Source organism: Streptomyces sp. NPDC059247, assembly GCF_042754005.1.
In the GTDB taxonomy this organism is placed as follows: domain Bacteria; phylum Actinomycetota; class Actinomycetes; order Streptomycetales; family Streptomycetaceae; genus Streptomyces.
Genome location: NZ_JBHYZW010000029.1, coordinates 1 through 50,906 on the forward strand (window position 1 = coordinate 1; position 50,906 = coordinate 50,906).

Here is a 50,906-nt window from a genome sequence, read left to right on the forward strand (position 1 = left end):
CGGGGGGTTCGTCCGGTCGGGGGGCTTCGTCGTCCACCACCGCGCCGGGGGGGGGGGGGGGGGGGGGGGGGCGGCCCCCGGGGGGGGGGGGGGGGGGGGGGGGGGGGGGGCGCGGGGGGGGGGGCGGGGGGGGCGGGCGCCCCCCCCCCCCCCTCTCCGTCCGGTGGATGCCCCGGTTTCTACGGCTGTTCCGGCGGACGCAGTCCGATCGTGAAGAAGGTGTCGAGGACGATGTCGACGTCACGCGTCGACAGGGGGAAGGGGGTGAGGAGGAGTTTGTGGTAGTAGGAGCCGTAGAGCAGCATGACCACCGTGTCGAGGTCGAGGTCGCGTGAGAGCTGCCCCTCCTCCTGTGCCGCCCGGAGGCGGTCGGCCGTCCGCTCCGCCTGCGGCTGGACGAACCGTTCGTAAAGGGTCTTGGCCACCGCGGGGTCGTGCTGGGCCTCTCCCACCAGGGCCGCGTAGAGCCGGTCGTAGGGAGGGGTCGCCAGCAGGGTGACCGCGTTGGTCATCTGGACGCGGAGGTCGGCGACGAGGTCGCCGGTGTACGGGTAGCTGAGATCCCCCTCGATGGAGGACAGCAGGGAGTCCAGGAAGACGGCGCCCTTCGAGGACCAGCGGCGGTAGATGGTGTGCTTGCCCACGCCCGCGCGGGCCGCGATGCCCTCGACGCTGAGCTTGGCGTAGCCCACTTCCTGGGCGAGTTCGAGAGTGACCCGCATGATGTCGGCGGTGCGTTCGGCGCTGCGGCCGTCGCGGGAGGGAGGTGGTTTGTCAGTCACGCCGCCACCATAACGGCACGGCACGTGCCGTGTTATATTCGGCCCCGGTGTGCGGGCGCATCATGGAAATCCCTTTACCTTCCTGCCCGGACGGACGGCCCTGCCGCCGCGCGGCGCGCGACCACGCGCCCTTCCCGCCGACTTCGGCCCGGACCCGCGGGAAACCGCGCGCACTCCAGCGGGCCGACACCCCAGTACCGGCCGATGACGCCCGGATCCGGCGACGCCGCCGCACGTCCGGGAGCCGCCCCGCCGGGAGTCGCCCCGCCGTGAGCGGACGGGCCGTGAGCGGACGGGGCGGCGGGGCGACCGCACCACTTCCGAGACCTTGACGAACATGCCCGTGGGGGACGCATGGAACGCTACGAGATAGAGGCCTTTCTCCTGCTGGCCGAGGAACTGCACTTCGGCCGCGCCGCCGAGCACCTGCGGGTGTCGACCAGCCGCATGAGTCAGATCATCACCAAACTGGAGCGCCGCATCGGCGCGCGCCTGTTCGACCGCACCAGCCGCCGGGTCGCGCTCACCCGGATCGGAGCCCAGTTCCACGAGGACCTGCGCCCCGGCTACGGACAGGTCCGGCGCGCCCTGGAACGGGCGATGACGGCCGCCCGCGGCTTCGACGGTCCCCTGAGCATCGGCTTCCTCGGAGCCGCGGGCGGCCAGTTCCTCCTGGAGGTGATCCGGGCCTTCCGCGCCGACCACCCGACCGCCGAAGTCGGCCTGCGGGAGTTCCAGATGAACACCGTCATCACCGGCCTGCACAGCCAGGAATCCGACCTCGTACTCATCCCCCGGCCCTTCGCCGACCCCGACCTGACCGTCGGCCCGCCCCTGTGGGCCGAAGAGCGGTACCTGGCGGTCTCCTCCCGGCACCCCCTGGCTTCCCGCCCCCACATCAGCCAAGAGGACCTGGCGGACTTCACCTTGCTGCGGATGCCGGAGAACTGTCCCCCCGTCATCGCCGAGGACCGGGTCCCCTCCCGCACGCCGGGCGGCAGGCCCATCGCCCACGGCCGCCACACCACCACGTTCCTGGAGGCCCTCGCGCTGGTGGGCGCCGACGAAGGGGCGTTCACCGTCGGAGCCGAGGTGAACCTCTTCTACGTCCGCCCCGATGTCACCTACCTGCCCATCACCGACGCACCGCCCCTCGCCTGGGGTCTCGTCTGGCGCACGTCCTCCGAGACCGCGCGCGTACGCGCCTTCAACGACCAGGCCGTCGAACTCAGCCGCTCACGGAGGTCGCCATGACCCGGACCGGGGGCTCGCGGAGGGTGCCGCGCGGCCCGACCGCTCCCCACCGGCGAGGGGACTACAGGGTCTTGTACATGTGGACGTCCTCGGCGCCGCCGGGAATCCCCAGGGACCTGCCCGTCTCCGCGTACCCGTGGCGCCGGTAGAACGCGGGGGCCTGGAAGGTGAACGACGACACGCTCGCGCGGTCGCAGCCGCGCAGCCGCGCCTCTTCCTCCGCCGCCAGGAGGAGCCTGCTTCCCCAGCCCTCCTCGCGGTCCTCCGCGCGGACCCAGAGCATCTCGATCCCGAACAGCCCGCCCCACGTCCAGCCGGAAAGCCCCCCGACGAGCTCGCCCGCGTCGTCGGTGACCTTCACCGTCAGGGAACCCTGATCGGCCGCGGTGGTCCCGGTGGCGGGGAAGTTCACCTCGTCCAGCCCTCGGGAAAGACGCGCGTCGAGTTCGGGGTCGCGGTGGCCGACGCTCACCGTCGCAGTTTTTTGATCATGGAACATGCCCCGATCCTGGCACACGCGTGCGCCACCGGAGCTTGTCGGCCCCGCACTTCGCGCCCGCCACGGCGAGCGCGTCGACGGTGCCGTGAGCGCTCGCGGCGGTCGGGTCACGGCTCCGGACGCGACACGGCGGGCGGTCAGGAGGGGGAGCGGCGCGCTCCGGCGGAATGCGAGCTAGATCACGTCCAGGTCGTACATCTCTTCGGGTCTCTCGTGCGTCTTGTGTGCGCGAGGTCCGTACGGGCCCCGTGTGACGACCACTCCTAACCAAGGGCAGAGCATTTTGATATCTACGACACCGCGCGTGCGCCGTGCCGTGACCGTCGCGGTCACGACCTCCGCCGTGCTGGCCGGCGGTCTCTTCGCCGGTCAGGCGCACGCCGCGACGCGGCCCGCCCCGTCCATCACGGCCCCCGGCGGCTTCGTGATGAACAACGGTACGGGCGCGACGCTGTTCGGCAAGGCGGCGGACACCCGCCGTTCCACCGGCTCCACCACGAAGATCATGACGGCGAAGGTCGTGCTGGCCCAGCGGGGCCTGAACCTCGACACCAAGGTCACGATCGACAAGGCCTACAGCGACTACATCGTCGCCAAGAACGCCTCCTCGGCCCGGCTCATCGTCGGGGACAAGGTGACGGTCCGTCAGCTCCTCTACGGCCTGATGCTGCCGTCGGGGTGCGACGCCGCCTACGCGCTGGCCGACAAGTTCGGCACCGGCACCACGCGGGCGGCCCGGGTCAAGTCGTTCATCGGCAAGATGAACGACGAGGCCAGGAGGATGGGGCTGACGAACACGCGCTTCGACTCCTTCGACGGGATCAGCAACGGGTCGAACTACTCGACCCCGCGCGACCTGACGAAGATCGCGAGCAGCGCGATGAAGAACTCCACGTTCCGCGCGATCGTGAAGACGAAGTCCACGAGCCAGAAGGTGACCACCAAGAGCGGTGGCTACCGGTACATGGCGTGGAGCAACACCAACAAGCTCCTGAGCACGTACAGCGGCGCGATCGGTGTGAAGACCGGTTCGGGTCCGCAGGCCAAGTACTGCCTCGTCTTCGCGGCCACCCGTGGCAACAAGACGGTCATCGGCGCGGTGCTCGGTGCGCCGAACGAGGCGAACCGCGCGGCTGACGTCAAGAAGCTGCTGGACTACGGCTTCGCGAAGTAGCCGACGGCGACCGGCACGCACGCACGGCTGACCGTGCCGGTCGCGGTTCCCGGCTGCCTCCCGTCCGACGGGAGGCAGCCGGGGCCGTCCCGCCCGTCGGAGCGTCCAGAGCCGCCCGGCCTCCGGCCGGGGACCGGCCCGTCCGGTTCAGCCGGACGCTTCGGGTGCCGGGGAACAGGTCAGCACCGTCTTGCCGGTCGTGGTGCGGGCTTCGAGGGCCGCGTGGGCGTCCGCCGCGTCGGAGAGCGCGTACCGCTGTCCGATCCGGACCCGCAGGTGCCCGTCGCGCACCAGCCCGAGCACGTCCGTTCCCCGCCGGAGCAGTTCGGCCCGGTCCTGGACGTGGTGCTCCAGGTTCGGACGGGTGACGTACACCGATCCGGCGGCGTTGAGGCGCTGGAGGTCGACCGGTGGCACCGCGCCGCCGGACTGTCCGTAGACCGCCAGGACCCCGCGCGGGCGCAGCGCGGCCAGGCTCTCGTCGAACGTCGGACCGCCGATGCCGTCGAACACCGCCGCGGCGCCGAGACCGCCGGTGTGCCGCCGTACCGCCGCGAGCAGGGCCCCCGGTGTGTGGTCGACGACCTCGGCCGCGCCGACGGACCGCGCGGCCTCCGCCTTGGCCCGGGTCGACGCGGTGCCGATCACCGTCCCGCCGCGCAGCCGTACGAACTGGGTCAGCAACATGCCGACGCCTCCCGCCGCCGCGTGCACGACGACGGTGTCGCCGGGCCGGACCGGGCAGGTGTCGGCGGACAGGTAGTGGGCGGTCATGCCCTGGAGCAGGGCCGCCGCCGCCTGTTCGGCGGCGAGTCCTTCCGGCACCGGCACCAGCCGGTCGGCCCGTACCACCGCGTACTCCGCGTAGGCCCCCGGCAGGTTCGCCCAGGCGACCACGTCCCCGACGGCGACCTCGCGGACACCGGGCCCGAGCTCGACGACGGTACCGGCGCCCTCCTGCCCGGGCACGTACGGCAGTTCCTTCGGGTAGAGGCCGGAGCGGAGGTAGACGTCGATGTAGTTGACCCCGGCGGCGGCGAGCCGTACCAGCGCCTCGCCCGCGCGCGGTACGGGGCGCGGCAGTTCGACGGGTTCGAGTACGTCCGGCGCGCCGGACCGGCTGACCTGAATGGCTCTCATGGCGGGGATCGTACGGCGGCCGTCCGGCGCCGCCCGGACGCCCCGGGGTTCAGAGCCGGTCATAACCGGCCTCTTCGGCGAGGTCGCGGACGATCGGCAGGACCTGGCGGATCTCGTGCTCGTGACGGCGCCACTTGTCCGGGTCGGGAGCGGTCTGGGTCATCACGACGGGGAGGTCGCGGCGGCCCCAGGCATCGGTGAACGGCAGCTTCACCGCCTCGGCCACGGCCTCCATCGTGGCCACCGGGTCGGCCTGGACGTCCTCGTAGCGCACGAGCACGGAGTTGCCGGTGGGGGCGAGGGCGCGGGCGGCGTCCAGGACGGCCCGGTTGTGGACCCGCCAGTTGTGCGCGCAGACCTCGGCCAGGCGCAGTCCGACCCAGTCCCGCCAGCCGGGCGGCAGGCTCAGGTTCCACCACTGCTTGCCCCACGGGAACACGTCCGAGTAGCCCTGGATGCGCAGCGGTACGGGCACCGGGTAGGAGAAGAACATCCTCGGGTTGAGCCAGGCGTCCATCAGGGAGCCGATGCTGGTGCGCGGGTCGCGGACGACGAACACATAGGTGGCGTCGGGGTAGAGGGCCCGGAGGAACGGGATGCGGAAGCAGGACTGGATGCTCTTCTCCACCAGCCGGATCCCGCCGGCCAGATCGTCCGGGGTGGGGCGCGGTCCGCGCGGCGGGAAGCAGAACGGGGTGATCTCGTCGAGTTCGCCGCCGTCCCGGGTGGTGGGCGGTCCTTCGGGCAGGTCGCCGGGGAAACGTTCCTTGAGGGCCTTCAGCGGTACGTCGTAGTAGTACGGCTGGAGGCCCTGGGCGCTGATGAAGTCGAGGTAGTCGAGCTTGTCGTCGACGGACCACTCCGCGCCGGGCCTGCGCGCGGCGGCGAGCAGGTCGGCGTCGAGCCGGGCCGCCACCTCGGGGGTCGCGTCGGAGGCGTCGAGGGCGTTGGAGTCCCAGCCGCGCCGGCTGGGGTGGAGGCCGCCGCGTTCCCATATCGGCTTGCCCTCGCGGCCGATGCTCCAGACGTGCTCGCTGCGTTCGATGAGGCCCCGGACCAGGCTGGTGCCGGAACGGGGATGGCCGACGACGAAGATGGGCTGCTTGAGCATGGCGGAGCTCGCTTTCGTGAGGAGGCGGGTTCTCATGCGGGCCAGCGGGCGGACCTGACGTGCCGGTTCGCGAGCCCGGCCACGGTGATCACCGCCTGGGCGCCCGCGATCAGCACGATCGCGCCGGTGACTCCGAGGAACTGCAGGGACACACCGCCGACCAGGGAGCCGAGCGGGGAGCCCGCTCCGATGAGGGTGATGGTCGCGGCGATGGCCCGGCCCCGGCGGTGGTCCGGGGTCTGCCGGAAGATCATGATGTCGACGAGGATCTTCAGCGCGGGCAGTCCGAGCGCCGCCAGGGTCAGCATGGCGAAGACCCAGACCGGTCCGAGCGGGACCGCCAGGAGGGCCACCGCCGCCGTGGTCAGCGTGGACGCGGAGATCAGCAGCGCGCCGGGGCTGAGCAGCCGGTTGAGCCTCGGCACCAGCGCCGAGCCGACGAGCATCCCGACCGCGGTGCCGGACAGGGCCAGACCGATGGTGCCGGGGGAGTGGTGCTGGTCGCGCAGGGTCACCATCACCATCAGGATCGCGGCGGTGATGCTGAAGTAGAAGATGCTGATGAGGAGCAGGGCGGATCGCAGCAGCCGGTCGCCGAGGAGTTCGACCACCCCGGAGAAGGCGGTGGTCAGCGGGCCCAGCGCGCTCTTCCTCTCCTGTTCCACCGGTTCGGCGGGCGGCGCCGTCTTCGGCACGCGGACCAGCAGGGCGCAGACGAACGAGATCACGAAACCGACGATCGCCGCGAGGAACGGGAACGTGCGCGACACCAGGTAGAGCGCGCCGCCGAGCGGCGGCCCGGCCAGGGCGGCGGCCCCGCTGCGGGCCTCGTCCTGACTGAGCGCGGCGGTCAGCTGATGGTCCGGCACCACGGCGCGGATCAGCAGCATCCGGGCCGGTGCGCCGAAGGCCGTACCGGCGCCCAGGACGATCGCGGCGAGGATCAGCAGACCGAAGTTCGCGCGGTCGGTCATCAGGGTGAGGACGATGAACGCGAGAGTGAGCGCCCGGACCGCCTCGGAGATCAGCAGGATGCGGCGCCGGTCCCAGCGGTCGACCACCGCGCCGGCGGGCAGTCCGACGAGGAGGGCGGTGCCGATCTGGGCGAAACCGAACAGGCCGGCCAGCGCGGGCGAGCCGGTCAGGGACATGATCAGCAGGGGGTAGGCGACCTCCACGGTTTCGAGGCCGAGGTTGGCCGATGCCGCCCCGATCCAGAGAATTTGGAAACGCCGGTTACGGCGCAGGGGCACCGGCGCGGCGGAAGCCGTACTGTCACCCTGTCGTAAGCGTTCACTCATACGTGAAAGCTAGCATGTGCGTGAATGATTACGCTACGAGGAACGTGAATGGCTTTGCTACGAGGAAACGGAGAGGGATCCATGGCTGACGATGCCGACGCGGTGACGGTCGTCCGGGAGGTGGACGACGTGGAGACGCTGAAGGCCCTGTCCGACCCGCTGAGACTGGCGATCCTGCGCGCGATGATGAGCGATGTGCGCGCCGCGCACCGGGTGAAGGACATCGCCCGGCTCCTGGACCAGCCGACCACGCGGCTCTACCGGCACATCAAGGTCCTCGAAGCGGCGGGCCTGATCAAGGTGGCGCAGACCCGGATGGTCTCCGGCATCCAGGAGAGCCAGTACCAGGTGGCGCAGTTCGCCCTGCGGCTGAGCCGTGACCTGCTGGCCGCGCCGGGCAACGCGGGCGATCTGGCCGACGCGTTCGCCGTGACGCTGAACGACTTCCGCGACCGGCTCGTACGGGACATCATCAGCGGTCGTTTCCAGCCGGAGCCCGAGGCCGGGGAGAAACCTGATGCCGGGGAGAAGTCCGAGGCCGGGGAGAAGCCCGATCCGCTCGGCCCGATGGTCGTGGCGCTTGACCGGCGGCTGACGCCGGAGCGGGCCACCGAGTTCCGGTCCCGTCTGACCGCGCTGATGGAGGAGTTCAACCGGCCCGACGACGAGGAGAACGCCGTCGTGCCGGTCGAGTTCCTGCTGATGTTCTGGGCGCCGAAGGAGCCGGTGGGGGAGCCGGTGGGAGAGCCTGTGGGGGAGCCGCCCGCGTAGCCCGCGCCCGCCGGGGGCGTCACTTCCCGCGCACGCGCGGACGGGCCGGATCAGGGGGCGCGTGGCCGCGCCCCCTGATCCGGCCCGTCCTGACCGTCAGGGGCCGTACTCCCGCACAGGACCGGCGGGCCGGACCCGAGGCGCGGGGGAGTGCCCCTCAGGTCCGGTCGGCCCGCCCGCCGGGCAGCGCCGCCGGAGGTCCGCAGGACCGGGCCGCCGGACGTCCGACGCGCCTCACTTGGCCGCGATGAAGAGCCGTCCGCCGGGGAACCGGTGCGGCACACAACGGGCCTGGTCGAAACCGGCCTGCCGGAAACGGTCCAGCCAGTCCTCCTCCGGAGGCAGCGTCACGTCCATGAACCCGGCGTGCAGATAGGTGAACAGCGCGCTGAACCTGCGCTCGCGCTCCGCCGCCGCGTACGGCACCGCGTCGGTGATCGCCATGATGCCGCCCGGCCGCAGCGCCTCCCGGCACCTGCGCAGCACCCGGTCGAAGACGTCGCCCTCCTGCACGATGTCGTGGAACACGAACCCGGCGTGGATGACATCGGCACCGGCCACCGGGGAGGGGTCGTCCGCGACGGACTGGATCGGCCGCTCCACCACCGTGAGCCGGTCGCCGACGCCCGCCGACTCCGCCGCGCGGGCCGCCTCCTGACACGCCCCGGCGCTCATGTCCAGGGCCACCCCCGTGCTGTCCGGCAGCCTGCCGAGCAGATCGATCAGCAGACCGGCGGCACCGGCGCCGAGGTCGACGATCCTCCGCGGCCGGACGGCGAGGATCGCCTCGGTGGCGGCCGGATAGAAGCCCTGGCTGCCGATCCACCGGGAACTGACCGCCACCTCGCGCCCGTTCCGCCGGTACTGCGCGGCGGCGGCCACCGGATCGCGCAGGAACTCGGCGGGATGCTGGACGTACGGCTGGTTGGCCCGCAACGACCAGATGAGGTACCCCGACTGGTGGATCCGGTCGGCGAAGTCGTCCGAGGCCCGGAACTCCTTCACGCCCGTCGGCACGAGCAGCGCCGCGGCGGCCAGCACGGACAGGAAACCGGCCATGCCCTCCTCCGGCACGTCCGCGGCCACGGCCAGCTCGGCCGCGGTGACCGGCTCGCCGCGCTCCAGCAGCGGGATGACACCCAGCCGGTCGGCCATCTCCAGCAGGGTGGCGACGGCGGCGAGATCGGCCGCGGTCTCAGGGGGACTGATGCTTGACATCGCGCTCTCCCACTCCATTTCGACGATCATCTCGAGTTCCACGGTGCCGGGCCGGTACGGTTCCCGGCCGGGCGGGCACGGCGCCGTCGGCGCCGTACGGGTCTGAGGCCCCGCCGCCGCTCGGCGGCCGGGACGGTGGGGCGGGCGGCGGCGGCGGCGCGCGAACCGCTCGGGTTCGCCGAGGTCCGCGCCGCCCGTCACACCCACGGAGGGCCGGTCGTGCGCCGACCGCTCCGGTGGGCACGGACGCGCGGGACGTCCGTGCCCGGTCTCACCGGGAATCCGCTTCCGCCCCGGTGCCCCCGGTGCGCCGACGGAGCCTGGGACGGGCGCGGCTCTCCGCCCGCCCGAGCCGCGCGGCGAGCGCGGCGACCGTCGGCGACTCGAACAGCGCGGCCACGCTGAGGCTCGCGTCGAACCGGGTCCGCACCCGGTTGAGCAGCCGGGTGGCGAGCAGGGAATGGCCGCCGAGGTCGAAGAAGTTGTCGTGCACACCGACCCGGGAGGTCTTCAGGACCTCGGCGAACATCGCGCACAGAGCGGCCTCCCGCTCGTCCCTGGGCGCCACGTAGGCCGTGTCGGACGCGCCGGGGCCGGGCGCGGGCAGCGCCTTCCGGTCGACCTTGCCGTTGCCGGTCAGCGGCAGCCGGTCCAGCGTGACGAACACGCTCGGCACCATGTGGTCCGGGAGCGTCAGCGCGGCGTGCGCCCGTACGGCGGCCACGTCCACGTCCGACGGCACGAGATAGCCGATCAGCCGTTCGCCGTCCCCCGTGACCGTCGCGTGGGCCACGTCCGGATGACCGGTCAGCGCCGCCTCCACCTCGGCCGGCTCGATCCGGAACCCGCGCACCTTCAACTGCGCGTCGACCCGGCCCTCGAACTCCAGCACCCCGTCCGCCCGGTACCGGGCCAGGTCCCCGGTGCGGTACATCCGCCCACCGGCCGGGCCGTACGGGTCGGCCAGGAACCGGGACGCGGTCACGTCCGGCTGGTACGGGTAGCCCCGGGCCAGGCCGGTCCCGGTCACGTACACCTCACCGGGCACCCCGGCGGGCACCGGCCGCAGCCGCTCGTCGAGCAGGTACAGCCGGGTGTTGTCCATCGCCCGGCCGATCGGCACCGTACGGGCGGGCACCGCGCCGATCGGGTACCAGGAGGAGATCACCGTGGTCTCCGTGGTGCCCCAGGCCGCCGCGACCGCGGTGCCCGGAGCCCGGGCCACCAGGTCCGCGACCGCCGCCGGGGACACCACGTCACCGGCCATCCACACGAGGTCCAGCGCGGACAGCGCCGGTGCCGCCTCGGCCACCATCAGGTTGAACAGCGCCGAGGTGAAGACCGCCGTGGTGGCCTTCCCCTCGACGATGACGCGGGCCAGCACCTCGGTGTCCAGCTCGCCCTCGGGCGCGACCACCACCCGGCCGCCGGTCAGCAGCGGCAGCCAGATCTCGTACGTGGACGGGTCGAACGACGTCGGCGAGTGCATCAGCGCGTCCGCCGGGCGCAGCCGCTCCCAGGCCCGGTCCGTGACGAACTCGGCGACGCTGCGGTGCGAGACGCTGACCGCCTTCGGCGTCCCGGTCGAACCGCTGGTGAACATCGTGTACGCGGTGCGGTCCGGGTGGCTCAGAACCCGGGGGCCGTGCTCCTCGGCGTCGGGGGAGGGCGTGACCACCGCGACCCCGGTCAGGTCCGTGGGCCGGTCGGTGACGAGCAGCCGCGCCCGCATGTGGTCGACCATCCGCTGCCGCCGGGCCAGCGGCGCCGACCCGGGCAGCGGCAGATAGCCGCCCCCGGCCTTGACCACGGCGAGCACCGACACGAGGTAGTCGATGCCGCGCGGCAGGCTCACCGCCACCGGCTCGTCGGGACCGCACCCCGCCGCCACCAGCAGGTGCGCCAGACGGTTGGCGCGCCGGTCGAGCTCCCGGTAGCCGATCGTCCGGTCACCCTCGACGACGGCGACCGCGTCGGGAGTGGCGGCGGCCTGCCGGGCGAACAGCACGGCGAGGTCCTCGTCCACGACCGGCCGCGCGAGGTCGTCCCGCTCCGACAGCGCGGCCCGCCGCTCTGCCCCGGAGAGCAGGTCGACGCGCCCGATCGGCACGTCGGGATCGGCGACGGCCGCCTCCAGGAGCCGCAGCAGACGGTCCGTCAGGGAGACCACGGTGTCCCGGTCGAACAGATCGGTGCGGTAGCGCACCTCGCCGGTGACGCCCTCGGGCACCCGGCCCTCCCCGTGGTGCTCCGTGAAGCTCAGGTTGAGGTCGAAGTCCACCGGACCGACCCGGACGGCCTCGACCGCGCCCTCGGCCGGTGCGGGCGACACGTCCACACCGGGCAGGGCGACGGCGGCCCCGGCGTTGTTCTGCAGCACCAGCATCGTCTGGAAGAGGGGGTGCCTGCTCAGCGACCGCTCGGGGTTGAGCGCGGTGACGATCCGGTCGAACGGCAGTTCCTGGTGGGCGTACGCGGCCAGGTCCAGGTCCCGCACCCGGCCCAGCAGCTCGCGGAAGCTCGGGTCGCCCGAGGTGTCGGTCCGCAGGACCAGACTGTTGACGAAGCAGCCGATCAACTGGTCCAGGCTGTCGTCGCTGCGCCCGGCGACCGTGGTGCCGACGGGGATGTCGGTGCCCGCGCCGAGCCGGGTGTACAGCGCCGCGAGCGCGGTGTGCAGCACCATGAACAGCGTGGTGTGCGTCCGCCGGGCCAGCTCCAGCAGACCGGCGTGCAGCGGTGCGGGCAGGGTGACCGTCAGCAGGGCGCCCGGCAGCTCCGAGGAGTCGGGCCGGGGCCGGTCGTAGGGCAGCGCCAGTTCCCGGGGGAGCCCGGCGAGCCGCTCGGACCAGTACGCCGTGAGACGCTCCCCGGCCGGTCCTTCGAGCAGGGCCCGCTGCCACAGCGTGTAGTCGGCGTACTGCACCGGCAGCGGACGCCGGACCGGGACGTCCCCCCGGACCCGGGCGGCGTACGCCTGGGCGAGGTCATGGCTCAGCGGAGCCAGGGACCAGCCGTCTCCCGCGATGTGGTGCATCAGCAGCAGCAGCGTGTACCGGTCGGGAGCGGTACGGAACAGATGGAGCCGCAGCGGCAGCTCGGTGGTGAGGTCGAACCGGTGCCCGGCGGCGGCCGTCAGCTCCCGGTCCAGACCGGCCGGGTCCACCCGCGCGATCCGCAGCACCTCGTCCGGGTCGGCCACCTCCAGGACCTGCTGGCGGGGCGCCCCGTCGGTCTCAGGGAAGAGGGTGCGCAGCGTCTCGTGCCGTTCGAGGAGGTCGCCCACCGCGGCGCGCAGCCCCTCGGTGTCCAGCGGCCCGTCCAGACGCAGCACCAGCGGCCAGCCCAGCCCGTTCCAGCGGGAGAGGAACCACAGCCGTTCCTGGGCGTACGACAGGGGCAGCGGGGAGGGCCGGGCGCCCGGGACCAGGGCGGCGCGGGCCCGCCGCACCCCCTCGCCGGAGCCGAGCCGGGCGGCGAGGGCCGCCGCCGTGGGGGCCTCGAACAGGTCCGCGACGCCCAGGTCCGCCCCCAGGTGCGTACGGATACGGTTGACCAGACGGGTGGCGAGCAGCGAGTGCCCGCCGAGGTCGAAGAAGCTGTCGTGGGCGCCGACCCGGGACCTGCCGAGCAGCTCGCCCATGAGCGCGACGAGGATCTCCTCGGTGGGGGTGCGCGGCGCCGTGTACCCGCCGCCGGTCCCGAACTCGGGCTCCGGCAGGGCCCGCCGGTCCAGCTTCCCGTTCGCGGTGAGCGGCAGCCGGTCCAGGACGACGAAGGCGCTGGGCACCATGTAGTCGGGCAGCGCCGAGGCGATCCGGTCCCGTACGTCCGCGATGTCCGGAGCCGCGCCGTCGGGCACCAGATAGGCGACGAGCCTGCGTTCGCCCCCACGGTCCTCATGGGCGGTGACGAACGCCTGGGCGAGCCGCGGCAGGGCGGTGAGGGCGGACTCGACCTCGGCCGGTTCGACCCGGAAGCCACGGATCTTCAGCTGGGCGTCGGCCCGCCCGACGAAGTCCAGGGTGCCGTCGGCACGCCACCGGGCGATGTCACCGGTCCGGTACATCCGGTCGCCGGGCGGCCCCCACGGGTCGGCGGTGAACCGTTCGGCGGTCAGATCGGGCTGGCCCGCGTATCCGCGCGACACGCCCGAACCGGCGATGTACAGCTCGCCCGGGACCCCGGCGGGAACCGGCTGGAGCCGCCCGTCGAGCACGTACAGCCGGGTGTTGTCCATCGGGGCGCCGATCGGCACCCGGCCGGGCACGGCCGCCGCCCCGGACATCGAGAACCGGGAGGAGCAGGTGGTGGTCTCGGTCGGACCGTACAGCGCCCGGACGGTCAGACCGGGGTGCCGGTCGAGGAGCCGTCCGACCGCCGCGGGGGACACGACGTCGCCGCCGGTCAGGACCTCCCGGACGCCCGCGAAGCACTCCGGGTCCTCCGCGAGCGCCGCGAACAGGCCGGAGGTGAGCCAGACCCGGTCCACCCCGGACGCGGTCACCGCGCGGGCCAGACCGGCGTCGTCGAGGACCTCCCCCGGAGCCACCACGACCGTGCCGCCGGTCAGCAGCGGGGTCCAGATCTCGTGGACGGAGGCGTCGAACCCGGTGGCCGAGTGCATCAGCACCGTACCGCCGGCGCTCCAGAGCCGGTCGCGGACGAACCCGGCCGCGTTCCGGTGCGTCAGGACGACCGCCTTGGGAGCGCCGGTCGAGCCGCTGGTGAACATCACGTACGCGGCCTGGTCCGGGTGCGGTTCCGGGCGGGGCGGCTCGGGCGCCGTGCCGTCCTCCGGCGCCAGCACGGTCAGACCGGTCAGGTCGTGGGGCCGGTCGGTGACGAGCAGCGCCGCGCCCGCGAGCTCGCACATCCGGCGCAGCCGGTCCGAGGGCACGGCCGACGGCAACGGCAGGTAGGAGGCGCCGGCCTTGAGCGCGGCGAGCATGGACACGATCAGATCGGCCGACCGCTCCTGGAGCAGCGCCACCGGCCGGTCCGGGACCGCTCCGGCCGCGACGAGCCGGTGCGCCAGGTGGTTGGCGCGCCGGTCCAGCTCGGCGTAGGTCAGGACGACCGGCCCGGTGACCGCGACCGCGTCGGGCGTCGCCGCGGCGCGCTCCGCGAACAGGCCGGGTACCGAGGCGTCGGGCAGCGGCCGTCCGGTGTCGTTCCAGGAGCGCAGGAGGGTGTCGCGTTCGCCGTCGTCCAGGACGTCGAGCCCGCCGAGCCGCTGGTCGGGGTCGGCGGCGACGGCCCGCAGGACACGGACGAAGCGGTCGGCCAGCGCTCGTACCGTGGCCGGGTCGAAGAGCCCGGTGCGGTAGACGATCTCGCCGACGACGCCGTCGGCGGCGCCGTCCCGCCGGTAGGCGTCGGTGAGGTTCACGAACAGGTCGAGCTGGGCGGCGGACGGCGTCGACCGCACCACCTCGACGCCCAGACCGGGCAGGCCGAAATCGGCGTCCGCGTTGTTCTGCAGGACCAGCATGGTCTGGAAGAGGGGGTGACGGCCGAGCGCGCGGGCCGGGTTGAGCGCCTCCACGACCCGGTCGAAGGGCAGCTCCTGGTGGCTGAGGGCGGCCACGTCGCCGGTCCTGGCGCGTTCCAGGAGTTCACGGAAGGTCGGGTCGCCCGAGGTGTCGGTGCGCAGCACCAGGTTGTTGACGAAGAAGCCCACCAGATGGTCGAGCTTGTCGTCGCCGCGCCCGGCGACCACGGTGCCGATGGGGATGTCGGTGCCCGCGCCGAGCCGGGTGAAGAGCGCGGCGAGGGCCGTGTGCAGCACCATGAAGAGGGTGGTGCGGCTCCGTTGCGCCAGCGCCAGCAGCTCGGCGTGCAGCGGGGCGGGGATCCGCATCGGGAGCAGCTCGCCCGCGTGGTCGGCGCCGCTGGGGCGGGGCCGGTCGTAGGGCAGGGCGAGTTCCTCCGGAAGGTCCCTCAGGTAGTCGCGCCAGAAGCCGGTCATCCGCTCCTGGTACTCCGGGGTCAGCAGCTCGCGCTGCCACAGCGCGTAGTCGGCGTACTGCACGGGCAGCGGCAGCCACCGCGGCGCCGCCCCGGCGGCCCGTGCCGCGTACGCGGCGGCCAGGTCCTGGGCCAGCGGGCCCATCGACCAGCCGTCCCCGGCGATGTGGTGCAGCACGAGCACCAGGGTGTGCCGGTCCGGCGCGGTGCTCAGCAGCCGCACCCGCACCGGTACGTCGGCGGTGATGTCGAAGGGCTCGCGGCAGACGGTCCTGACGGCCTCGTCCAGGTCGTCCCCTGCCACGTCGAGGACCCGTACCAGGGCGTCCGCCGCCACCTCGGGGAGGACGCGCTGGTACGGCTGTCCGTCCCGCTCCTCGAACACGGTGCGCAGCGACTCGTGCCGCGCGAGGAGGTCCCCGACCGAGGCGACGAGGGCGGCCCGGTCCACCGGGCCGGTCAGCCGCAGGACCACGGGCAGGTTGTAGGTCCAGCCGAGCGGATCCATCCGGTTGACGAACCACAGGCGCTGCTGGGCCCAGGACAGCGGTACGCGCTCCGGGCGCGGGGCGGCGACCAGCGCCGGTGCCTCCTGTCCCGCGCTCCCGGCGACGGCCGCCGCGAGTCCGGCGACGGTGGGCGCGGCGAACAGCGCGTCGAGTTCGAGCCGGACGCCGAAGGCGCCCCGGATCCGGTTGAGCAGGCGCGCGGCGAGGAGCGAGTGGCCGCCCAGGTCGAAGAAGTCGTCGTCGATGCCGATCCAGGCCCGGTCGAGCAGTTCGGCGGCGAGCTCGCAGAGCAGCTTCTCCCGCGCGTCACGGGGAGCCCGGCCGGAGGCGTCGCCGCGGAAGTCGGGTTCGGGCAGCGCCCGCCGGTCCAGCTTGCCGCTCGCGGTCAGCGGCAGCGCGTCGAGCACCACGAACGCGGAGGGCACCAGGGAGGAGGGGAGCCGCGCCTTGGACCAGTCGCGGAGGGCCGCGACGAGCAGCCCGCGACGGCGGGTGGCGATGGGGTCGTTGGTGAAACCGGTGAAGCCTGTGGGCCCGGTGGGCCCGGTGGAATCGTCGGCGAGGGCGGAGGCGTCGGACCCGGGGGAGGCGGCGGTGGTGGTGGTGACGGCGGATTCCGGGGAGGCGGCGGACCCGGGGAGGGCGGCGGCGGTCGTGCCGGGGGCGGCACGATGCAGGTACACGCCGTCCAGCACCCGGCCGCCGTCCGCCGCCGGGAAGAGCACGTCGAGCAGGTCCGGGCCCTCGGCGGACCAGGTGACCACGGCGGTGCGCCCGTGCGCCTCGGCGAGGGCGTGCCAGTACTCCGGGTCGATCCGGTCGTCCGGTCCGTCGAGCGCGGCCCGCGCGGTCCCGGCCGGGGCGCCCGCCCGGACCGCGCGCGCGGCGGCGACCTCACCGGCGACCCGGGCGTTGCGCACCCCGGTGAGCCGCAGCGCGGCGCCGTCGGCCAGCCGCGCGGCCAGGTCCTCCGGGCCCCGCACGTCGAGCCCCCAGCCCAGCGACGGCACCGCCGACAGGTCCTGGGCGCCGGTGCCGTCCTGGTGCAGCACCACGTCGTAGCGGTGCTTGGTCAGTTCGTTGTGGTCGGCGCCGCGCTTGAGCCGTACGTCCACGGCTCCGGCGCCGACGGTGCCGAAGAGGCCCGGGTGGATCAGGAGTTCCTTCTCCAGGACCACCGCCTGCTCGATCTCGCGGCGCAGCACCCCGGGGCCCGGATCGTGGTCGAGCTGCCCCAGCCGGACACCGGTCCACATGCTGTCCACGAGCGGCAGGCACCGTACGTCCCCGACGAGCAGCCGGCCGCCCGGCGCGAGCAGGCCGAGGAGCTTGGTCAGCACGTCCCGCAGATACCGCTCGTCGGGGAAGTACTGGACGACCGAGTTGATGACGACGGTGTCGAAGCGGCCCCGGGGCAGACCGGTGGTGACGTCGGCGGCCTGGACGCGCAGGGTGACCTTCCCCGCGATGTCCGGCTCACCGGCGAGCCGCTCGCGCAGCCCCTCGATCGCCGACGCCGAGTAGTCGGTGCCCCAGTACTCGTCCACCAGGCCGACCAGCGGCGTCAGGATCAGCCCCGATCCGACGCCGACCTCCAGCACGCGCCGGGGGGCGAAGCTCCGTACGCGGGTGACGACGGCCTCCCGCCAGCGGGCCATCTGCTCGACCGGGATGCCCTCACCGGTGTAGGTGGAGTTCCAGCCGGAGAAGTCCGTCCCGAAGGCCGCCCGGTCGGACCCGTCGTAGAAGGTGTCGTAGATCTGCTGCCACTCGTCGACGTGCCGTTCCGCGTTGCCGTCGTCGGTGTCCCGCGCCGGTGCGCCGACCAGATAGGCGGCGAGCCGCTTCTCGCCCCGCCGGTCCTCGTGGACCAGGACGCGGGCCTGCTCCACCGCCGGGTGCCCGGTCAGGACCGCCTCGATCTCGCCCGGCTCGATCCGCAGCCCCCGGATCTTGACCTGGTCGTCGGCCCGGCCGCAGTACGCGAGCTGACCGTCCGGCAGCCGCCGCACCAGGTCGCCCGTGCGGTACATCCGGGCCCCCGGCTCCCCGAACGGATCGGCGACGTACCGCTGCGCGGTGAGCCCGGGGCGGTCGACGTACCCACGGGTCACACCGCCGCCCCCGCCGTACAGCTCGCCGATCTCGCCGGGGGGCGTCGGGCGCAGCCGGTCGTCCAGGACGTACAGCCGGGTGTCACCGGACGGGAAGCCGATCGGCGGGGCGTCGGGCCCGGGGACGAGCGGGGCGGAGAGGGTGACGGCGATGGTCGTCTCGGTGGGGCCGTAGCCGTTGACCATCCGGCGGCCGGGGCTCCACAGGTCCACGAGGCGCGCGGCGCACGCCTCGCCGCCGACCATCAGGGACCGCAGCTCCGGCAGCTCCGTCCGGGGCACGGTCGCGAGGACCGACGGCGGTACGAAGGCGTGGCTGATCCGGTGGTCCGCGAGGAACGCGGCCAGCTCCTCCCCGGCGAGGGTGCCGGGGGGCGAGACGACCAGCGTGCCGCCCGGCGCGAACGCGAGGAGCACCTCGATGATCATGGCGTCGAAGCTGGGCGAGGCGAGCTGCGACACCACGGAACCGGGGCCCGCCGCCATCCGGTCCACCAGGTCGGCGGCGAACGGCGGCAGCCCCCGGTGCGGCACCGCGACGCCCTTGGGACGGCCCGTCGAACCGGACGTGTAGATGACGTACGCCAGGGACAGCGGACGGTCCACCGGGTCCGGGGCGGTCACCGGCGCCGACTCCGCCTCGGCGAGCAGCTCGGGCAGCGACAGCTGGGCGGTCCCCGGGGTGTCGGGCAGCGCGGGCCGCCCCGTCCCGGCGGTCAGCAGGACGCGGGGCGCGCTGTCGGCGCACATGAACGCGATCCGCTCGGCCGGGTGATGGACGTCCACCGGCAGGAACGCGCCCCCGGCCTTCCCGACCGCGAGCAGGGCGACGATCAGTTCCACCGAGCGGGGCAGCGCGAGCGCCACCACGTCCTCGGCGCCGATGCCGCGACCGCGCAGCACGTGCGCCAGCCGGTTGGCCCGCACGTCCAGCTCGGCGTAACTCAGCTCGACCGGTCCGCAGCGCAGGGCCGGTGCGTCACCGCGCCGCGCCGCGTGCCCGGCCACCAGACCGTGCAAGGACTCGGACGGTTCGACAGCGGCCGACGGCAAGCGCTCCGGCGAAAACGGCATCGCGGCTCTCCATGATCGATGTGTGCCGGTGGTCCCATGAGGGCTGGCCCATGACGCGTGGTCCATGACGAGTGGTCCATGAGGGCTGGCCCATGATGAGCGGGCGCCGAGCGGCCCGACAACCCCTAGAAGAGGCCGCCGGAACCCCAGCGGACGGGGCCGTTTCGAGGCCGTGCGCCCTGCCCCGCGCCCCACCGGCCTATCGTGTGCGGCCGACGACCGTCGATGTCTCGCAGGCGCAGGAGGATCCGTGTTCCCGTTGTCTTTCGCGCAGCAACGCCTGTGGTTCCTCAACCGCCTCGACACGGGCGCCTGGACCTACAACCTGCCGCTCGCGCTCCGGCTCGACGGCCCGCTCCACACCCCGGCCCTGCGCTCCGCCCTGGCCGATCTGGTGGCCCGGCACGAGAGCCTGCGCACGGTCTTCCCCGAGGTCGGGGGAGAGCCCCGGCAGCGGGTCAGGGACACCGTCGACGTCACCGAGTTCCTCACCGAACTCGACATCCCCGCCGGGGAACTGCCCACGGCACTGGACCGGCTGGCCCGGCACGCCTTCGACCTCACCACGGACCTGCCGCTGAGGGTATGGCTGCTGCGCGCCGACGAGCACGACCACACGCTGTACCTCGTGCTCCACCACATCGTCGGCGACGGCTGGTCCACGGCGCTGCTCGGCCGCGACCTGGCCACCGCCTACGCGGCCCGCCGCGCCGGAGCCGCGCCGGACTGGGAGCCCCTGCCCGTCCAGTACGCCGACTACGCGCTCTGGCAGCGGGAACTCCTGGAGGGCCCGGACGGCGCGGACCTCCTCGCCCACTGGACCGCCCGGCTCGCCGACCTGCCCGACGAACTGCCGCTGCCGCTCGACCGGCCCCGGCCGGAGATCTCCGGCGACGACGGCGGCGAAGTCCTCCTCGACCTGCCCCCGGAACTCCACGCGCGCCTGCTGCGGCTCGCCCGCGAGGCCGACGCCTCCCTGTTCATGGTCGTGCACGCGGCCCTCGCGGCGCTGCTGACCCGGCTCGGCGCCGGCACCGACATCCCGCTCGGCACGATGGACGCGGGCCGCGCCGAAGAGGACCTCGAAGACCTCATCGGCTTCTTCGTCAACACCCTGGTGCTGCGGCTCGACACGGGCGGGGACCCCACGTTCCGCGAACTCCTGGCACGGGCCAGGGAGACCGACCTCGCCGCCCTCGCCCACCCCGAGCTGCCCTTCGACCGGCTCGTCGAAGCCCTCAACCCGAGCCGGGCGCTCAACCGGCACCCGCTCTTCCAGGTCGCGCTCGTCCTGCAGAACAACGCCGCCGCCAGCTACGCCCTGGACGGCCTGACCGTCACCGAACTGCGCAACCGGACCATCGCGGCCCACTTCGACCTGTCGGTCGCCTTCACCGACCGGTACGCCCCCGACGGCACCCCCCTCGGACTGTCCGCGCAACTCGTCCACCGCACCGAACTCTTCGACCGGGACACCGTCACGGCCCTCGGACACCGCCTGGTACGGCTCCTCGAAGAAGCCGTCCGGGACCCCGACCGCGCCCTGGGCGACATCGACCTCCTCGACGCCCGCGAACGCGACACCCTGCTGCGCGTCTGGAACGGCACGACCCGGCCGGAGACACCCACCGGACTCGCCGAGGCGTTCACCCGGCAGGCCGCCCTGACGCCCGGCGCCCCCGCCGTGTCCGACACCGACGGCACCCTCGACTACGCCGGACTGGACCGGCGCAGCGACCTGCTGGCCGGCCGCCTGCGCCGCCGGGGCGTCACGGCCGAGACCCGCGTCGCCCTCCTCCAGCAGCGCTCCGCCGACCTGATCGTCTCGATGCTCGCCGTGCTCAAGGCGGGCGGCTGCTTCGTACCCCTGCCGCTGACCGCGCCCACCGAACGGCTCCGCGACATGCTCCGGCAGGCCGGTGCGGAACTGCTCCTCGTCGACGACGCGCTGCGCGACCACGAAGCGGCGAACGGCACCGGCGTCGAAACCCTGACGGTGACCGGCTTCCGCGCCACCGAGGCCGACCGCGCCGCCGTACCGGACGCCGCCGCACACCCCGAACAGGCCGCGTACATCATGTACACCTCGGGCTCGACCGGCGCGCCCAAGGGCGTCGTCACCACCCAGCGAGGCGTGCTCGCCTTCGCCCGCGACCGGTGCTGGCACGATGAACGGCCCCGCCGCGCCCTGCTCCACTCACCGCACGCCTTCGACGCGTCCACCTGCGAGATCTGGGTGCCGCTGCTGTCCGGCGGAGAAGTCGTCGTGGCACCCGTCGGCGACGTCGACGGAACCGTCGTACGGGCCGCCGGACTCACCGACGTCCTCCTCGTCTCCGGCCTCTTCCAGGTCATCGCCGAGGAGGACCCGGACTGCTTCACCGGACTGCGCGAGGTCATGACCGGCGGCGACGTCATCAGCTCCGCCGCGGTCCGCGCCGTCCTGCGCCGCCACCCCGACCTGACCGTCCGCGCCACCTACGGCCCCACCGAACTGACCATGTGCTCCGTCCAGATGCCGCTGCGCGACCCGGACACGGTGCCCGACAGCGTGCCGCTGGGCCTGCCGATGGACAACACCGCCGTGTACGTCCTCGACGACCGGCTGCGACCGGTACCGGTCGGAGTGGTCGGCGAACTGTACGCCTCAGGCGCCGGTCTGGCACGCGGCTACGACGGCCGCCCCGGACCCAGCGCCGAACGCTTCCTCGCCGACCCGTTCGGCGCGCCCGGCACCCGCATGTACCGCACCGGCGACCTCGCCCGGTGGCGCGCCGACGGCACCCTCGAATTCGCGGGCCGGGCCGACACCCAGGTGAAGATCCGGGGCTTCCGGGTCGAACCCGGCGAGGTGGAGAGCGTCCTGGTCCGCCACCCGCACGTGGCACAGGCCCATGTCCACGCCCGCGAGGACCGGCCGGGCGACAAACGCCTCGTCGGCTACCTGGTGCCCGCCGTACCGTCCCCGGACCTCGGCGGGATCCGCGCCGCCGCCGCCTCCGTACTCCCCCCGTACATGGTGCCCGCCGCCCTGGTCCCGCTCCGGCAACTGCCGCTCACCCCCAACGGCAAGATCGACCGGAGACTGCTCCCCGCACCCGACGAGACCTCCTCCGGCACCGAGCACGTCGCCCCCCGCGACGACCGGGAACGCGCCCTGTGCGCCCTGTTCGCCGAAGTGCTCCGGATACCCCGCGTCGGCGTCCACGACGGCTTCTTCACCCTCGGCGGCCACTCGCTGCTCGCGATCCGGCTGATCAACCGCATCCGCACCACGCTCGGCGCGGACCTCGGCGTCGCCACCCTCTTCCAGGCCCCCACCGTCGCCGAACTCGCCACCCGACTCGCCGAACCCGGCGGCGCCCGACGCATCCCCGCCGCCCCGCGCACCACCGCGCCACCCCTCTCGTACCAGCAGGAGGGCCTCTGGTTCCTGCACCAGCTCGACCCCGCCTCCCCGGTCTACAACGTGCCGCTCGCCCTGCGCCTGCGCGGCCGTCTCGACGCGGAACGGCTCTCCCGCGCCCTGGGCCTGCTGGTCGCCCGGCACGAGAGCCTGCGCACCCGCTTCGTCACCGTGGACGGCGTGCCCGTCCAGGTGACCGACCCCGCACCGGAGTCCTGGCCGCTCCCGGTGACCCCGACGCACCCCGACGCGGTGCCCGAGGCCCTCGCCGGGGCCGCCACCCGCCCCTTCGACCTGGCCACCGACCGACTGCTGCGCACCGAACTGCTGCGACTGGGCCCGACCGAGCACGTCCTGGTGCTGTGCACCCACCACATCATCGCCGACGGCTGGTCGGCCGGTGTCCTGCTCGACGAACTGTCCACCCTGTACACCGACCCGGACGGCTCCCTCCCCGCCCTGGACATCCAGCCGGCCGACCACGCCGTCTGGCAGCGGGCCCGGCTCGCCGACGACGTCCTGGACAAACAGCTCGGCTACTGGCGCGAACAGCTCCACGCCCTGCCCCGGCTCGACTTCCCCACCGACCGCCCGCGCGGCACCGGCGCCGGACACCCCGGAGCCACGGCGGAACTCGTCCTCCGCGACGACCTCGGCGCGGCACTGCGCCGACTGGCCGACACCGAACGCGGATCGCTCCTGTCCGTCCTGATGGCCGGATTCCTCGTCGTCCTCTCCCGGCACACCGGACAGGACGACATCGGCATCGGCTCGGTCTTCTACGGCCGCGACCGCCCCGAACTCGAACCGCTGGTCGGCTACTTCGCCAACACCGTCGTGCTCCGCGCCGACGTCGCGGGCAATCCCTCCTTCCGGGAACTCGTGAGCCGCTGCGAACTCGCCGTACGGGGCGCCGCCGAACACCAGGACCTCCCCTTCACCACCCTGGTCGAACAGCTCCGGCCGGCCCGCGAACCCGGCCGCAACCCGCTCTTCCAGATCAGCCTCACCCTGCACGCCGACGAAGTCCCCTCGGCCGCACCGGCGTTCGGACCGGTCACCGCCGAACCACTGCCGGTCTCCGGCCGGGTCGCCCGCTTCGACCTGGCCGCCCACGCCACCGTCACCGCCGACGGCGGACTGCGGCTCCAGGCCGAGTACGCCACCGACCTGTTCGACGACGACCGGATCACCCGGCTCCTCGGACACCTGGGCCGCGTCCTGACCCGGGCGGCCCGCGAACCCGACGCCACGGTCTGCGACTTCGAGCTCACCGGCCCCGACGAGACGGCACTGCTGCACCGGTGGAGCGCGGCCCGCGGCGCGACACCGGCCGACGCCTCCCTCTGGGACCTGTTCGCCGAACAGGTCCGGCTGCGCCCCGACACGGTCGCGGTGGTCGCGGGCGAGGAACGGACGACCTACCGGGAACTGGCCCGGCGCGCCGAACGCCTCGCCGCCCGGCTGGCCGCCCGGGGCATCACCCGGGGCAGCCTGGTCGGCCTCTGCACCCGCCGGGACACCGACCTCGTCGTCGGCGTCCTCGGCATCCTGCGCGCCGGAGCCGCGTACGTACCGCTCGACCCCGACCACCCGGCGCGGCGCCTCTCCGCCATGGCCGCCGACGCGGGCCTCACGGTCGTCGTCACCCAGCGCGGACTGGAAGTGCCCGCGACCCCGCTGCTCCTGGACACCGACACCGACGGCGACCTCCCCGTGCCGGACGCGACCGCGACGGCGGCCGACCTGGCCTACCTGATCTACACCTCCGGCTCGACCGGGGCGCCCAAGGCGGTCACCGTCCCGCACGGACAGGTCGTCCGGCTGATGCGCGCCACCCAGGACCGGTACCGCTTCGACGAGCGGGACGTGTGGACGCTGTTCCACTCGTCCTCCTTCGACTTCTCCGTCTGGGAGATCTGGGGCGCCCTCGTCCACGGCGGCCGACTGGTCGTGGTGCCGTTCTGGCAGACCCGCTCGCCCGAGGACTTCCAGCGCCTGCTGGCCCGCGAGGGGGTCACGGTCCTCAACCAGACCCCGGCCGCGTTCCGGCAGCTCGTCGCCGCCGACGAGGAACGCCCGGTGCCGCTCTCCCTGCGGTACGTGATCTTCGGCGGGGACGCCCTGGACATCGACTCGGTGCGCCGCTGGTTCGACCGGCACGGCGAGGAACACCCCCGGCTGGTCAACATGTACGGGATCACCGAGACCACCGTCCACGTCACGCACTGCCCGCTGACCCGGGAACTCCTGGAGGACAACGCCAGCCCCATCGGCGAGCCGATCCCCGACCTGTCGCTGTGGGTCGTCGACCAAGCCGGGCGACCGGCGCCCATCGGCGTACCGGGCGAACTCCTCGTCGGCGGCGCCGGACTGTCCTGGGGCTATCTGCACCGGCCCGACCTGAGCGCCCAGCGCTTCGTCGCCGACCGGTTCGGCGGCGTCCCCGGCGCCCGCCTCTACCGCTCCGGCGACCTGGCCCGCCGCCGCGCCGACGGCGGCCTGGAGTACCTGGGCCGCATCGACCAGCAGGTCAAGATCCGCGGGTTCCGCATCGAACTCGGCGAGATCGAGGCCGTCCTCGCCGGTCACCCCGGCGTCGACCACGCGTGCGTGACCGTGCGCGAGGACCGGCTCGTCGGCTACGTGGTCACCGGGGAGACGGCCGACCTCGCCGGGATCCGCGCGCACCTGGCGGCCCGGCTGCCCGACTACATGGTGCCCTCCGCGCTGGTGCCGGTGGACCGCATCGCGCTGACCGGCAACGGCAAGGTGGACCGGGCCGCGCTGCCCGCGCCGGAGCCGAGCCGCGTCGGCGAGTTCGTCGCCCCGCGCTCCGACACCGAGCACGCGGTCGCCCGGATCTGGTCCGCCCTCCTGGGCACCGACCGGATCGGCGTCCTCGACAGCTTCTTCGACCTGGGCGGCACGTCCCTCGACCTGACCCGGCTGCGCGCCGAGATCCGCCGACAGCTCGGCGTCGAACTGGACATGCGCGACCTGTACTCGGCTCCGACCGTGGAGATGACCGCCGTGCTCCTCGACCCGTCCCGCCGCGACCGCCCCCGGCCCTCGCCGCACGCGCCGAGCGACGACCGCCCCCAGCCCTCGCCGCTCGTGCCGATCAAACCCACCGGCGGCAGACCGCCGCTCTTCCTGGTCCACGCCGTCGGCGGCTCCGTCGTCCCGTACCTTCCGCTGGCCCGTCTCATCGACCCCGAACAGCCCCTCTACGGCCTGGAGGACCCGGGACTCGACGGCGGACCGGTCACCACCTCCCTGACCGCCCTGGCCGCGCGGTACGTCGAGGCGGTCCGCGCCGTCCAGCCGCACGGCCCCTACCACCTCGGCGGCTGGTCCCTGGGCGGCGTGGTGGCCGCGGAGATGGCCGCGCGGCTGGCCGCCGACGGCGAGGAGACCGCGCTGGTCGTCATGCTGGACACCGGGATGCCCCCGTACCTCGGCGAGGAACTGCCGGACCGCGCGGTCCTCCTGGGCGGCTTCGTCCACGACCTGGCCGGTCTGGCGGGCGTCCCGGCGCCCCGGTACGACGAGGCCGCCCTGCGGGGCCTGTCGCCGGACCGCCAGGACGAGGCGCTCCTGGACCTCCTGGAACGCGCGTCCCTCGTTCCCGCGGGCATCCGGGAGGACATGAGGGAACGTATCCGGGTCTTCGAGGCCAACACCCGCGCGTTGCTGCGGCACCGGCCGGGCCCGGTCGACGGCCGCCTGGTGCTCCTCTCGGCGCGGGAGCAGCCGCACCGGCCCAGGACCCGCCCGTGGCGCGCCCTCGCCCGTGGCGGCTTCGAGTTCCACACGGTCCCCGGTGACCACCACACGATGCTCCAGCAGCCCCATCTGACCGCGCTGGCGGAGAGCCTGCGCGGTGTCCTGGACCGGCTCGTCCGCTCCTGACGCACGGCCGCCGCCCCCGGCCCGTACATCCGGCCCGTCCACGGCGCGCACCGGGCCGGGGCGGCCCGTAGGGGACGGGGGCGGGCCGGATGTACGGGCGTACGGGTACGGGCCCGGGGACCCGCCCGTACGGACCGGCCGGGTGCGACGCGCACGGCACGACGGCGGGGGAGCCGCGTGGAGTACGGCGCCGGGGCGGAGACGTACCCCGCACCCCAGCGGTGGGGGCTGGGACGGCCCGCGCACGGCGGCGGGGCGGAGGCGTACCCCGCACCCCAGCGGCGAGGGCTGGGACGCCCGCACATGGCGGCGGGCAGAGGCGTATCCCGCGCACAGCGGGACCCTGTACAGCGCCGGGTCGGAGACGTACCCCGCACCCAGCGCCGGGGGCGGGACGCGCAGGACGGCGGGAGCGGAGAGATCCGCTCCCGCCGTCCTGTTTCCCGTGGACCGGCGCCTCAGGCGGGCCGAGGGTCCTCCCCGGACCGCACCGGGGACGCTTCCCCGGACCGGGCGAGCCGCTCGGCGAAGTCCGCGAGCACGGGGTGTTCCAGCAGGACCCGCACCCGGACCGTGATGCCGAGGCGTCGGCGCACCGCGGCCACCACCTCCATGGCGGCCAGCGACTGACCGCCCAGGGCGAAGAAGTCGTCGTCGTCCCCGACCGGGACGCCCAGGACCTCCTGCCAGATCTCGGCGATTTCGGTGGTGTCCATCGTGCATCAGCTCCTTGACGGGCTCACGCCGGGCTCAGCCGCACCGGCAGACTGGTCAGTCCATGGATGAAGTTGGCGGTGCTCCACACCGGGGTGCCCGCCGGGGCCACCGTGCGGACGCGGCGGACCAGCGCGGTCAGCAGCGCGGTCAGCTCCAGCCGGGCGACTCGGGACCCGACGCAGACGTGCGGCCCCCAGCCGAAGGCCAGGTGCCGGTTGGGCGTCCGGTCCGGCCGGAAGGTGTCCGGGTCGGCGAAGACGGCCGGGTCGCGGTTGGCCGAGCAGATCCAGGCCGTCACCCGGTCGCCGGGGAGCAGTCCGGTCCCGGCGACCGTCACCGGACGGGTCACCGTGCGCAGCGCGTGCAGCCCCGGGCTGGTCCAGCGCAGGATCTCCTCCACCGTGGTGGGCAGCAGTTCCGGTGACGCGCGCAGCGCCGTCCACAGCTCGGGCCGTTCGCAGAAGACGAGGAGGGCTCCGGCCGCCGCGTACCGGACGGTCTCGCTGGCTCCGGTGAGCACACCGCTGCAGTTGAGGATCAGCTCCTCGTCGGTGAGGTCGCCGCCGGCCGCGAGCAGCGCGCTGACGAGGTCGTCGCCGGGGCGGGCGCGCCGCCGGTCGATCAGGTCGGCGAAGTAGCCGAAGATCTCGGCGTTGGCGTCCAGCCGGTCGATCGGGTCGGGGGAGTCCAGGCCGTCGGTGGTGAGTCTGCCGATCAACGGCCAGTCCGCGCGGGGCAGGTCCATCATGGCGCAGATGACCTGGTTGGGCAGCCGTCGGGCCAGGTCGCCGACGGCGTCCCTGACCAGGGTCCCGGCGGCCCCGTCCGGCCGGTCGTCCGTGGGGCCGCCCCCCGTACCGACCACCTCGTCCACCAGGTCGGTGACCCCGGCGACGATCCGGTCGTGCCAGAGGCGCAGCGCCGCCGGGGTGAACGGCGCCCCCACCACCCGGCGTATCCGGCCGTGCCGGGGCGGGTCGCTGACCACCATCATCCGGTCGGCGACCAGGTCGGCCGCCCCGTCCGATCCGCCGAGCCTGATGCCGGAACGGGAGCTGAACGTGGCCGGATCGCCCAGGACGGTCTCGACGTCGTCGTAGCGGGCGGCGACCCAGAAGCCGGGACCGTCCGGCTCCGGATGCCGGGTCAGCCCCGGACGGTCGCGCAGGGCCGCGAGCTGGTCGAGGAACCGGTACCCGGAGAAGACGTCCGGTGCGAGCAGGTCGATGTCCATCGCGGGTCAGCGGGCTTCGATCACGGAGAACGGCGACTCCGGGATCGGCAGGACCCGGTGGGTGGGGAAACCGGCCGCCTCCAGGATGCGGGTGAACCCGGCGCGGTCGCGTTCCCGGCCCCCGGTGAGGACCATCATGCCGAGGTCGCTCCAGTGGCTGACGTGCTGGGCGCCGTCCTCCGGCACCAGCATCTCGATGACGAGGAGCCGGCCGCCGGGCGCCAGCGAGCGACGGCTCGACCGCAGGATCTCCACGGCCTGCTCGTCGGTCCAGTCGTGCAGGACGCTGCACAGCAGATGGGTGTCGGCGCCGGTGGGCACCGAGACGAAGAAGTCGCCGGGCACCGCGCGGCAGCCGGGGACGCCGCCGCTCAGGTTCACCTCGTCGATCACCGTGGGGCGGTCGAAGAGGATGCCGCTCGCGTGCGGGGCCACCGCGAGGATCTCGCCGAGGAGGAAGCCGTCGGCGCCGCCGATGTCCAGGATGACCTCGGAGCCCGTCCAGTCGACGGCCCCGGCCGCCTGCCGGTACAGCCGACCGGTCCGTTCCCGCATCCGGCGCAGGAACGCCAGGTTCGCGCCGCGCCGGGTGTTCTTCACCCCGAAGAAGCCGCCGTCGCCGCCGTCGAAGGACGCCGCACCGGTACGGAAGGTGTCCGTGGCGCGCAGCCAGGCGTACTGGCTCTCGGCGTTGACCAGCGACGCCGAGAGGCTGTCCGGGGCGTCGCGGCGCAGCCGGGCGCCGAGCGGGGTCAGCCGGAAGCCGGTGGTGGGGGCGCCGGAGAAGAACCCGGCCGTGGTGAGGGCGGACAGCAGCCGTCCCAGGGCGTCGGGATCGGCGTCGATCAGGGCCGCCGTGGTCTCCACCGGCTGGGGGGCCGCGAACTCCATCACATCGGCGACGCCGAGCTCGACGGCGATGCGCAGGGCGTGCGGCAGCACCGCGACCATGCTGTCGTCGACGAGCGTCAGGTAGTCCCGCACGATCCTGTCGGTGGCCTCCACGACGCGGGCGCCGTCGGCCCCGGCTTCCACGACGGAGGCCCCGGCCTCCACGACGGAGGTCTCGATGGCACCCGCGTCGGCGGCGACGGCATCGGCGGCGGAGGTCTCGGCGGCGGTGATCCCGGCGTTCTCGGTGGTCTCGGTGTACGTGGTCATCGTCAGCCCCTTTCCTGGGGTCGGGACGCGCAGCAGTTCGGTCACGGCACGGTGGTCGACCTTGCCGTTGGCGTTGTGGGGGAGTGCGTCGAGGCGGCGCACCAGATCGGGCACCAGATGGCCGGGGAGCAGGCCGCGCAGTTCCGCGCGCACCCGGTCGGGGTCCGCGCCGCCGGTGAAGGCCAGCGCCAGCCGCTCGTACGCGCCGCTCCGGCCGGTCAGGGCCACCGCCACGCAGTCGCGGACTCCGGCGCGCTCCCCGGCGCGGCTCTCCACCTCGCCCAGCTCCACCCGGTAGCCGCGGATCTTCACCTGCCGGTCCGCGCGGCCCAGGAAGTGCAGGACGCCCCCGGCGTCGCGTTCCGCGCGGTCACCGGTGCGGTAGACCCTGGTCGGCACGCCCTCCACGTCGACCGTGACGAACCGCTCGGCGGTCCGTTCCGGGTCGTGGAGATAGCCCTGGGCGAGGCCCGCGCCCGCGACGCACAGCTCGCCGTCGATCAGATGGACGTCGGTGCCGGGCACCGGGCGCCCGATGGGCACGCCGTGCGGCAGGTCGCAGTCCTCGGGCCGGATGTGGTGCGTGGTGGCGAAGGCGAAACTCTCCACCGGGCCGTAGCAGTTGTGGACGGTCGCGTCCGGATGCTCCCGCAGCAGCGCGCGCACCGGCTCGGGCGACAGCCGCTCACCGCCGATGAACATCAGGTCGATCCCCCGGAAGCAGTCGGGGTCCAGCCGCACCAGCAGGTTGACCACGGACGCGACCAGGACGAGGGTGTTCACGCCGTGCCGCGCGACCAGGTCGCGCAGGGTGTCCGGCAGCAGATGGTCCTCGTCCGGCAGCACCACGGTGCCGCCCCGGGACAACATGCCCCACAGTTCCAGGCCGCAGGCGTCCCACCCGACCGGGGCGAGCTGGGGCAGCACCCGCCCGGGGGCGAAGGCGGCCAGCGGGCCGCCGTCGAAGAGCCGCAGCACCGCCCGGTGCGGAGTCACCACCCCCTTGGGGGTGCCCGTGCTGCCGGAGGTGAAGAAGACGCACGCGGGGTCGTCCGGCCCGAGGTCCGCGCGGACCGGGGGCGTCCCGGGGACGGGCTCGGCCGGTGGGGTCCAGCACGGGGCGCCGGCGAGCGGCACGTCCGTCACGAACAGCGGCGCCCGCAGCAGGCCCAGCAGTTCCCGCACCCGTTCGTCCGGCCACTTCACGTCGATGGGGCAGTACGCCGCGCCCGTCTTCAGGACGGCCAGCAGCAAGGTCGCCATACGGGCCGAGCGGGCGACGCGCACCGGCACCAGACAGCCGGGCCCCACTCCTGCCGCGACCAGCGCGGCGGCATACGAATCGGCCGTCGAAACAAGTCGGGAATAGGTGACGGGACCGTTGTCGTCAATCAGCGCAATATGGTCGCCGTATTCTGCCGCGCGCTTGTCGAGTGCCTGATGAATCAGCACGTACCGCTCCTTGTCCGCAGCTTCGATCGCACGCATACTCACCTGCCACGAGCGTGTGCGCAACCCCTATGAACCCCATAGCGGACACCCCGGTACCCAAGCGGGGGAAGGGGTGTTCCGCACTGTTCGGCGGCTGGGGGCGGAGCGCGTTGACATTCTTCCGGGCCCGTCCGTAGCGTTTTTCCGTCGCGGTACCGGGATCTGACAATTCGTGTTCCCGCCGTTGAAAACCGATTATCGAGCCTTGGGGGAATTCATGTCGTCCACACCCCAGACCAGAGATCAGCACGCCGTCGACGCCGGGATCGACCACATCACCCTCTCCGTCGGTGACGCCCACGCCCGTGCGGCCGAGTTCGTCGAGCGCTACGGCTTCGAGGTGATCGCCGCCGGGGAGACCCCGGAGTTCACCGCCGTGGCGGTGGGACAGCGGGACATCGTCCTGCTGCTGCTCGAAGGCCGCACCGACGACCATCCGGCCACCCTGTTCACGGCCCGGCACGGCGACGGCGTGAGCGACATCGCCCTGCGGGTGGCGGCGCCGGACCGCGCGGCGGCCTTCGAAGCCTTCGGCGACGTGACGCACACCTTCGTGACCCGGTCCCCCGGCGAGCCCTGGTCGCTGCCCGGCATCGCCCCGGTGCGGGGCGGGGAGACCACGGCACCGGCCGGGGGACACCTGCTGCGCGTCGACCACATCGCGGTCTGCCTGGAGAACGGCGAACTGGAACCGACCGTCGAGCTCTACCGCCGCGAGCTGGGCTGGCGGGTGGTGTTCGAGGAGGACATCCACGTCGGCGCGCAGGCCATGCAGTCCAAGGTGGTGCAGAGCCCGGACACCGGAGTGACGCTGACGCTGCTCCAGCCGATGAGCGGAGCGGTCCCCGGCCAGATCGACGACTTCCTGAAGAGGCACGGCGGCGGCGGAGTGCAGCACCTGGCCTTCGCGGTGCCGGGCATCGTGGCGGCGGTCGCCGAACTCGGCGCCGCCGGCGTACGGTTCCTGTCCACTCCCGACACGTACTACGAGGACCTGGAGGAGCGGCTCGGCTCGTCCGGCTACCCGGTGGCGGAGCTGCGCGAGCACCATGTGCTCGCCGACCGGGACCACGACGGCGAACTGTTCCAGATCTTCACCCGGTCCGAGCACCCGCGCCGCACCCACTTCATGGAGATCATCGAGCGCCGGGGCGCGACCACCTTCGGCAGCAACAACATCCGCAAGCTGTACGAGGCGGTCGAACGACAGGACTCGGCGTGACGGGCGGCCCCGGCGCGCCGACGGCCGATCCGCTCACCCTCGCCGACGTCGAGGACCGTGCCCGCGCCGTGCTGGCGCCCGAGGTGTACGACTTCGTGGCCGGGGGAAGCGGTGACGAGTCGACGCTGGACGCCAACCGGGCCGCGTTCGACCGGTGCCACCTCGTCCCCCGCGTCCTGTCCGGAGCGGCGACCGCCGACACCACGACGACCCTGCTCGGGGTCCCGGCGTCGATGCCCGTCGCGGTCGCGCCGATGGCGTTCCACTCGGTGGTCCACCCGGACGGCGAACCCGCGGTGTCCCGCGCGGCGGCCGGGGCCGGTATCCCTTTCACCGCGGCGACCCTGGCCAGCCACCCGCTGGACGAACTGGCCGCCGCCGACGGCGCCCTGTTCCTCCAGTTGTACTGGCTGCGCGACCGGGCCCGCACCGAGTGGCTGATCGACGAGGCCGAACGGCTCGGGGCCCGCGCCCTGATCCTCACCGTGGACGTGCCGTTCATGGGACGGCGGCTGCGCGACCTGCGCAACGGCTTCGCCGTACCGGCGCACGCCGCCCCGGTGAACCTGCCCGACGCGCAGCGCGGCGCGGGGCAGAGCGTCGGCGGTCACGCGGCGGCCGTGATCGACCCCACCCTGTCCTGGTCCGACCTGGAACGGCTGCGGCGCAGGACCGGGCTGCCGCTGGTCCTCAAGGGGATCCTCGACCCGGCGGACGCCCGGCGCGCGGTGGACCTCGGCGCGGACGGCCTGGTGGTGTCCAACCACGGCGGCCGGCAACTGGACGGCGCCGTCCCCAGCCTCCTGGCCCTGCCCGCGATCCGGGCCGAGGTCGGCGACGCCTGCGAGGTGCTGCTCGACAGCGGAGTGCGCAGCGGCACCGACGTGCTGCGCGCGCTGGCCCTCGGCGCGTCCGGGGTGCTGCTCGGACGGCCGGTCCTGTGGGGCCTCGCCTCCGGCGGCGAAGCCGGTGTGACCGGAGCGCTGGAACTGCTGCGCACCGAGATCGAAGTGGCGATGGCCCTCGCCGGAGCCCCGCACGTGGCCGCGGCCGGACACCTCGGCGTCCGGTGGACGCCCGGAACCTGTGAACGGGAGGACTCATGACCGAGGCGTCCCACGCCTCGACGGCACGGCCGGTGACGGCGCTCGACCTGGCGGACCTGCACGGGTCGCTGTCCGATCCCGCGCTGCTGTCGATGAACCTGCTGAACGAGGTGTCCGAGCGGTACCCGGACGCGGTCTCCTTCGCGCCCGGACGGCCGGACCCCGGCGGGTTCACGGTCGAGGACGTCCACCGGCACCTGCGCACCTGGACCGAGCACGTCGGCGGCGGCGCCGGGGGAGCGGGGACCGCCCGCGACCGGCTCTACCAGTACGGCAGGACCAAGGGCGTCATCCAGGACCTGGTGGCCCGCAACCTCGCCACCGACGAGGACATCCGGGCCGACCCCGAGTCGATCCTGGTGACCGTCGGCTGCCAGGAGGCCATGGTCCTGGTGCTGCGCGCGCTGCGCGCCGACGAGCGCGACGTGCTCCTGGCCACCGAACCGTCCTACGTGGGCGTCACCGGCGCCGCCCGCCTGGTCGACCTGCCGGTCGTGCCGGTCGACAGCGGCACCGGCGGCATCGACCTGGACGATCTGGCGGCCAAGGTGCGGGGCGCGCGGGAGGCCGGTCTGCGCCCCCGGGCCTGCTACCTGGTGCCCGACTTCGCCAATCCGACCGGACTCAGTCTCGACGTGCCGACCCGGCGCCGACTCCTCGACCTGGCCGCCGAGCTGGACATCCTCCTCATCGAGGACAACCCGTACGGCTTCTTCGGCGGCGGCGCCTCCCCGAAACCGACGCTCAAGTCCCTGGACGAGGGCCGCCGGGTCGTCTACCTCGGCTCGTACGCCAAGACCGTGCTGCCCGGCGCCCGCATCGGCTTCGTGGTGGCCGACCAGCCGGTCCTGCGGGACGGCGAGACCGTCGGCACCCTCGCCGACGAGCTCTCGAAGATCAAGAGCATGATCACGGTCAACACCCCGCCGATCGCCCAGGCGGTCATCGGCGGGAAGCTGCTGGAGAGCGACTTCGCGCTGCGCGACGCGAACCGGGACGCCACCGCGCGCTACGGACAACGGCTGCGTCATCTGCTCGACGGGCTGGCCGCGCGGTTCCCGGCGCCGTCGCCGGTCACCTGGAACCGACCGGACGGCGGATTCTTCCTGGTCGTCACGGTCCCGTTCGTCGCCGATGACGACCTGCTCGCCTACTCGGCCGAGCGGCACAAGGTCATCTGGACGCCGATGCACCACTTCTACGCGGCGGGGGGCGGACAGCGGCAGCTGCGACTGTCCTGCAGCTCACTCCCGCCGGAGGAGATCGACCTCGGTCTGGACCGGTTCGCCGCGCTGGTGAACGACCTTCTGGAGAGGACCTGAGAACCATGAGAGCGCTGACCGTAAACGAGCGGATCGTGTCGGACGACACCGACGCCTATGTGATCGCGGAGATCGGCCACAACCACGAGGGCGACCTGGACAAGGCCGAGGAGCTGGTGCGCCAGGCCGCCGCGGCCGGGGCCAGCGCGGTCAAACTGCAGAAGCGGGACAACCGCTCGCTCTACACCAGGGAGATGTACGACTCCCCCTACACCGGACGCAACAGCTTCGGCCCCACGTACGGGGCGCACCGCGAGTTCCTGGAGTTCGGCACCCGCGAGTACACCCACCTCCAGCAGCTCTCCGCCGAACTGGGCGTGGACTTCTTCGCGACCGCCTTCGACTTCGCCAGCGTGGACTTCCTGGCCGAACTGGGCGTCCCCGCGATCAAGATCGCGTCCGGCGACATCAGGAACACCCCGCTGCTCGCCTACGCGGCGAAGGCGGGCAAACCGCTGATCGTGAGCACCGGCGGCGCCGACATGGAGTCGGTGCGGCGCGCCTGCGGCACCGTCCTGCCGATCAACCCGGACCTCGCCCTGCTCCAGTGCACGGCCACGTACCCGGCCGAGCCGGAGGAGCTGAACCTGGCGGTGCTCGGCGCCTACCGGGCCGAGTTCCCCGACACGGTGATCGGCTACTCCGGGCACGACCTCGGCCCGTGGGCCGCCTGGACCGCGTACGCGCTGGGCGCCCGGGTGGTCGAGAAGCACGTCACCCTCGACCGCACCCGGCCCGGCAGCGACCACAAGTTCTCGCTGGAACAGGCGGACATGGCCGAACTGGTCGACGGACTGCGCCGGGTGCGCCGCTCGCTGGGCGACCCGGACAAGCGGGTGCTGGAGCGGGAGCGGCCCGCGATGGGCAAGATGGGCAAGAAGCTCGTCACCCACCGGGACCTGCCCGCCGGACACCGCCTCACCCTGGAGGACGTGGCGATCAAGTCGCCGGGCGACGGGCTGACCCCCGACCGGCTCGCCGACGTGGTGGGCCGACGCCTCGGCAGGCCCCTGACGGCCGACGCCGACATCACCCTGGACGACCTGGTGGACGGCGATGCCGGCCGCGACTGACCTGACCGGATCGGTCGCCGTGGTGACCGGTGTGTGCGGACGGCTCGGACCGGTGTGGGTGGACGCCCTGCTCGGCGCCGGTGCCCGGGTGGTGGGCCTGGACGTACGGGACGCCGTCGGTCCTGAGCTGCGGGCGGTCGTGGACGCCCACGACCCGGAGCGGTTCCTGACCCTGGTCGCGGACGTCACCGACACCGGCGCTCTGCGCCGGGCGCTCGACGACTGCCTCGAACGGGCCGGGGAACCGACCGTCCTCGTCAACAACGCCGGTGTCGACAGCCCGCCGTCGGCCCGGGGCGGCGGCTGGCTCTTCGAGGACATCCCGGACGAGGTGTCCGGCGGCGTCCTCGACGTCAACGCCCTGGGGACGCTGCGGATGTGCCAGGTGTTCGGGTCGCGGATGGCCCGCAACGGCGGCGGCTCCGTCGTCAACATCGGCTCCATGTACGGCAGGCTCGCCCCCGACCCCCGGATGTACGAACACCTGCCGGTGGACCCGCCGTTCCTGAAACCGCCCGCGTACGGCATGTCCAAGGCGGGCGTCGCCGCGCTCACCCGCTACCTCGCGGCGCTGTGGGGCCCGGCCGGGGTCCGGGTCAACACCCTGTCGCCCGGCGGTGTGCTGGGCGCGCAGGACCCGGTGTTCCGGGAGAAGTTCGACGCCCGCGTGCCCCTGCGGCGGATGGCCCGCGCCGAGGACCTGACCGGCCCGCTGCTGTTCCTCGCGTCCGGCCTGAGCAGCTACGTCACCGGTACCGAACTCGCCGTGGACGGCGGGTTCGGCTGTTGGTGACACCGACCCCTCCACGAGGAGAAGCCATGGACAGCTCCCTGGCCTGGATACCGCGCGCCGAGTTCGAGCGCGTCCTGGGCGACGTAGCCGATCCGCACGACAGGGCCCGCGCCTTCGCGGCGATGTGCCGGATCAACACCCTCTACATGATCGCGCGTGCCGGTTCGGGCCACATCGGCTCCAGCTTCAGCGCCGCCGACGTGGTGAGCTGGCTGGTCCTCGAAGAACTCGACCGGCCGTTCGAAGCCGACGGAGACGTGTACTTCTCGTCGAAGGGCCACGACGCGCCCGGACTGTACGCGGCGATGATCGGGCTCGGACTCCTCGACGAGGACCTCCTGCACCGGCTGCGGCGGATCGACGGACTCCCGGGACACCCCGACGTCGGCACCCCCGGAATGCCCTTCAACACCGGCTCCCTCGGCATGGGCATCTCCAAGGCGAAGGGCCTGGTCCTCGCCCACCGCCTGTCCGGCCGGGTCTCCCGGGTGGTGGTGATGACCGGCGACGGCGAGCTCCAGGAGGGCCAGAACTGGGAGGCGCTGCCCAGCGCCGCCCGGTACGGGATGGGCGAGCTGACCGTGGTCGTCGACCACAACCGCCTCCAGTCCGACACCTTCGTCACCGACGTCAGCGACCTCGGCGACCTGACCGGCAAGTTCACCGCCGCGGGCTGGGGCGTGCTCCGGTGCGACGGGCACGACCCCGGCCAGCTGGAGAAGGCGTTCGCCCGCCGCGCCGCCGACCACCCCGACCAGCCCGTGGTGATCATCGCCGACACGGTCAAGGGCGGCGGCTGCCCCACCTTCGCCGCCACCTCCATGGCACCCGGCGAATGGCGCTACCGCCACCACAGCGGCGCCCCGAGCCCCGAGGACCGCGACCGCGCCTACCGGGAACTCACCGGCACCGCCGACGGGATACTGCGCGGGCGCGCCCTGCCCCCGCTCCGGCCGGTCGCACGGACCGTGGACCTGCCGGTGAGACCGTCCGGCGTACGGCTGCCCGAGGTGTACGGGAGGCTGCTCACCGAGGCGGCCCGGGAGGACCCCCGGATCGTCGCGCTCGACGGCGACCTGATCCTCGACACCGGCCTCATCCCGTTCCGCGAGGCCCACCCGGACCGGTTCGTCGAATGCGGCATCGCCGAACAGGACATGGTCTCCATGGCCGGCGGACTCGCCGCGGGCGGAATGCGCCCCTTCGCGCACTCCTTCTCCTGCTTCCTGCACGCACGGCCCAACGAACACATCTACAACAACGCCACCGAACGGCGGCCGGTGGTCTACGTCGGCTCGCTCGCCGGACTGCTGCCCGCCGGACCCGGCCACTCCCACCAGGCGGTCCGCGACGTGTCGGCGCTCTGCGCCGTCCCCGGCCTGACCATCCTGGAACCCTCCCACCCCGCCCAACTGGCCGCCGCCCTGGACCACTGCCGGTCCACCCCGGACAGCGTCTATCTGCGCCTGTCCAGCCAACCGGTCCCCGCCGCACTCGCCGCACTGCCCCCGGCCCCCCTGAGGACCGGCAGGGGACAGGTCCTGCGGGACGGCGGCCGGGCGGTCGCCCTCGGCGCCGGACCGGTGGTCCTCGGACAACTCCTCGCCACCGCCGACCTGCTCGCCGCCCGGGACATCACCCTGACCGTGGTGGACCTGCCCTGGCACAACCGGATCGACCCGGAATGGCTGGCCGGACTGCTCACCGGCGTCCAGCACCTGTTCGTCGTCGAGCACCAGTACGACAGCGGCGGCCAGGCCGACCTGATCGCCCGGCACCTCATGGAGACCGGCACCGGGGACGGCATCGCCTTCCGCGGCCTCGGCCTCACCGAAGTACCGCGCTGCGGCACCGACGCGGAAGTCCTCGCCGCGCACGGCCTGGACGCGGCCCACCTCGCGGACCTCATCGGCGCGGACGTCCTGGACCGCACCACCCCCCGACCCAACGGAGACACCTCGTGGAAACTGTCCGCAACGAACTGAACCGCCCGCCCCAGGAGACCGTCGACGGCTTCCGCGCGGTCCTCGCCGAATACAGCCCGAGCTGCCTGGTCACCGACGCCCGGCGCCGGGTCGGCGCCATCGGCGGACTGCTCCCGGTGAAGCACCACCACAAGATCGCCGGACCGGCGCTCACCGTCAACCTCTCCATCGACGACCTCGTCGACTGTATGCCCGTGCTCAGGCAGGCACAGCCGGGCGACGTGATCGTGGTCGCCTGCCACGGCACCACCCGCACCGCCATGTGGGGCGGCCTGATGTCCACCCTGTCCCGCCAGATCGGCGTGGCCGCCGGCATCGTCGACGGCGCCGTCCGCGACGTCGACGAGATCCGCGACCTCGACTTCCCCGTCTGGTACCGCAGCACCGTCCCCCGGCCCTCCCCGACCGCCGTGCACGACCGCACCGAGCCCGTCCAGGTCAACGTCCCGGTGGTGATCGACGGCCAGGTCATCAACCCCGGGGACATCCTGGTCGCCGACGAGAACGGCATCGCCGTCGTACCGAAGGACGAGGCCGAGACCGTACTCGCCCGCACCCGGATGAACATCGACCGGGAACGGGTCATCCGCGAGAAGATCAGCTCCGGCCTGTCGGTCGCCGAACTGATCGCCGAGTTCGGACACCTGTGATGCGCGTCTACCTCACCGGCGCCGACGGGATGCTCGGCACCGCGCTGCGCCACGAACTCGCGGCGCGCCCGGAGACCGCCGACTGGCCCGTCCTCGGCGTGTCCCTCGCCGACTTCGACATCGGCGACGGGACGGCCGTCCGCGACTCGATCGACGCCTTCCGGCCCGATGTGGTCGTGCACACCGCCGCCAACGCCGTCGTCGACTCCTGCGAACGGGACCCGGCCCCCGCCCTGCGGGTCAACGTCGGCGGCACCCACCACGTCGCCGAAGCCTGCCGACGGCACGGCAGCCGACTGGTCTACATCTCCAGCGACTACGTCTTCGACGGCAGCGCCCCCGGACCCGCCGGATACAACGAGGACGACATCCCCTCCCCGGTCAGCGTCTACGGACTGAGCAAACTCGCCGGGGAACGGATCGTCGAAGCCGTACCGGACCACCTCGTGGTCCGCACGTCCTGGCTGTACGGCGGCACCGACCCACGCCTGGACCAGGTCCTCGCCGCCGCCCGGGAGTTCCTCGACGGCGGACGCCCACGACTGATCGACGACCAGTTCAGCAGCCCGACCTACCTCCCCGACCTGGCGTCCGCACTGGTCCGGCTGCTCCCCGGCGCCCTGGCCGTCCGCGGCCTGCTGCACATCGCCAACCGGGGCCGGGCGAGCTGGTACCAGGTGGGCCTGGCCCTCGCCGAACGCCTCGGCACCGCCCACCCGGTGCCCATGTCCATGGCCGAGGCGGGATTCGTCGGCGGCCGACCGCGCGACTCCCGCCTCGACAGCACCCGCGCGGCGGCTTTCGTCCACGCGATGCCCCACTGGACCGACGCCCTCGCCCGGTACTGCGCCCTGCTCACCGCGGGCGACCGGGGACCGGTGAGCCGCTGATGCCCCAGCCGTTCCTGCTGCTCGACTTCGACGGCGTGGTCTGCGACACCGAACGGGCCGCCCTGCTCGCCTGGCAGGACCTCTACGACCGGCTCGGCGTCCCCTTCGACGCCGGGGTCCGCGCCGGGATGCTCGGCAACTCGGCCGGGGCGCACCTCGCCCTGGCCGACCTGGCCGCCCGGCTCGGCCGACCGGTCGCCGACGACGAATGGGCCTGGCAGCGGGAACGGCGGGCCGCCCGCTGCGGGGCCGCACCGGCCCGGCCCGGCGTGGAGCGGCTGCTGCGCACCGCGAGAACCACCGCGATCGTGTCCAGCAGCCCGGCCGCCTGGGTGGAGGGCCATCTGCGACGGCTCGGGCTGCGACGCCACTTCGCCTTCCTGGTGACCGGCGACGACACCGACCACCACAAACCACGACCGGACCTGTACCTCCTGGCACTGGCCCGCGCCGGTGTGGGGGCCGACGACGCCCTGGCCGTCGAGGACTCCCCGAAGGGGGTCGCCGCCGCCCACGCCGCCGGTCTACGCTGCGTGGCGGTCCCCTGGGAACCGTCCGGGGCCCCCGGCCTGGCCGACGCCGACGCGGTGCTGCCCAGCCTGGGCGACCTGGACCTGCGGCGCTATCAGCGCGACGAGGTGTGACATGGAGATCACGGCGGACACCGCCCTGGAAGAACTGTCCCGGCACGTCCTGATGGACGGTCTGGACCTCGTGCTCGACCTGGAGCGCAGCCGGGGCAGCACCCTGGTCGACGCGCGCGGCGGCGAGGAGTACCTGGACCTCCTCACCTTCTACGGCTCGCTGCCCCTGGGCATGAACCACCCCGGCATGACCGACGACCCGGCGTTCCTCGCCGACCTCACCCGGGCCGCCCTGCACAAGGTGACCAACTCCGACATCTACACCGTGCAGTACGCCCGGTTCGCGGCGACGTTCCGCCGGGTCCTCGGCGACCCGGCGCTGCCGCACCTCTTCTTCATCGACGGCGGCGCCCTGGCCGTCGAGAACGCCCTGAAGGTCGCCTTCGACTGGCGGGCGCAGCGGGCCGGGACCGACCCGGCCGCACCCCTCGAGGTCCTCCACATGGAGGGCGCCTTCCACGGCCGCAGCGGCTACACGCTGAGCCTCACCAACACCTCGCCGACGGTGACCGCGCGGTACCCGGGATGGGCCTGGCCGCGCGTACCGGTACCCGGCCCCGGCGCCGAACGGGAGGCGGTCGAGGTCGCACGACGGCACCTGGCCGAGCGCGGCGACCGGATCGCCTGCTTCATCGCCGAACCGGTCCAGGGAGCGGGCGGCGACCGGCACCTCGGCAGGGAGTTCCTGCTGCGGATGCAGGAGCTGTGCCACCGGTACGACGTGCTGTTCGTGCTCGACGAGGTGCAGACCGGCTGCGGCCTGTCCGGCGCCCCGTGGACGTACCAGCGGCTCGGACTCGCCCCCGACGTGGTGGCCTTCGGGAAGAAGACCCAGGTGTGCGGCCTGATGGCGGGCGGCCGGGTGGACCAGGTCCCCGAAGGGGCGCTGGCCGTGCCGGACCGCCTCGGCTCCACCTGGGGCGGCAACACCGCCGACATGGTACGGGCCACCCGCATCCTGGAGATCATCGAACGGGACGGACTGGTCGCCGGGGCCGAGGCCAGGGGAGCCCATCTGGGCCGCCTGCTCGCCGACCTGGCGGCGGCCCACCCCGCACTGGTCCACGACGTGCGCGGACTCGGCCTGATGTGGGCCTTCGACCTGCCCGACACGGCCCTGCGCGACGAGGTCCTGGACCGGCTGCGCCGCTCCCACCGGGTGCTGCTGCTGCCCGGCGGACCGCGCGCCGTACGGTTCCGCCCGGCACTGACCATCGGGCTCGACGCCCTCGACAAGGGCGTCGCCGCGCTGGACGCGGTGCTCACCGCGATGGGCCCGCGATGAACGGCCACGGGCTCCGTGTACGGGGATGTAGGGGTTGTCAGGAGTTTGCCGCGCGACCAGAATGCGGGCAGCTCTTCCATTCGACGGCGATAAAGGAGTGCGCTGGCTCATGAGCAATCCGTTCGAGGATGAAAATGCCTCATACCGCGTTCTGGTCAATGCGGAGGAGCAGTATTCCCTGTGGCCGGATTTCGCGGAGGTCCCGGAGGGCTGGACCGTCGCCCTGCCGAGCGCGACCCGGCAGGAATGCCTGGACTACGTGAACGAGCACTGGGTCGACATGCGCCCCAAGAGCCTCGTCGAAGCGATGCGCCGGGCCGACTGACCCGCCCCGCCCGCCCGGCCAGGGACCACGCCGCGAGAGCGCGTGGTCCCTGGCCTTTTCCGCGTCCGCGACGGCTCTCCCGGACGCCCCCCATTTCCCCCGGGGCGGAAACCGGGCCGCGGCGAACATTCCACGGCCGGCACCGGCCGTTCCACGGGATTTTCCCGCGCCCGTTCCGTCACGCCGGACACCCCGGCCGCCACGAGGGTCGATAGCGCGCCGATAGCCGGTCGATGAGCCCGGCGGCGAGCATGGGTCCCGTCGGCGACCGGAACACCCGGTCCGCGGGTGCTGACGGCGTGCGGCGAGAGGACGATCCCTCCCGGCCCACCCGCGACCTACTGCCTGGCCGAGGAACGGTATTCCCTCTTTCTCACCGACCCATGGGAGGAGTTCGCGGTGGAACTGGTGGAGCGCGAAGCACCGATGGCGCTGTTGACCACACTGGCCGAACGGGCGCGGGACGGACACGGACGCGCCGTGCTGGTCTCCGGACCGGTGGCGGCGGGCAAGAGCGTACTGGTGCACCACTTCGCCGATCACGCCCTGAGCCGGGGAATGCTTCCCCTGACGGCGCTGGGATCGAAGGACGAGCGGCACCTGACCCTGGGCGTGATGCGCCAACTGGTCGACGACGCGCCGCTGGACCCCGCCGACCGGACGCGCGCCGTGGCCCTCATCGAGGAAGGCGCCCGCGCCGCCCGGCACCGGGGCGCCGACGCGCAACCGGACGACGGCATCGTGCGCGGGCTGGCCACCGTCCTGCTGGAACTGGCCGAACGCTGCCCCCTGTACCTCGCCGTCGACGACGTCGAACAGGCCGACCAGTCCTCGCTGACCTGCCTCGCCTATCTGGCACGACGCCTCAACAGCGCCCGGGTGCTGGCGGCGTTCACCCACAGCGGCCACGGCTGCGACACCGAGTTCCGCTTCGTGGCCGACCTGCTGCGACAGCCCAACTGCCACCGCGTCGAGGTCACCCAGCTCTCCCCGGCGGGCGTCCGGCAACTGACGGCCCAGCACCTCGGCGAGGCCGTCGCCGCCGAACGCTCCGCCGACTGGCACGCCTACAGCGGGGGCAACCCCCTCCTGGTCGAAGCCCTGGTCCGCGACCACCTGGGCGGCGGCGAGGCGGGCCCCCGCTACCGCGAGGCCGTCCTGTCCTGCCTGCGCCGCAGCTGCCCCGACATGGTCAGGACACTGAGCGGCTACGTGGTCCTCGGCGAACTGGACAACCTGGACGGACTGGTCGACCTGAGCCCGGTCCGGACCACGGAGGCGGTCCACGCGCTGATCGCGGGCGGACTGCTCACCATGGACGGATTCCGGCACGAGGCCGCCCGCGACGCGGTGACCGGAGCCGTCGACGCCGACGGCCTCACCCGGCTCCACACCCGCGCCGCCGTCCTCGCCCATGAACGGGGCGCCGGGACCGAGGTGATCGCCGACCACCTGCTGCGCGCCGGAGCACCCGCCGACGCCGGGGTGCTGGAGGAACCCTGGGCCCTGCCGGCCCTGGAGGACGCCGCCGCGCACGCCCTGCGCGACGGCGCGGCCGACCGCGCGGTCGACTGCCTCCGGCTCGCCCGGCACATCTGCGCGGACCCGCTCCGCCGGGCCCGCATCACCGCCGCCCTCATCCGGGCCGAGTGGAGCATCAACCCCGGGGTGTCCAGCGGCAGGCTCGGCGAACTCGTCGAAGCGATGCGCAAGGGCCGCCTGCGGGGCGCCGACGCGCTCACCCTGGCCCGCGCGCTCCTCTGGCACGGCCGCTTCGAACAGGCCCAGGAGGTCCTGCGCCACCTGGCCGCGACAGGGCGGGCGACCGACCCCGAGACGGCCACCGAACTGCAGATCACCCGCCGCCGCCTGCGCCACACCTACCCCTCACTGCTCGCCGCGCTCGGCCCGAGGCCCGCCTCCGGACGCCCCCCCACCCACTCGGTGAGCGCCGACCGACGCCTCCAGGCGGTGTCCGCGCTGGCCGCCGTCCTCGGCGGAGGCCCCCACCAGGAGGCCGTCGGCGTGGCACAGCGGGTGCTCCACGGCACCCGGCCGGACGAACTGTCCACCGAGACCGTCGAGAGCGCCCTCCTCACCCTCGCCTACAGCGGGCGGGCCGAACGCGCGTCGGCCTGGTGCGACCTGTTCCTGGACCGGATGCGGACCCGGCACACACCCGGCAGAAGGGCCAGGCTGGGCGCCGTACGGGCGGAGATCGCCCTGCGCCGGGGCGACCTCACCGACGCCCGGCGGTACGCCAGCGAGGCCCTCGCCGTCCTCCCGGCGATCAGCTGGGGCGTGACCGTCGGCGCGCCGCTGAGCACCCTGGTCCTGGCCACCACCGCGATGGGCCGCTACGACGAGGCACAGACCTATCTGGACCACCGCGTCCCCGAGCCGATGTCCGAGACCCGCTACGGGATGCACTACCTCTACGCGCGGGCACGGTTCGGACTGGCCACCGGCTATCTGGAGATGGCCCTGGAGGACCTGCGCCGGTGCGGCGCCACGCTGGGCCGGTGGGGGATGGACACGCCCGGCCTCATCCCGTGGCGCACCGACGTCGCCGAGGTGTACCTGGGCCTCGGCCGCCCCGCCGACGCCCGGCGGATGCTGGAGGAGCAGTCGGCCAGGTTCCCCGCCATGCCGAACCGGGTCCGTGGCAGCGCGAGCCGGGTCCTGGCCGGAGCCGGGGCCCCGGCGCACCGGCCGACCCTGCTGCGCCAGGCCGCCGAACTGCTGCAGTCCGACGACGGCGACCGCTACGAACTCGCCCTCGCCTTCGCCGACCTGGCCCGCGCCTACCGGACCCTGGGCGAGTTCCGGCGGGCCGCGGCGGCCGAGCGCCGCGCGGTCATCGTGGCCGCCGACTGCCACGCCGAGGCACTGGTCCGGGGCCTGGCCGTGGAGAGCGCCACCGCGCTGCCGACACCCGCCGACGGAGGCGACGGCCTCACCGAGGCCGAGCGCCGGGTGGCCGCGATGGCCGCCGTCGGCTGCTCCAACCGGGAGATCGCCGAGGGACTGCACGTCACGGTCAGCACCGTCGAGCAGCATCTGACCCGCACCTACCGCAAGCTGCGGATCAGCCGCCGCGCGGACCTGCCGTCCCTGCTGGGCGGACCGGTGACGGGAGACCTCACCGACGCGCGGCGACGCTGAACGCGGACGCCCGCCCCGCTTTTCGTACGTCCCGCCGTGAAAGGGGTCACATAGCCAGTCGCGTTCGTAAGCTGAATTCAAGCCATATGGCCCGGCGTCCTTCTCGAAGCCCGCGCCGAATCGGGGCCGCCGCTTCCCGCCGTCGAATCTCCGGCCCCCACGGAAACGCCACTCACTGGACAGAGCCGATCGGGTTAGGTAGATATGATGTTGGTGCGTAGCTGACCGGCGGAAACTTTGGCGTGGATGTGAAGGACGGTCATGCGCTTTCAATTACTGGGGCCGTTGGAAGTCGTCGGCCCCGGTGGCCCGGCGCTGATCACCGCCGAGCGCCAGCGCGTCGTTCTGGCTGTCCTGCTGCTCGAACCGAACCGGATCGTTCCGGTCGGCCGGCTCGTCGACGCGGTCTGGGGCGCCTCCCCGCCGCCGACCGCGCGCGCCCAGATCCAGATCTGCGTCTCCATCGTCCGCGCCAGCATGGCGAAGGCCGGTCTGCCCGACATCATCCGGACCAGATCGCCCGGATACCTCGTCGAGGTCGGGGACGGCGAACTGGACCTCCACGTCTTCGAGCGGGCCGCGGCGGCCGGACGCACCGCCGCCGAGGCGGGCCGCTTCGCGGAGGCGGCGGACGCCTTCGAGACCGCGCTGGGGCTCTGGCGCGGCTCGTCGTGCTTCGGCGGCGGCATCACCAGTACGGTGCTCCAGGCCCCGGCCGCGCGCCTCGACGAACAACGGCTCGCCGTCGTGGAGCAGTGGGTGGACGCGCGCCTCGCCCTCGGCCTGCACCAGCAGCTCGTCGCGCGACTGATCGACCTGGTCATGCAGAACCCGCTGCGCGAACACCTGCGCGCCCAGCTCATGGTGGCGCTGTCCCGGTCGGGACGCCAGGCCGAGGCGCTGGAGGTCTACCGGCGGGGCCGACGCGAACTGATCGACGAACTCGGCATCGAGCCGGGGGAGGAGCTCCGCCGCCTCCAGGAGTCGATCCTGTCCGGCCGGCTGGACGGCGCGCCGCCGGCCGACGTGCCGTCCACCCGGACGCTGCCCCCGACCCCGGCGGCACCGGCGGCGCAGGCGGCCCCGGTGGCCGCCGCCACGGTCGCCGACCCCCCTGCGGTGCCCCGTCTGCTGCCCGGCGCGATCGCCGACTTCAGCGGACGCGACGACCTGCTCGCCCGGCTCGAAGAGGCGCTGGAGGAGGACACGGAGACCTCGTACGCCCTGCGGATCGTCTCGATCACCGGCCGGGGAGGCGTCGGCAAGACCACCCTCGCGGTGCACTTCGGACACTCCCTGGCGAAACGATTCCCCGACGGCCAGATGTTCGCCAAGCTGCGCGGCCCCTCCGCCCAGCCGATCCTGCCGACCCGCATCCTGGAGCGCTTCCTGCGCAGCCTGGGCATACCGGGATCGGGGATGCCGTCCACCCTCGAGGAACGGGCCGAACTGTTCCGGAACCTGGTCGCCGACCGGCGGATACTCATCGTCCTCGACGACGCGATCGACGAGGAACAGGTGCGCTGGCTGCTGCCGGGCTCGTCCAACTGCCCGGTCCTGATCACGAGCCGGTCCCGGCTGGCCGGTCTGGAGGGCGCGAGCTGCGTCCAGATCGACGTGTTCTCCACCGAGCAGGCGCTGCAACTGCTCAGCCGCGTCCTCGGGCCCGAACGGGTCCACGGCGACCTGCCCAGCGCCCTGCAGCTGACAGAGCTCTGCGGCAACCTCGCGCTCGCCCTGCGGATCGTGGCGGCGCGGCTCGTCACCCGGCCCCACTGGCCCCTGAGCAAGCTGGTGGCCCGGCTCCGCGACGAACGCCAGCGCCTGGACGAACTCACCCACGGCGGAGTCGGCGTCCGGGCCGGTCTGGCCATGGTCTACGAGGGGCTGCCCCCCGACGCGCGGCGCCTCTTCCGGCGGCTGTCCATGCTGGAGGCGGCGGAGTTCGCCAGCTGGGTCGCGGGGCCCCTGCTCGACCTCCCCGTGACGGAGGCCGAGGACGTCCTGGAGTTCCTCGTGGACGCCCAGCTCGTCGACGTCGACGTGGTGAAGGGCCGCCGCCCCCGCTACCGGCTGCACGACCTGGTCCGGGTCTACTCCCAGGAGTGCCTGGCCGAGCACGAGAGCACCGCCGAACGGTCCGTCGTCCTCGGCCGGGTGCTGAGCACCTGGCTGCTCCTGGTCGAGGAGGCGCACCGGCGCGCCTACGGCGGCGACCACACGCTGATCCACGGAGAGGCGCCCCGGCTGGCCCTGGAGCAGTCCGTCGTCGACCGCGAACTCGCCGATCCGCTCGGTTGGTTCGAGGACGAGCGGGCCAGCCTGATCACGGCCGTCAGACAGGCCGCCGGGGCCGGTCTCGACGAACTGTGCTGGGACCTGGCGCTGACCTCGGTCACGCTCTTCGAGATGTACGGGTACTTCGACGACTGGCGCACCACGCACGAGGTCGCGCTCGACGTCACCCGGCGCAACGACAACCGCCGGGGCCAGGCGGCGATGCTGTACTCGCTGGGCGCCCTGCACATGTTCGAGTACCGGCTGGACGAGGCACGCGGCAGGCTGGGGCCCGCCCGCGAGCTGTTCCGCCAGGTCGGGGACGTGCACGGCGAGGCGCTCGCGGTCCGCAACCTCGCCTTCGTCGACCGCATCCAGGGCCGTCTGGACGAGGCGATGGCGGGCTACGAGCAGGCGCTGCCCATGCTCGCCGAGGTCAACGACTCGACCGCCGAGGCGCACGTCCTGAGCAACATGGCACAGATCCATCTGGACCGGGGCCTGATCGCGGAGGGCAAACGGACCATGGCGGCGGGCCTGGCCGCGGTGGAGCGCTCGGGCAACCGGCGGGTGCGCGCGCAGATCCTGTGCCGCCTGGGCGAGGCGCACCTGCAGATCGAGGAGGTGACCGAGGCCGAGTACGTGTTCACCCAGGCGCTGGAGACCGTCCGCTCGGTCGGCGACCCGGTCGGCGAGTGCTACGCCCTGCGGGGTCTGGCCATTGTCCGGTCCCAGCAGGGGAGCCACCGCGCGGCCTACGAGATGCTGGAACAGGCCATGGGGATCGCCTCCCGGGCCCGTGAGTACCTCGCCATCGGCAGGATCCAGCTCTCGCTCGGTGAGGTGGCCGCGGACCGGGGCCACTACGAACGGGCCAAGGAACACATCGGCACGGCACTGGACATCTTCGGGCGGATGCAGGCCGCGAGCTGGCAGAAAAGGTCCGCGCGCCTCATGAGCGAGGTCTGCGCGGCCTCCGACGACGCGGCGGCTGCGGCTGCCTACGCGCGGGCGGGCTCGGTCTGACGCCGGGCGCGGAGCGACCGGCGGCGGACCGTGTTCGCGCCGTCCCGGTGTCCGTCGGCCCGGTACCGGAACCGGCCAGCCGGGTGCGGGACGCCCGTGTCCGCTCCGGCCGCGTGGCAGGATGCCCGCCTCGGTGGCAGGCTCCCGCCCGGCGGACGACGGGCGGTGAGAGAGAAGGAAGGTCCCGTCGTGATGGCGGCGGGGCTGATGCTCACAGACGGGACGCATCCGGTGTCCCGTCCCCCAAGGGATGCGATCGATGAGGCCGGTGTCACGTGAAACTCGGAGTGTGTGTCTCTGATGGAACCAATGGGCGGCCCGTCGACGGGCTGATGATCCGTATCGAAAGGCCCCGGCTGGACGAGTGGCAGACCGTGTGGCACGGGCTCACTGGCAGGGACGGGCGGCTCGACCGCCCGTCCCTGCCGGAGGACGCCCCCGGTCCGTTCCGGCTGGTCCTGGAGACCGACCGGTATTTCACGACGCTCGGGATGCGGCCGTTCTACAGCCACATCGCGGTCGCCTTCGCCGAATGGGAGGCGGACCAGGAGATCCCCATCGTGATCGCGCCCCATGGATACGCGGTGTGCGCCGTCGGCCAGTAGGAGCCGTGGCACCCGGGTGACGCGCGGCGGACGCGCGAACGAGGCATGGCGGGACGTACGACAAGACGTACGGCAGGACGCACGGCAAGACCTACGACAAGACGTACGACGACGGATGACCCCACCCCGGTCGTCTCCCCGCGGTGGCCACGCCCTGCGGTTGCCCGGCCCCCCCGTGGTCCGGGGCGATGTCGTCGCAGGCGCGGACGGAGCCCGTGCCGATGCCGACGAGGCGGCGGCGGGCGAAGGCGATCCCTTCCCCGTGCACCTCGCCGGACACGCCGGTCGCCGGGACGGCTCACCGCCGTACGGCGCCGAGGGCCGCGTCACGGCGCCGGTCGCCCTCCGGAACCGGGCGCTTAGCGAGGAGTTAGCGTTCCGGTAGGGGGATGAAAAGGGGACTCACTAGAACTGGAGTCGTCCACCCGGACCCCCGGGTCACGAGTTTCCGCATGGGAGATCGCTATGTTGGCTCTGCTGTACGCGCTGGCCGGTTTCGCGGGTATCTGTACCCCTTCCGACACCATCTGGGGCTGAGCGTCGCCCGAGTGCCTTCACTCATGTGCGACGAGGAACGCGATGCGGTGTCGACGGCGGACGAGGAGCGGACGGTGAACGGCACGTGCCGACTGGGAGGTGACGCCGGATGAGCATCTCGGTCCGGGTCATCGACTCCACCAACGGCTGTCCGGTCGCGGACCTGGCCGTCACCCTGCACGCCCGGGAGCACGGCGGGTGGCCCGCGCTGACCCGGACCCGGACGGACAACGCGGGGCGGGTCGGCTCGCTGAGCGGCGAGGCCCTGCCCCACGGCTTCTACCGGCTCGTCTTCGAGACCGGCGCGTACTTCGCCGAGCGGGCTGTCGACAGCCTGTACGCGGAGGTCATCGTCTCGCTCCACCATCAAGGTGATCCGAACCACCTGCACATTCCGTTGCTGCTGAGCCCGTTCTCGTACACCACCTACCGGGGCAACGTCCCCGGAGCGGTGACCGCCGGGACGGTCTGAGAGCGGCGGGCGGCGCGCGCGTGCCGGACTCCCCCCGTCCCCCGCGGCCCGTGCGGCGATCCCGCGCGGTCGTGACACGGGTGGCGCGGTCCGCCGACGGAGACGGTGCGGGGACCGCAAGCAGAAGGGGTGGAAAAGTTGTCCGACGCATCGCCATCGACGATCCTCACCGTGCCGGTCGCCTCCCTGCTGCCCGCGGACTCCCCGCGTCTCCTGGGGCTGGACGAGGGCCATGCGCGGGCACTGGCGGAGAGCGGGACCGAGTTCGAGCCGATCCTCGTGCACCGCGACACCGGACGGGTGGTCGACGGTATGCACCGGCTCCGGGCCGCCGTCCTGCGCGGGGAACACCGCATCACGGTCCGCCATGTCGACGGCGCGTCGTCCGATCTGTTCATCCAGTCGGTCCGGGCCAACACCGGCCATGGCCTCCCCCTGACGCCGGGGGACCGCAGGGCGGCCGTCCTGCGCATCCTCACCACCCACCCCCACTGGTCGGACCGGGCCATCGCCGCCGTCACAGGGGTGTCGCCGAAGACGGTAGGGGTCGTACGGGGGAAGCGTTGGTATGTGGTATAAGCGCAGTGGAACGCCGGCGGCCCCCCGGGGGGGGCGGGCGGCCCGGGCCCCCCCCCCCCCAAGGCCGAGCGGGGCCGGTAAAGCCCCCCCCAGCGCGCGGGGCGGGCCC

Annotated in this window: 30 protein-coding genes; 20 read left to right on the forward strand and 10 right to left on the reverse strand. The window is 73.3% G+C overall.

The features are described from left to right. Positions 1–179: 179 nt before the first annotated feature. Positions 180–782, reverse strand: coding sequence for a TetR/AcrR family transcriptional regulator (locus tag ACFXGN_RS30335; RefSeq protein ID WP_384865245.1), 603 nt, complete (start codon positions 780–782; stop codon positions 180–182). A 354-nt stretch (positions 783–1,136) separates the two neighbouring features. On the opposite strand from ACFXGN_RS30335, the gene ACFXGN_RS30340 reads away from it, so the two are divergent. Then, positions 1,137–2,036: a LysR substrate-binding domain-containing protein gene (locus tag ACFXGN_RS30340; RefSeq protein ID WP_384865247.1), complete on the forward strand. Its 900-nt coding sequence runs from the start codon at positions 1,137–1,139 to the stop codon at positions 2,034–2,036. 61 nt (positions 2,037–2,097) lie between these two features. On the opposite strand, the gene ACFXGN_RS30345 is transcribed toward ACFXGN_RS30340, so the two are convergent. Then, positions 2,098–2,535, reverse strand: coding sequence for a GNAT family N-acetyltransferase (locus ACFXGN_RS30345; protein WP_384865248.1), 438 nt, complete (start codon positions 2,533–2,535; stop codon positions 2,098–2,100). Between the two features lie 304 nt (positions 2,536–2,839). On the opposite strand from ACFXGN_RS30345, the gene ACFXGN_RS30350 reads away from it, so the two are divergent. Further along, entirely contained in the window at positions 2,840–3,709 is an 870-nt protein-coding gene (locus ACFXGN_RS30350) for a D-alanyl-D-alanine carboxypeptidase family protein (RefSeq protein WP_384865249.1), read from the forward strand. 147 nt (positions 3,710–3,856) lie between these two features. Here ACFXGN_RS30350 and ACFXGN_RS30355 read toward each other — a convergent pair whose 3' ends face one another. The 3 genes from ACFXGN_RS30355 to ACFXGN_RS30365 are packed head-to-tail and all read right to left on the reverse strand — an operon-like array spanning position 3,857 to position 7,261. After that, positions 3,857–4,849, reverse strand: a complete 993-nt coding sequence (locus tag ACFXGN_RS30355; RefSeq protein ID WP_384865251.1) for a quinone oxidoreductase family protein — start codon at positions 4,847–4,849, stop codon at positions 3,857–3,859. A 49-nt stretch (positions 4,850–4,898) separates the two neighbouring features. Beyond that, a complete protein-coding gene (locus ACFXGN_RS30360; protein ID WP_384865253.1) occupies positions 4,899–5,960 on the reverse strand; it encodes a sulfotransferase family protein in 1,062 nt (353 codons plus the stop codon). 32 nt (positions 5,961–5,992) lie between these two features. Continuing rightward, positions 5,993–7,261: an MFS transporter gene (locus ACFXGN_RS30365; protein WP_384865255.1), complete on the reverse strand. Its 1,269-nt coding sequence runs from the start codon at positions 7,259–7,261 to the stop codon at positions 5,993–5,995. A gap of 81 nt (positions 7,262–7,342) precedes the next feature. Here ACFXGN_RS30365 and ACFXGN_RS30370 point away from each other — a divergent pair, with 81 nt between their 5' ends. Next, entirely contained in the window at positions 7,343–8,032 is a 690-nt protein-coding gene (locus tag ACFXGN_RS30370) for a helix-turn-helix domain-containing protein (protein WP_384865257.1), read from the forward strand. 234 nt (positions 8,033–8,266) lie between these two features. Here ACFXGN_RS30370 and ACFXGN_RS30375 read toward each other — a convergent pair whose 3' ends face one another. Together ACFXGN_RS30375 and ACFXGN_RS30380 are read right to left on the reverse strand one after the other, a co-directional pair. Further along, the gene (locus ACFXGN_RS30375) at positions 8,267–9,250 is read right to left on the reverse strand and encodes a class I SAM-dependent methyltransferase (protein ID WP_384865259.1); all 984 of its coding nucleotides are present in this window, start codon (positions 9,248–9,250) and stop codon (positions 8,267–8,269) included. A 271-nt stretch (positions 9,251–9,521) separates the two neighbouring features. Beyond that, the gene (locus tag ACFXGN_RS30380) at positions 9,522–18,917 is read right to left on the reverse strand and encodes an amino acid adenylation domain-containing protein (RefSeq protein WP_384865260.1); all 9,396 of its coding nucleotides are present in this window, start codon (positions 18,915–18,917) and stop codon (positions 9,522–9,524) included. A gap of 250 nt (positions 18,918–19,167) precedes the next feature. Between ACFXGN_RS30380 and ACFXGN_RS30385 the strand changes: the two genes are divergently transcribed. Continuing rightward, positions 19,168–26,238: an amino acid adenylation domain-containing protein gene (locus ACFXGN_RS30385; protein ID WP_384865262.1), complete on the forward strand. Its 7,071-nt coding sequence runs from the start codon at positions 19,168–19,170 to the stop codon at positions 26,236–26,238. Positions 26,239–26,696: 458 nt separating this feature from the next. Here ACFXGN_RS30385 and ACFXGN_RS30390 read toward each other — a convergent pair whose 3' ends face one another. The 3 genes from ACFXGN_RS30390 to ACFXGN_RS30400 are packed head-to-tail and all read right to left on the reverse strand — an operon-like array spanning position 26,697 to position 30,802. After that, complete coding sequence (locus tag ACFXGN_RS30390) at positions 26,697–26,954, reverse strand: phosphopantetheine-binding protein (RefSeq protein ID WP_384865264.1); 258 nt, start codon at positions 26,952–26,954, stop codon at positions 26,697–26,699. Positions 26,955–26,977: 23 nt separating this feature from the next. Continuing rightward, positions 26,978–28,189: a cytochrome P450 gene (locus tag ACFXGN_RS30395; protein WP_384865266.1), complete on the reverse strand. Its 1,212-nt coding sequence runs from the start codon at positions 28,187–28,189 to the stop codon at positions 26,978–26,980. A gap of 6 nt (positions 28,190–28,195) precedes the next feature. Beyond that, entirely contained in the window at positions 28,196–30,802 is a 2,607-nt protein-coding gene (locus ACFXGN_RS30400; RefSeq protein ID WP_384865268.1) for an AMP-binding protein, read from the reverse strand. 256 nt (positions 30,803–31,058) lie between these two features. Between ACFXGN_RS30400 and ACFXGN_RS30405 the strand changes: the two genes are divergently transcribed. The 16 genes from ACFXGN_RS30405 to ACFXGN_RS30480 all read left to right on the forward strand — a co-directional run bounded on the left by ACFXGN_RS30405 (position 31,059) and on the right by ACFXGN_RS30480 (position 50,797). Next, the gene (locus ACFXGN_RS30405; protein WP_384865270.1) at positions 31,059–32,063 is read left to right on the forward strand and encodes a VOC family protein; all 1,005 of its coding nucleotides are present in this window, start codon (positions 31,059–31,061) and stop codon (positions 32,061–32,063) included. Further along, positions 32,060–33,169, forward strand: coding sequence for an alpha-hydroxy acid oxidase (locus tag ACFXGN_RS30410; RefSeq protein WP_384865272.1), 1,110 nt, complete (start codon positions 32,060–32,062; stop codon positions 33,167–33,169). Before ACFXGN_RS30405 ends, ACFXGN_RS30410 begins: the two co-directional genes overlap by 4 nt. Further along, the gene (locus tag ACFXGN_RS30415; protein ID WP_384865273.1) at positions 33,166–34,491 is read left to right on the forward strand and encodes a PLP-dependent aminotransferase family protein; all 1,326 of its coding nucleotides are present in this window, start codon (positions 33,166–33,168) and stop codon (positions 34,489–34,491) included. The genes ACFXGN_RS30410 and ACFXGN_RS30415 overlap by 4 nt, the downstream gene beginning before the upstream one ends. Before the next feature lie 5 nt (positions 34,492–34,496). Continuing rightward, positions 34,497–35,564 (forward strand): N-acetylneuraminate synthase family protein, encoded by a 1,068-nt coding sequence (locus ACFXGN_RS30420; protein ID WP_384865274.1) that lies wholly within the window; start codon positions 34,497–34,499, stop codon positions 35,562–35,564. Beyond that, positions 35,548–36,357, forward strand: a complete 810-nt coding sequence (locus ACFXGN_RS30425; RefSeq protein WP_384865276.1) for an SDR family oxidoreductase — start codon at positions 35,548–35,550, stop codon at positions 36,355–36,357. The genes ACFXGN_RS30420 and ACFXGN_RS30425 overlap by 17 nt, the downstream gene beginning before the upstream one ends. A 26-nt stretch (positions 36,358–36,383) precedes the next feature. Then, positions 36,384–38,342, forward strand: coding sequence for a transketolase C-terminal domain-containing protein (locus ACFXGN_RS30430; RefSeq protein ID WP_384865278.1), 1,959 nt, complete (start codon positions 36,384–36,386; stop codon positions 38,340–38,342). Next, the gene (locus ACFXGN_RS30435) at positions 38,318–38,992 is read left to right on the forward strand and encodes an RraA family protein (RefSeq protein ID WP_384865280.1); all 675 of its coding nucleotides are present in this window, start codon (positions 38,318–38,320) and stop codon (positions 38,990–38,992) included. The genes ACFXGN_RS30430 and ACFXGN_RS30435 overlap by 25 nt, the downstream gene beginning before the upstream one ends. After that, a complete protein-coding gene (rfbD, locus tag ACFXGN_RS30440; protein WP_384865282.1) occupies positions 38,992–39,882 on the forward strand; it encodes a dTDP-4-dehydrorhamnose reductase in 891 nt (296 codons plus the stop codon). The genes ACFXGN_RS30435 and rfbD overlap by 1 nt, the downstream gene beginning before the upstream one ends. Then, entirely contained in the window at positions 39,882–40,526 is a 645-nt protein-coding gene (locus ACFXGN_RS30445; RefSeq protein ID WP_384865284.1) for an HAD family hydrolase, read from the forward strand. Before rfbD ends, ACFXGN_RS30445 begins: the two co-directional genes overlap by 1 nt. 1 nt (position 40,527) lies before the next feature. Beyond that, the gene (lat, locus tag ACFXGN_RS30450; RefSeq protein WP_384865285.1) at positions 40,528–41,811 is read left to right on the forward strand and encodes an L-lysine 6-transaminase; all 1,284 of its coding nucleotides are present in this window, start codon (positions 40,528–40,530) and stop codon (positions 41,809–41,811) included. A gap of 109 nt (positions 41,812–41,920) precedes the next feature. After that, complete coding sequence (locus tag ACFXGN_RS30455) at positions 41,921–42,136, forward strand: MbtH family protein (protein WP_384865287.1); 216 nt, start codon at positions 41,921–41,923, stop codon at positions 42,134–42,136. Between the two features lie 399 nt (positions 42,137–42,535). Beyond that, complete coding sequence (locus ACFXGN_RS30460) at positions 42,536–45,301, forward strand: AAA family ATPase (RefSeq protein WP_384865289.1); 2,766 nt, start codon at positions 42,536–42,538, stop codon at positions 45,299–45,301. A gap of 261 nt (positions 45,302–45,562) precedes the next feature. Continuing rightward, entirely contained in the window at positions 45,563–48,604 is a 3,042-nt protein-coding gene (locus tag ACFXGN_RS30465) for a BTAD domain-containing putative transcriptional regulator (protein WP_384865291.1), read from the forward strand. A 287-nt stretch (positions 48,605–48,891) separates the two neighbouring features. Further along, positions 48,892–49,209: a hydroxyisourate hydrolase gene (locus ACFXGN_RS30470; protein ID WP_329428690.1), complete on the forward strand. Its 318-nt coding sequence runs from the start codon at positions 48,892–48,894 to the stop codon at positions 49,207–49,209. A gap of 646 nt (positions 49,210–49,855) precedes the next feature. After that, positions 49,856–50,218: a hydroxyisourate hydrolase gene (gene uraH / locus ACFXGN_RS30475; protein WP_384865292.1), complete on the forward strand. Its 363-nt coding sequence runs from the start codon at positions 49,856–49,858 to the stop codon at positions 50,216–50,218. Between the two features lie 138 nt (positions 50,219–50,356). Then, positions 50,357–50,797, forward strand: a complete 441-nt coding sequence (locus tag ACFXGN_RS30480) for a ParB/RepB/Spo0J family partition protein (protein ID WP_384865294.1) — start codon at positions 50,357–50,359, stop codon at positions 50,795–50,797. Positions 50,798–50,906: the final 109 nt, after the last annotated feature.

Bases quoted from the DNA above. Each gene is read 5' to 3' on its own strand.
- ACFXGN_RS30365 (WP_384865255.1), bottom strand. From the start codon at position 7,261: ATGAGTGAACGCTTACGACAGGGTGACAGTACGGCTTCCGCCGCGCCG.
- ACFXGN_RS30430 (WP_384865278.1), top strand. From the start codon at position 36,384: ATGGACAGCTCCCTGGCCTGGATACCGCGCGCCGAGTTCGAGCGCGTC.
- ACFXGN_RS30425 (WP_384865276.1), top strand. From the start codon at position 35,548: ATGCCGGCCGCGACTGACCTGACCGGATCGGTCGCCGTGGTGACCGGT.
- rfbD (WP_384865282.1), top strand. From the start codon at position 38,992: ATGCGCGTCTACCTCACCGGCGCCGACGGGATGCTCGGCACCGCGCTG.
- ACFXGN_RS30455 (WP_384865287.1), top strand. From the start codon at position 41,921: ATGAGCAATCCGTTCGAGGATGAAAATGCCTCATACCGCGTTCTGGTC.
- ACFXGN_RS30355 (WP_384865251.1), bottom strand. From the start codon at position 4,849: ATGAGAGCCATTCAGGTCAGCCGGTCCGGCGCGCCGGACGTACTCGAA.
- ACFXGN_RS30375 (WP_384865259.1), bottom strand. From the start codon at position 9,250: ATGTCAAGCATCAGTCCCCCTGAGACCGCGGCCGATCTCGCCGCCGTC.
- ACFXGN_RS30370 (WP_384865257.1), top strand. From the start codon at position 7,343: ATGGCTGACGATGCCGACGCGGTGACGGTCGTCCGGGAGGTGGACGAC.
- ACFXGN_RS30445 (WP_384865284.1), top strand. From the start codon at position 39,882: ATGCCCCAGCCGTTCCTGCTGCTCGACTTCGACGGCGTGGTCTGCGAC.
- ACFXGN_RS30380 (WP_384865260.1), bottom strand. From the start codon at position 18,917: ATGCCGTTTTCGCCGGAGCGCTTGCCGTCGGCCGCTGTCGAACCGTCC.
- ACFXGN_RS30405 (WP_384865270.1), top strand. From the start codon at position 31,059: ATGTCGTCCACACCCCAGACCAGAGATCAGCACGCCGTCGACGCCGGG.
- ACFXGN_RS30360 (WP_384865253.1), bottom strand. From the start codon at position 5,960: ATGCTCAAGCAGCCCATCTTCGTCGTCGGCCATCCCCGTTCCGGCACC.
- ACFXGN_RS30345 (WP_384865248.1), bottom strand. From the start codon at position 2,535: ATGTTCCATGATCAAAAAACTGCGACGGTGAGCGTCGGCCACCGCGAC.
- lat (WP_384865285.1), top strand. From the start codon at position 40,528: ATGGAGATCACGGCGGACACCGCCCTGGAAGAACTGTCCCGGCACGTC.
- ACFXGN_RS30390 (WP_384865264.1), bottom strand. From the start codon at position 26,954: ATGGACACCACCGAAATCGCCGAGATCTGGCAGGAGGTCCTGGGCGTC.
- ACFXGN_RS30395 (WP_384865266.1), bottom strand. From the start codon at position 28,189: ATGGACATCGACCTGCTCGCACCGGACGTCTTCTCCGGGTACCGGTTC.
- uraH (WP_384865292.1), top strand. From the start codon at position 49,856: ATGAGCATCTCGGTCCGGGTCATCGACTCCACCAACGGCTGTCCGGTC.
- ACFXGN_RS30340 (WP_384865247.1), top strand. From the start codon at position 1,137: ATGGAACGCTACGAGATAGAGGCCTTTCTCCTGCTGGCCGAGGAACTG.
- ACFXGN_RS30465 (WP_384865291.1), top strand. From the start codon at position 45,563: ATGCGCTTTCAATTACTGGGGCCGTTGGAAGTCGTCGGCCCCGGTGGC.
- ACFXGN_RS30420 (WP_384865274.1), top strand. From the start codon at position 34,497: ATGAGAGCGCTGACCGTAAACGAGCGGATCGTGTCGGACGACACCGAC.
- ACFXGN_RS30415 (WP_384865273.1), top strand. From the start codon at position 33,166: ATGACCGAGGCGTCCCACGCCTCGACGGCACGGCCGGTGACGGCGCTC.